Raw genomic sequence first — 41,998 nt, 5'->3', positions numbered from 1 at the left:
CCGTAACTATAACGGTCCTAAGGTAGCGAAATTCCTTGTCGGGTAAGTTCCGACCTGCACGAAAGGCGCAACGACTTGGGCGCTGTCTCGACCATGGACCCGGTGAAATTGCACTGGTCGTGAAGATGCGACTTACCCGCGGAAGGACGGAAAGACCCCGTGAACCTTCACTGCAGCTTGGCATTGGCCGCTGGTCCCGCGTGTAGAGGATAGGCAGGAGGCTAAGATCCGGAGGCGCCAGCCCCCGGGGAGCCGCCCTTGGAATACTGCCCTCGCGCGACCGGCGTCCTAACCCGAGGCCGTCAACCGGCTCGGGGACCGTGCCAGGCGGGCAGTTTGACTGGGGCGGTCGCCTCCTAAAGGGTAACGGAGGCGCGCGAAGGTCCGCTCGGGACGGTCGGCAACCGTCCTTTTGAATGCAAGAGTACAAGCGGGCTTGACTGCGAGGCCCACAAGCCGAGCAGGTGCGAAAGCAGGCTCTAGTGATCCGGCGGCCCCGAGTGGGTGGGCCGTCGCTCAACGGATAAAAGGTACTCCGGGGATAACAGGCTGATCTTGCCCAAGAGTCCACATCGACGGCAAGGTTTGGCACCTCGATGTCGGCTCATCGCATCCTGGGGCTGGAGCAGGTCCCAAGGGTACGGCTGTTCGCCGTTTAAAGCGGTACGCGAGCTGGGTTCAGAACGTCGTGAGACAGTTCGGTCCCTATCCTCCGTGGGCGCAGGAGAATCGATGGAGGCTGCCCCCAGTACGAGAGGACCGGGGTGGACGCACCTCCGGTGAACCGGTTGTCGACCAACGGCACGGCCGGGTAGCCGCGTGCGGCGCGGATAACCGCTGAAGGCATCTAAGCGGGAAGCCGTTCCAGGGATTAGTTCTCCTTCCGGTAAGGGCCCAGGTAGACTACCTGGTCGATAGACGGCAGGTGCAAGGACGGCGACGTCCTCAGCCGAGCCGCACTAATCGCCCGAGCTCTTCCGGAACCGCACCTCGCGGCCCGCGGGACTGAGCGCTCAGAAGCGCGGTCCGGGCACGAGGATGCCCCCGAGTCAGTCCCTTTCCTATACGCCATGCGGCCCCCAGGGCACGTAGACGAGACACCGGACACCGAAGATACGGTGGGCGCCGCCCACCGGTCAGCGGCCAGAGCATGGGGGGCACGCCCGGTCCCGTTCCGAACCCGGAAGCTAAGCCCCATCGCGCCGAGAGTACTGCGGGGTCAGCCCGTGGGAGGCCAGGGCGCCGCTGACCGGTGGACGGCACCGAGCCGTACGCTTGAATTGAGAAGGGGGAGGCCTCGCGGCCTCCCCCTTTTTTGCGTTATATACACGTTGTACTTTGGGACCTAGCTCCCCCGTATTCGCTCTTACTGTTTGGCTGTATTATGAGTTCTTCTAGTGTATTTGAGCGATAATTACTCGCATTGGCGTTAGGGAGGGCTTGATGTTTACCGTATTTGTCTTGGGCAATATTGCTTCGGGTAAGTCGACTGCCTGCCGCTATTTCGAATCTCGTGGCGCTATGCTTATCGATCTGGATGAGCTTGCAAAATCGCTGTATGTGCCGGGCTCTGATATCGTCAATACACTCGCGGATGAATTCGGTTGGGACATTTTGGATGAGGAAGGCGGCATTCGCCGCGGCATCCTCGCTTCTCGAGCTTTCGCTTCTCCTGATTCGGTCGCACGGCTCAATGGCATTGTGCATCCCGTTCTGATTGAACAGCTTTCGCTTAGGATTCTCGATCCGGTTTGTTGTACGGTTTCATCTCCCCGTTATCCCTTTGCGGTGGTCGAGGTTTCTGCTCCGACTGGTTTTGAGGATGCATTTGGCTTGGCTGATGAAATTCTGGTCATTAGCGCCCCTTTGTCAGTTCGTCGCGAGCGCGCTATTCAACGTGGCATGGAGCCATCCGATTTCGATGCTCGTTCTGCTTGCCAGCCCGTAGAGTCTGCGCTGTGCAATCTCGCTACAACGGTGATTGATAATGCCGCAGGCGATAATTCGCTCTTTGAGCAGCTTGACTCATGGCTTGCATGCCACGGGTTTATAGATACTGCGGATAAGGAGGAGACCGATGCCTAAGGCACGTTTCTTTACGTGGTATCGCGTGGCGCCACTTGCCGTTGTGTTCGTCTTCGGCCTTATTTCGCTCGTCTACTCGTGTGCTCCTGCCGCTTTCTTTAAGCCGCTGTATCCGATTGACTACGAGGCGTATGTAAAGCAATCCAGTATTTCGCATAATCTGGATCCGTATCTGGTGTGCGCTGTCATTAAGTCGGAATCGAATTGGGATCCCGAGGCCGAGTCGAATCAGGGTGCTCAGGGATTGATGCAGCTGATGCCCGAGACTGCCCAGGACATGATCGCCAAGGGCCTTGTTGACGGTGGCGAGTATTCGGCCGACAACCTTAACGATCCGGCTACGAATATCGAGTTTGGCTGTGCGTATCTTTCGTATCTTCTAGCGTATTTTAACGGGTCGACTGACAGTGCCATTGCCGCCTATAACGCCGGCATGGGCAATGTCGACGGATGGGCGCAGCAGGGTACGTCGCTTCATAATGCAATCACCTTTCCCGAGACGCAGGCGTATCTGATTCGTGTCAATAATGCCTGGGCTCGCTACAAGACCCTCTATCCCGATCGGTTCGTATAGGACTATGCCTGCCGCCTGCGTATACTGCAGATATATGAGTTAGGAGTATCCATGGCGGAATTTGAAGTAGAACGCGTTGGTGGTGAACTTAAGCGCTTTGGCGTTGAAGGCTCTGACGTGCCGTTTAAGGTCGTGTCTCCCTATGAGCCTGCCGGTTCCCAGCCTAAGGCCATTGAGTCGCTTGTGCAGGGCGTGAGGGACGGAGACCGCTATCAGGTTTTGCTGGGCGTGACTGGTTCGGGCAAGACCTTCACGATGGCAAAGACTATTGAGGCCCTGGGAAAGCCGACGCTGGTCATGGCTCCGAATAAAACGCTCGCCGCTCAGCTTGCGAGCGAGCTCAAAGAGTTCTTTCCCAACAACGCTGTGGTCTACTTCGTCTCGTACTACGACTACTATCAGCCCGAGGCGTATGTGCCGCAAAGCGATACATATATCGAGAAAGACTCCTCGATTAACGAAGAGGTCGAGATGCTGCGCCATCAGGCGACCGCGTCACTGCTCTCTCGACGCGATGTGATCGTTGTCGCATCGGTCTCGTGTATCTATGGCATTGGCTCTCCTGAGGACTATGCGGGTCTGGCTCCAAACGTCGACAAGAAGGTGCCGCTCGAGCGCGATGACTTTATCCATGCACTTATCGACATTCAATATGATCGCAATGACTATGACCTGGCACGCGGCACGTTCCGCGTGCGCGGCGATGTTGTCGACGTGTATCCGCCTTATGCCGAGCATCCGTTGCGGTTTGAGTTCTTTGGCGACGAGGTCGAGCTGATTGCCGAGATCGATGAGGTCACCGGTGAGATGCTTCGTGAGTACGAGGCCATCCCCGTATGGCCGGCATCGCACTACGTGACCGAGAAGCCGAAGGTCAAGGCGGCTCTGAAATCGATCAGCGAAGAGTGCGAGAAGCGCGTGGCGGAGCTCAAGGCGACCGACAAGTTGCTCGAGGCGCAGCGTCTGCAGCAGCGCACCGATTATGATCTTGAGATGCTCGAGACGATGGGCTTTTGCAACGGCATCGAGAACTACTCGCGTCATCTGGACGGTCGCAAACCGGGTGAGCCGCCGTTTACCCTAATCGATTACTTTCCCAAGGATATGCTCTGCATCATCGATGAGAGCCATGTGACGGTGCCGCAGATTCGCGGCATGCACGAAGGTGACCGCTCGCGTAAGGTGACGCTGGTGGAACACGGTTTTCGCCTGCCCTCGGCGCTCGATAACCGCCCGCTTCGTTTCGATGAGTTTGAGGCGAGGATTCCCCAGTTCATCTACGTTTCGGCAACACCGGGCGACTATGAGCTGCGGGTGAGCCAGAACGACGTGGAGCAGATTATTCGTCCGACCGGTCTGCTCGATCCCAAGATCGATGTGCGTCCGGTTCGTGGGCAGATTGACGATCTTGAGGACGAGATTCGCGAGCGCGTTGCCCGCAAGGAGCGCGTGCTGGTGACCACGTTGACCAAGCGCATGGCCGAGGACCTGACCGACCATCTGCTCGACGCGGGCATTAAGGTCAATTACATGCACTCTGATACGGCGACAATGGACCGTGTCGAGATCCTGCGAACGCTGCGCGAGGGCAAGATCGATGTCCTCGTTGGCATCAACCTGCTTCGCGAGGGCTTGGATCTCCCCGAGGTCTCACTGGTGGCAATTCTCGATGCCGATAAGGAAGGCTTCTTGCGCAACCGCCGTTCGCTGATTCAGACGATTGGCCGCGCGGCCCGTAACGCCGATGGCGAAGTCATCATGTATGCGGACGTTGTGACCGATTCGATGAAAGAGGCCATCGAAGAGACGCGGCGCCGTCGCGAGATTCAGATGGCATATAACGAAGAGCATGGCATCGTGCCCAAGACGGTGCGCAAGGCCATCAACGACATCTCAAGTTTTATTGCCGAGGCCGAAAAAACCGTGGGTTCCAAGGGACGCTCGAAGGGCGACTCTCTTGGCCATGGTGCATTCTATACGCCCGATGAGTCGGGCGAGGGCGGCGTGCCGGAAACGGTGGCGCCCGAGCAGACACTTGCGGAGCAGTTGGAAGAACTGCCGCATGACGAGCTTGTGCGGATTGTCGAAACCATGGAAGAGGATATGCGTAACGCTTCTGCCGCCATGGACTTTGAGGAGGCGGCGCGCCTGCGCGATGCCGTCGTTCAGATTCGGGCGATGCTCGAGGGTGCGTCTGAGGACGAGACGATCGAGCGCTTACGTTCGCAGGCCCGCAAGGGTTCCACGTTCGCATCGGGCAGAAAACGCCAGGGTGCACGGTTTAAGAAATAGCGAATAGGCCCCGAGCTCCCTGTGGAGCTCGGGGCCTATGTCTTTTGCGCGCTGGAATTCGTGCGTTAGAGGTCTGCGATCAGGGCTTCGGCACAACGGATGCCGTCGGTGGCCGCGCTCATGATGCCGCCGGCATATCCAGCTCCCTCACCACAAGGGTAGAGGCCCGGGGTCGACACGGCATGGCACGCTCGGTCTCGGGTGACAGTGACCGGTGAGCTCGAACGCGTCTCCACGCCAGTGAGGACCGCATCGGGGCGGTCATAGCCACGCAGTTTCTTACCGAGCGGGGGGATTCCCAAACGAAGCGACTCGACGATATGCTGCGGGAGGGCATCGTCGATCGCCGTCCAGGTCACACCAAGTGGATAGGTTGGTTTTACCTTTCCGGGTGCCGTGCTGGCGCGTCTAGCAAGGAAATCTCCGACGAGCTGTGCCGGTGCGTTCCAGTTGGAGCCGCCCAGGCGATAGGCGGCCGCCTCGCAGGCACGCTGGAGCTCGATGCCGGCGAGCGGGTCATCGTTGGGAAGGTCCTCAGGCGTGACGTTAACGAGCAGGGCGGCATTTGCATTGCGTCCGTCGCGGGCATTGAGACTGGCCCCGTTGACGCACAGATGGCACGGTTCTGAAGAGGCGGCGACAACCTGCCCGCCGGGGCACATGCAAAACGAGAACACGCTGCGGCCGTTGGGAAGATGGGCAACAAGTTTGTAAGGGGCCGCCCCGAGCGCTGGATGTCCCGCCGAGGCTCCATATTGGGCTCGGTCGATGTCGCGCTGCGGATGCTCGATGCGAACGCCCATGGCAAAGGTCTTTTGTACGAGGGCCACGTTGTGGTCCTTAAGGAGCTCAAAAATATCGCGAGCAGAATGCCCGCAGGCGAGGATGAGGTGCTTTGTCTCAATTGGCTCGTAAGCGGCGTCTTGGGACGATTGGACATCGATACCGGTGATGGCGCCAGACGCGTCGATGCGAATGTCGACGAGCTTCGTTCGATAACGGACGACACCTCCGAGCTGCTCGATGCGCTGGGATATAGCGGTGACAACCGTGGGAAGGATGTCGGAGCCAATGTGCGGCTTGGCATCCCACAGAATATCGCGGGGCGCACCCGCCTCGACGAAGGTTTCGAGGATAAGGCGATGGGCGGGATTTTTTGTTCCCGTATTGAGCTTGCCGTCCGAGAAGGTCCCCGCGCCGCCCAGACCAAACTGAATATTGCTCTCGGGGTCGAGGATGCGCTCCTTTAGAAAGAGGTCGATCGCCTGCGAGCGGCGAAATGCCGGGTCGCCGCGCTCGATAAGCAAGGGCTTAAGACCTGCTTCGGCGAGCGTGAGCGCAGCGAAAAGGCCGGCGCATCCGGCGCCGACAACGACAGGGCGTTCTTGAGGTGCGTCGGAGACGGGGGAGGGGAATGAAGGCTCATCGTCTTCTATCGCGCGTACGCGCGAGCGGTCACGCTCGGCAACGCTGTCGACCGCTTCTTGCTCGAGGTGGGGACTAGTCAGCTCAACACGAAAGCTCAGGATAAAATGGACGTCTCGTTTTTTGCGAGCGTCGATTGACTTGCGGTGGAGCTCGATGGACTTGATCTCGGAGTCCTTGCAACGTAGGACGCGCTTGGCGACTCGCTTGCCAACAATGAGACAGGCATTTTCATCGCCGGCTTCATCGAGCGACGCGTTGACTTGGGTGATTTCGATCATCGAGGTCTCCTTAGAGGCAAGAAAGAGGCCGTCCGGTATTCCAGACGGCCCGAATGCGTTTTTGATTATAGACTGAGCGGCTACAGGCTGCTTGCAGCGCGAATGCCCGAGAGCCAGGCCCACGCAAGGTTAAAGCCTCCGCAATCGGCGTCGATGTCGAGCGCTTCGCCGCAGACGTAAAGCGGGGCGTCGACAACGCTGCACGCGCGTAGACTGGGTGTTGAGATGCTCTCGACAGATACGCCACCACGCGTGACCTGCGCCGAGCGCTCCTCGGCTGTTCCCTCGACGAGCAACTTAAAGTGCTTGAGGACCGAGACCAGGTGGATGACATCGTTGGAGCCTGGATGGCACTGCTCGAACGCCGTGCAGACGACGCGGGAGAGTTGCGGGGCGAGCATGCCGTCGAGCCAACGGGGATCGCGGGGCGAAAAGCCGCCGAGCAGCTCGACGCGTCGGTTGAGCATATCGAGCAGCTTGTCTTTGGAGAGGTCGGGGAAAACGTCGAGCAGGATCGTATCGCCGCGCTGGATACGACGGGAGAGGTTGAAGACAGCGACGCCCGAGATGCCGAAGGCTCGAAACAGGACTTCACCGTCTTCGTGCCAGAGCTCATTATGATTGCGGGCGAGCGTCAAGCGGGCGCGGACGCGCAGGCCATCCAACGTCTTGAGTGCCGTCCGATCGCCGACGACCGTTGCCGATACGGGGCAGAGGATGGGGCGCAGCGAAGTGAGGGGGAGGCGAAACGTATCGGCGATACCGGTGGGGTTGCCGCCCGTGGCGATAATTACGGCATGTGCCTGCAGGGCCTCGTTCTTGCGAGGGACATCGGCGAGCGCTTTCCGAAGCGAGCGGAGCTCCGATTTCCGGTCGTCGTGCTTTTTTGCCTTGAGTGCCCGCGCTGGACGGTCTATTTGGAGTGTCCAGCCTTCGGAAGCTTTGTGCGCCGAGGCAACGTTGGCTCCGCAGATTAAGGTGATACCTAGGCGGTCGCAAACGTTGAGAAGCGCGTCGCGCACCGATTCGGCGCGAAGGGAGCGCGGGTACAGTCGGCCTTCCTCGGAGGTTGTCATGATGCCCAGCGAGGAGAAGAAACCCATAAGCTCTTGTTCGGGTTGGGGGCCCATGACAGATTCGACGAATGCGGGGTGGTTATACCGCTGAGGATCAATCGATTCGTTGGAGAGGTTGCAGCGGCCGTTACCGGTCGCAAGGAGCTTAAGGCCGCAGGCGACATCGCGCTCAACGATGCAGACGCTTTTGCCAGCACGTGCGGCCGTAATGGCGGCGGCGAGGCCTGAAGCCCCGCCGCCGATTACCAGGACGTCATAGAAGGCGCTCGTGTTCACTTAGGCCTCGTCGGTCTCGTGCGGGGTAATAGCCTCGACGGCAGAGACTGCCTTGGGCAACATGCCATCGGGCAGCGCGGTCTCGACCTCGCCCTTATCGCAGGCCTCGGCGAGTGCCGGATTAATGGGAAGCGTGCCCAAGATGTCAAGGTTATAGCGCTCTGCGACCTCGGGGAGCTTGCTCTTGCCAAAGACCTCGATCTTCTTGCCGCAGTCGGGGCACTCAATATAGCTCATGTTCTCGACGATGCCCAGAATGGGGACGTTCATCTTCTCGGCCATGTTGACCGCCTTGGCGACGATCATCGAGACCAGATCCTGCGGGCTCGTGACGATGACGATGCCGTCGACGGGCAGTGACTGGAAGACGGTGAGTGCGACGTCGCCTGTTCCCGGAGGCATGTCGACCAGCAGGTAGTCGATGGGGCCCCACGAGGTCTCGCTCCAGAACTGCCTAATGGCGCCCGCGATGACCGGACCGCGCCAAAGGACGGGGTCGGTCTCGTTTTGGAGCAGCAGGTTGGAGCTCATGACCTTGACGCCGTGCTCGGAGATTTCGGGCAGCATAAGGTTGCCAAGGGCATGGACGTGGCGTCCGCTCATACCGAACATCTTGGGGATAGAGGGACCGGTGATGTCGGCATCGAGGACGCCGACCTTGTGGCCGTGACGGGCAAGCTCGGTGGCGATGGCACCGGTGACAAACGACTTGCCGACACCGCCCTTGCCGGAAAGCACGGCGATGACGCGTTTGACCTCGGACAGCGTGTTCTCCTCAAATTGCGACGGCGACGTTTGTCCGCCGGCGGCCTGTGCGTGCTCGCAACCCATGCATGACTCCTTTGTATATGTTGGGGCCGGAGCCCCGTGATGTGACACGAGCGTCATTGTACCCTCGTTTGCGAGCGGGAGTCATTTGCGATGCATTTGGGCCGAGCGTGCTTGCAATACGATGGGTCCAAGCGAATGGGCGGGCTTACTGAACTTTGCTGGCGAACTCGAGGTATTGCATGCGCTGCAGCTTGTCGATCGTCGAGGCGTATGGGCTGTCTTCAGATTCCAAGTCGTAGCGCAGCCCGTCGGCACCAAGGTAGCCGGCGACATTGATGGTGGGCACATCTGACCTTGTTGCAAGCAGAGCCTTTTGATAGTCGGTGAGCGGGGCGCCGATCTTATTAAGGGTAATGGCTGCAATCTCGTTTGCCCCGACGGTGTCGTAGACGTTGAGCTCGGTATTGCCGGCGATTTCATAGTTAGCCCAGACGAAATATGTCGACTGATAGATACGGAAAGCGTGGCTTGCCGTATCTTCCTGAGGGTACAGCTCGTCGTTGAGAGTCGTTGCGGCGCTCGGCTGATGGTCGCCAAAAAAGACAAGGACAACCGGTCTGCCGATATTGCGGAGCTCGTTGATAAAGTACTCGAGGTCCCGGTCGGATGCGTTGATGCAGGTGAGATAGGTGTTGAGCGCGCTATTGGCGCCCTCGCTGGCTCCCTCGACCCAATAGTTTGTCAGCTCTTCGGCGGGAACGGTGCCGACATCGTATCCGCCATGGTTTTGCATCGTGACATCGAAGATGAACTGCGGAGCGTCGTCGGTCCTCAGCAGGTCGAGTATCTTGTCATAGGTGGCGTAGTCGCATACGCCGGCATGGTAACAGGGCGCACCTTCGAAATCGCCGATTGAAAGAAAGTCTCCAAAGCCCAGCTGCTGATAGATTTTATCTCGATGGTAGTTGACGGGGTTTTGCGGGTGCATAGCGGTAGCGGTATACCCAAGCTCCTTAAGGTCCTTTGCCAGGCTGTTGACGCCATTCATCTGATATAGCTGATAGGGGATTTTGCCTAATCCGACAAAGGCCGTTGTCGCTCCGGTCAAAAATTCGAATTCGGAGTTCGCCGTTCCGCCACCGGCGACCGAAGCGAGCATGGTGCCGCGAACAAGTGTGTCGGGAAGCGAGTTGTAGAATGCGGGGCCGGTGTACCCGGCCGCCTGGAGCTGCTCAAAGCACGAAAGGTCGCTAAAACTCTCGTTCATGACGGCAACAATCGTCGGCTTGATTTCATTGAACTGGGCAACGGCCGCCGCGCGCTGCTCGCTCGCGCCATACGTGCTGTCGTAGGTGGCGGCGAGCTCCTGCTCGATGCTCTGCGCCTCATCGGGCGTATAGTCTTCGGGCTTCTCAATGGGCAACTCGTTGACCATTTCGGTGAACGAAGTGATAAAACCCTGAGACGCATACGTGGTGATGGGCTGCCAACGGTCAAATCCAAAATTCAGCGCCTGCTCCAAGTCGATGCTGGAAAAGCCCGAGAGCCCCACAACGGTCACTAGCAGAAAAGCGCAGAGGTTGGCGGCGATTGCGGGGAAGACATGGGTGGGTGTACGGAGCTTTCTCGGTCGGATAAGCGAAAGAAGCCCCAGGGAAATCTCCAGCAGGGCTAGAGAGGTTACGATTCCGGCGGTAAAGGTAAACTCGTATCCCTCGCTCACTTCCATTGCGGTGCCAAGGGCCAAGATATCGCTTGGCAGGATGGCCTCGCCTTTAAACGTTATGACGAAGTGCTCGGCAATGCCAAGGATGCAACAGACGACGGGCGCGAGGGCCATGACGCCTCCATGACGTTGTCCCAGCAAATAAAGGGAGAGCAGAACCGTCGCGAGCAACCCGACGGAAAACCCAAATGAGTTGGCGGGAATGCGATAGAACGTTTCGTTGCAGGCAATTTCGAGTGAAACGAACGAGAGCGCTGAAACAGCGGCGATGACAAGGATGTCACGGCAAATACAGGCAACCGTTCCCGTCGCAAGATCGGTTTGGTCGATTAGTCCCGAAACCAAGGGCTCGACAAGAAGTATGACGGCGGCAGCACCGAGCGCCGAATAAGAAAGGACCCATAGGGAACTGTCCTCATTTACGAGCAATTGATTCGTAATCCATGCAGCTACCATGCCGAGCGGGATGAGGAGCGTCGCGCACCAAAAGACGCGGGCAATGGGCGGCTTTTCATTGTGTTTGATTGAAAAATACACGCGCACGACGACGGTGGCCACGATAAGGGCGGCGATGAATATGGGCAGATTGGCCATGTCACTCGAAGTGATTTCAAGGGGGATATCTTCGGTCATGGACGTTCCTCTGTTACAGCAAATTAAGTTCAGTATTAGATTACTGTAACCTTTCCACGGCATTTCGAGAAACAAAGCGCCCGATACGCAAAGCTAAAGGTCTGCGAATCTTGTATTACGAACATCTGTGCGCGTCGAGTGCGCTAAACTCATCGACAGTATGATTCGATGCAATAGGAGGCAAGGAGCTTCCATGTCTGATTCTTCTATCGTTATTCGCGGCGCTCGTGAGCACAACCTCCGTGATATCGATGTTTCCATTCCGCGTGACCAACTCGTGGTCATTACCGGTCTTTCTGGCTCGGGCAAGAGCTCGCTGGCATTTGACACTATCTATGCCGAGGGCCAGCGTCGATACGTCGAGAGCCTTTCGAGCTATGCGCGCCAGTTCTTGGGTCAGATGGACAAACCTGACTTGGATTCAATCGACGGCCTTTCGCCGGCAGTGTCGATCGACCAAAAGACGACGTCTAAAAACCCTCGCTCGACGGTTGGCACCGTAACCGAGATTTATGACTATCTGCGCCTGCTGTTCGCCCGTGTGGGCACCCCGCACTGTCCCGAATGCGGTCGTGTCATTGAGCGCCAGACGACCGACCAGGTTGCCGACAAGGTCTTGGCGGCGGGGGAGGGCCGCCGCGCGTTTGTGCTGGCACCGGTGGTGCGCGGGCGAAAAGGCGAGTACACCAAACTGTTTGAGGATCTTCGCGCCGAGGGCTTTAGCCGCGTGCGCGTTGACGGCGAAGTGCGCTCGCTTGACGATCCGATCGATCTGGACAAGAAGTTCAAGCACGATATCGAGGTCGTAGTCGACCGCATCGTGATTCGGGAAAACTCTCTGGGCCGCATCGCCGAGTCTGTTGAACAGGCGACTGCCTTGGCGCACGGCAATGTAAACGTGTACATGCTGCCCGATCGCGATGCTCCCGAGGGGACCGAGGGCGAACTGCTGGAGTATTCGTTGGCCTTGGCGTGCCCGGAGCATGGACACTCCATTGACGATCTTCAGCCGCGTGATTTTTCGTTCAACGCTCCCTATGGCGCATGTCCTGAGTGCGACGGCCTGGGCTTTAAGAAAACCGTTGATGCCGAGGCGCTGATTGAGGACCCCTCGAAGTCCATTGCCGACGGAGTCTTTGGTAGCCTGTTTGGCAATTCGAACTACTATCCGCAGATTTTTGCTGCGGTCTGCAAACACTTTAAGGTGAGCGCCGATACGCCGTGGGAGGACTTGCCCCCTCGCGTGCGTCGTGCATTCTTGGATGGCCTGGGCGATACGAAGATCTCGGTCGACTACCAAAAGCTCGACGGACGTCGTAGCCAGTGGGATACAAAGTTTTCGGGCGTTCGCAACATCCTGTACGAACGCTATGCCGAGACGACGAACGAGAACACCAAGGCGCGCCTGGAGAAGTACATTCGCGAGGAACCGTGCTCGAGCTGCCACGGCGCTCGTTTGCGCCCTGAGATGCTCGCCGTCACCGTGGGCGGCAAGTCCATTTACGAGGTTTGTTGCCTGTCGTGCCGTGAGTCGCTCGAGTTTTTTGAGGGCTTGGAACTTACCGAGCGTCAACGGTTTATCGGCGGCCGTATCGTCAAGGAAATCCTGGAGCGCTTGCGTTTTCTGGTCGATGTTGGACTCGACTATCTGACGCTCGATCGTGCCTCGGCGACGCTTTCCGGTGGCGAGGCACAGCGTATTCGACTGGCAACGCAGATCGGCGCGGGTCTCATGGGCGTGCTCTATATTCTGGATGAGCCCTCGATCGGTCTTCATCAGCGTGACAACGAGCGCCTGATCAAGACGCTCGAGCGCCTGCGCGATATCGGCAATACCGTTATCGTCGTCGAACACGACGAGGATACAATCCGTGCCGCCGACTACGTGATCGACATGGGGCCCGGCGCCGGCGTCAACGGCGGACACGTAGTCGCGGCGGGAACGCCTGCCGATATCATGGCGTGTACTGAGTCGATTACGGGCGCTTATCTGACCGGCAAACGAATGATCCGGGTGCCTGATGAACGGCGCAAACCCGGTCGCGGCTGCCTTAAAATTACGGGCGCTCGAGCCAACAACCTCAAAAACGTTACTGCCAAGATCGAGTTTGGTACGCTTACGGTTGTTACCGGCGTGTCGGGATCGGGCAAGAGCTCCCTAGTTACCGACACCATTGCGCCTGCCCTTACGAATGCTATTCACCGTTCGACGCGCCCTGTGGGTCCGTATAAGAAAATCGAGGGCATCGAGTGTATCGATAAGGTTATCGATATCGACCAGTCGCCGATTGGCCGCACGCCGCGTTCCAACCCTGCTACCTATATCGGCCTGTGGGATGATCTTCGCGCACTGTTTGCGAGTACGCCGGAGTCGAAGGCGCGCGGCTACTCGCCAGGTCGTTTCTCCTTTAATGTGAGTGGCGGGCGCTGTGAGGCGTGCAAGGGCGACGGACAGATCAAGATCGAGATGCACTTCCTTCCCGATATCTACGTTCCCTGCGAAGTTTGCGGCGGTAAACGCTACAACCGCGAGACACTCGAGGTCACCTATCGTGGCAAGACCATCTCGGACGTGCTCGACATGAGCGTTACCGAGGCGCTGGCCTTCTTTGGGAATATCCCGCAGATTAAGCGCAAGCTCCAGACGCTGTACGATGTAGGCTTGGGCTACGTGAGCTTGGGCCAGCCCGCCACGACGCTCTCGGGCGGCGAGGCGCAGCGTGTAAAGCTCGCCAAGGAGCTTCATCGACGCCAGACGGGCAAGACGTTCTATATTTTGGACGAGCCGACGACCGGCCTTCATTTTGAGGACGTCCGCCAGCTGCTCGATGTGCTGCAGCGCTTGGTCGATGCGGGCAACACGGTGCTGGTGATTGAACACAACCTTGATGTCATCAAGGTTGCCGACCGCCTGATCGATATGGGTCCCGAGGGCGGTAACGGCGGCGGAACCGTCGTGGTTTCGGGTACACCGGAGCAGGTTGCGGACTGTCCGCAGAGTTATACGGGCAAGTTTTTGGCGCCGTTGCTCAGGCGTGACCGGGAGCGCCAGGCTCAACTTGATGCTCAATAAATAGGCGATTCAGTTTATGGGCGCCATCGACTCCTTGTGATTCGATGGCGCTTGCTGTGCCGAAGTGACGTTTGCAGCCGAATTGGACATATACTTAATCCTTGCGTCCGAATGCGAGGGAAAGGATATGTCATGGCAAAGGCTGTAAAGACGCCAAAAACCAATGCGATGCGCGAGCTGGAAAGCGCTGGCATTTCCTATGTTCTACATACGTACGAAGACGATGGTGATGAGTCGGTGGGCCTGGGGGTCGCGATTTCGGAGCAGCTTGGCGAGGAGCCCGGTCAAGGATTCAAGACTTTGGTCTGCGTGACACCGTCCAACGACTATGTCGTGTGCTGTATCCCTGTTGCCGACGAGCTCGATCTAAAGTCCGCCGCGCGTGCCGCGGGGGAGAAGTCCTTGGCCATGATGCATGTGAAGGATTTGCTTGCGGCGACTGGCTACGTTCGCGGCGGCTGCAGCCCGGTCGGTATGAAAAAACGCTACCGGACGCTCATTGATGAGACATGCGTCCTTTGGGATACCATTTTTATTTCGGGAGGCAAGCGTGGTTATCAGCTCGAGCTTGCACCCGATGATTTAATTGCATTTTGCGGGGCGACGGTTGCCGCGATTACGAGAGAGGACTGAGCGATGCTGCAGGAAGAATTGAAGTGCGGAGCTCATTTTGCAAAAGAATCTGCGCCTCAGACGCCCTCATCCGAAGCTTCTTCGTCGCGAGATGACACTGACGACATGGGCTCGTCGGACTACTCCACGGTTGGTCGTTCCGCCGGGCTTATGACCGTGCTGACCATCGTGTCGCGCGTCACCGGGTTTATCCGCACGTGGGCCATGGCGGCCGCCATCGGCATGTCGCTGCTCTCGTCCTCCTATCAGGTTGCCAACAACCTGCCCAACATGCTTTACGAACTCGTGATGGGCGGCATGCTCGTTACGGCGTTTTTGCCGGTGTATATGGGTGTGAGGCGCGAGCAGGGCCGCGAGGCATCGAACGAGTATGTCGGCAACTTGCTCGGTATTCTGCTTCTGCTGCTGGGCGGTATCTCGCTGCTGGGCACCGTGTTTGCTCCCGGCTTTATTTGGACGCAGTCGTTCCTTTCGGGCGATGGCGGCAGCATGGACACCGCTGCGTTCATGTTCCGCTTCTTTGCTATCCAAATTCTGTTTTATGGCTTGGGCTCGGTGTTCTCGGGCGTTCTCAACGCACATCGCGACTACTTCTGGTCGACGTTTGCCCCGGTTCTCAACAATGTCATCGTTATCGCCAGCTTTATGGGCTTTGCGCCCGTGTCTGCACAATTTGGCGAGCAGGTCGGTATTATCTTGATCGCAGCTGGTACGACCCTCGGCGTCTTTGTCCAGATGGCCTGCCAGATTCCCGCGCTTGGCAAGCATGGCGTGCGTCCTCATATCCATATCGACTTTAAGGACCCCGCGCTGCGACAGACGATTGCGCTTGGTATCCCGACGCTGCTCGCCACGGTGTGCATGTTTGTCTCGACTTCCATTACCAATGCCGCCGCGCTGGTGGTGCAGCCCGAGACCGGCCCTTCCGTCATCGCATATGCGCGCCTGTGGTACACGCTGCCCTATGCGCTGATCGCCGCCTCGCTTTCGACGGCACTCTATACCGAACTCTCTCACGATGCACAGGAGAAGGATTACGACAGCGTCCGCACGGGCATTTCGCGCGGTGTCGCCCAGATGCTCTTCTTCCTGATTCCGTTTGCGATGTACCTGATCGTCTTCGCCCGTCCGCTCAACATGATCTACTGCGCCGGCAAGTTCGATGAATCCGGTGTGGCGCTGGTGTCGGAGTTCCTTATCTATCTGGCACTTTCCCTGCCGCTCTACGGCGTGGTCGTGCTGATGCAGAAGAGCTTCTCGGCCCTGCTCGATATGAAACCTTATAGCCGCTATTGCCTGTACTCCGCTATCGGTCAGGCCGGTTCGGTGCTGCTGTTTGGCGTGGTGCTGGGCTACGGTATGCCGGCAATTGCGCTTTCGTACGTCGTTGACTACGTGGTCTTGGTCGGATGCTCACTGTGGTGGCTGCGCCGTCGTCTGCATGGCCTTCAGGTCAAGTCTATCCTGCACGGCGGTTTCTTCGGCCTGTTGTTCGGTGGCTTGGGCGCTGCCGCGGGCGCCGGCGTCATGTGGGCACTTGAGCACTTTGTCGGAATGCTTGGCAGCTCGATCCTCATTACCCTGGGCTACGTTTGTGTTGCAGGCGTCGTCTCGCTCGCCGTGACTTTTGGCCTTGCCTTCGTCTTTAAGATGCCCGAGGTCTCCGCGCTGCTTCGTCGCAAGTAGGTGCGCGTGGCAGGTCACGACAACATTCCAACACTTGCCGAACAGGTTTCGCGCGTTCCCACGCAACCCGGCTGCTACCTTTGGAAAGATGCCAAGGGCGATGTCATCTATGTGGGCAAGGCAAAAAACTTGCGTGCCCGTATGCGTCAATATGTGACGCTGCAGGACGAGCGTCAAAAGATTCCGCTCATGATGCAGCTGGTGGCGAGCTTCGACTATATCGTGGTGGAGACCGAGCACGAGGCATTGGTGCTCGAGCGCAATCTGATTGGCCAGTACCATCCGTACTTTAACGTCGATCTCAAAGACGATAAAAGCTATCCCTTTATCGCCATTACCAAGAGCGACTTGTTTCCGGCTATTAAATACACGCGAGAGCGTCATAAACCGGGAACGCGCTATTTTGGCCCCTATACCGATAGCCGCGCGGCGCGTGAGACCATCGATACGCTACGCAAGGTTATTCCTATTTGCTCGGCATCCTGTGCGGAATGGCGCCGCTGCCGCCGCATCGTCGAATCTCATAAGGGCGAAGAAGACATCGTCAATATGATTTGCGCGCAAAACGGGCGCCCCTGCTTTGACTACCATGTCGGGCGCGGGCCGGGCGCATGCGTCGGCGCGATTTCGCCTGCCGACTATGCCAAGAACGTCAAGCGTGTCGAACGTTTCTTGTCGGGCCATCGCAGGGATGTCGTCGACGAGCTCACGTCCGAGATGACGGAGGCAGCCGAGACGCTCGATTTTGAACGTGCGGCGCGCGTCAAGCGTCGCCTGGAAGTCATTAGGGGCCTGGACGATCGCCAACAGGTCGTTTTTCCATCGAGCGTCGATATCGACGTCATCGGCTTCTATCGCGAAGAGACTATCTCTGCCGCCTGTGTCTTTGTCGTTCGCGAGGGCCGAACGGTTCGAACTTGTGAGTTCATCCTCGATAAAGGCCTGGATGTCGACGAGGAAGAGCTTCAATCGGGCTTTCTTAAGCGCTATTACGACGAGACGGCTGATATTCCAGCCGAGATCAATCTCTCTGTCGAGCTTGAGGATGCCGAAGCGTTGGGGGAGTGGCTTGCGGGCAAGCGCGAACGCTCTTGCCATCTCCATAGGCCGCAGCGCGGCGAAAAGCACCGCCTGCTCGATATGGCTTCCAAAAATGCACGCCATGCCCTCATGCGCTACATGATGCGCACGGGATATGCTGACGATCGCACCAATCAGGCGCTCCTGGAGCTCGAAAGCGCGCTGGCGCTGCCTGCGCCGCCGTTGCGCATCGAGTGCTTCGATATCTCGACGTTGCACGGCACCTTTACCGTCGCTTCGATGGTGGTATTTACCAACGGTCGTGCCGACAAGGGCCAGTATCGTCGCTTTAAAATTCAGGCCGAATTGGACGAGGCAAACGACTTCGTTTCGATGTCCGAGGTTTTGGGTCGACGCTATGCCCCCGAGCGCATGGCCGACGAGCGCTTTGGCTCGCGCCCCGATTTGCTCGTTGTCGATGGCGGCAAGCCGCAATTGACCGCCGCAATCAAGCAACTTGAGGCTCTTGGGCTCGATATACCAGTTTGTGGCTTGGCAAAGGCCGATGAGGAGGTTTTCGTGCCTTGGGACGAGACTCCTGTCGTGTTGCCGACGGGATCCGCCTCGCTCTATCTGATCAAACAGGTGCGCGATGAATCGCACCGTTTTGCGATTACGTTCCATCGCGAGCTGCGCGATAAGGCCATGACGGTCTCGGTGCTCGACGATGTTCCGGGCGTAGGACCCACCAGAAAACGTGCCATTATGCGCCATTTTGGTTCGATGAAGCGCTTGCGCGCGGCGAGCGAGCAGGAGATTGCCGAAGTTCGAGGCATTCCGGCCGATGTTGCCAAAGCGGTCCACGAGGCACTTGTTGCATGGAATGCCGAGCGCGCCCAGGCGTCGGCCAACCGCTCCGAAACCTAAACATGCCTCTAAACAACTGATATACATGATTGGCCGATTTTCAATCATTTATTTCGCGGTGATTACCTGTCGGTTTCGGGTTTTATTAACGCTAAAACGTTTGACTGACCATGGTGAATAACCCTGCTATCCTGCGGGTTGACGAAGACTGATATCTCACCTCGTCGATACATACTGTCTGGAGTTTCGTTTGTCAACGAATTCGGTGAACGGTAGTAAATACCGTTCAAGCGGATGTACGTATCGGTCGCCGAGCGCGGCACCCAAGTTGGGTTTGTCGGTAGGTAAGGTATATATCGTCCGCAAGTTGCGCGGGGGCAAGTCTAGGTGCCCCCGGGTAAGATTCTCTATTGATAGGAGAAGACATGGCCATCATCAACAAGGGTATGTCCAGGCGTTCGTTCCTCGGCCTCACCGGCAGCGTCGCTGCTGTCGCAGGGCTTGGTCTCACCGGCTGCGGTGGCAGCTCTAGCGACGAGGGTTCCGCTTCCGGTTCCACCGATTCCGCCAACCGTGGCGGCGGCGTGATCACCGCTGGTTCCGCTTACGCTCCGTCCAGCTTCGATCCCGCCAGCACCGGCTCCGCTGTGGGCCTGGGTGCTAACTGGCACGTCGTCGAGGGCCTCTACGGCATCGATTACCACGACTACAGCACCTTCAACGAGCTCGCCACCGACGATCCCAAGTCTGTGGACGACACCACTTTCGAGGTCACCATCCGCAAGGGCGCCAAGTTCTCCGATGGCACCGAGGTCACCGCTGACGATGTCGTTGCCTCCTACACCGCTTGCGCCGCTTCCGCTACCTATGCTCCGTTCTTCCAGCCCTTCGAGTCCATCGAGGCCAAGGACGCCAGCACCGTGACGGTCAAGACCAAGGTCCCCAACTTCTCCCTGCTCAAGGATCGTCTGGCCATCGTCCGCGTTACCCCGGCCACCCAGACCGAGGAGGATCGCGCCAAGCAGCCGATCGGCTCCGGCCCCTGGATGTACGACTCTATCTCCGATACCGAGATCACCTTGGTTCCCAACCCCGAGTACAACGGTGAGTATGCTGCCGAGGATAAGAAGATCCAGTACAGCATCCTGACCGACCCCACCGCTCGCGTTACCGCTCAGCAGGAGGGCTCCACGCTCGTTATGGAGCTCGTTACCGCTGACGCCGTCGACCAGCTCGAGAGCGCCGGCTGCAAGATCGATAACGTTCAGGGTTTCGGCACCCGCTTCATCATGTTCAACGTCGCCAAGGAGCCTTGGAACAACGTCAAGGTCCGTCAGGCTGTCATGTATGCGCTCGACACCGAGAAGATGGTCAGCAACACCTTCGCCGGCCTTGCCACCGCTGCCAGCTGCTACCTGCCCAAGAGCTTCACCAACTATCATGAGGCTTCCACGGTGTACAAGACCGACGCCAAGAAGGCTAAGAAGCTCATCGAGGAGTCTGGCATCACCCCGGGTGCCATCACCCTGCGCACCACCGACAACGAGCAGATTAAGGGCATGGCCGCCCAGGTCAAGAACGACCTCGACGCTCTCGGCTTCGATGTGACCATCCAGACCGATACCTCGCCGGCCACCTACGCTGCCATCGACGGCGGCGAGGCCTACGATATCCTCCTTGCCCCTGGCGATCCTTCCTGCTTCGGCGCCGACCCCGACCTGCTGCTCAACTGGTGGTACGGCGACAACGTCTGGATGCAGACCCGTTGCCCGTGGAAGGAGTCCGCTGAGTGGCAGAAGCTCCACAGTCTCATGGACGAGGCTCTTGCCGCCGAGGGCGACGAGCAGCAGAAGAAGTGGAACGAGTGCTTCGACATCATTGCCGACAACGCCGTTCTGTACCCCGTTGTCCACGTCAAGACCGTCTCCGCTTCCTGGGACGATCCGTCCACTGCGCCCAACGGCGAGGCCCTCGATGGCTTCAAGGGCATCGGCACGACGAGCATGTCCTTCAGGGGCGTTGCGACCGTCAAGGCGTAAGACTCGCTTGAGTCTGTATGCAGGATGTCGGTCATTGGGGCCGTATCCTCATAGTTGAAACAAAGACCCGGGCGGCAACGATGTCGCTCGGGTCTTGTAATGAGTACCCGTACTCATATACCAGTTGGTCCTACCGACAAAAGAAAGGGGAGAGAACGTGAACAACTTGCTACGTTTGATTGGAAGGCGTCTTGTGGCGCTGCCGATCATGGCATTGGGCGTCACCGTCCTGGTGTTCTTCCTTATGTCGTTCTCCAAGACCGACCCCGCCTACACGGCGTTGGGTGACGGTGCCTCGCCCGAGGCGGTTGCCGAGTACCATGAGAAGTATGGTCTGGACGACCCCTGGCCCGTGCGCTACGTGCGCTATATGGGCGATTTGATCCATGGCGACATGGGCACCTATGGTGCTGCTCGCAACTCCGTTGCCAAGCGCATCTCCACGGCCCTGCCCGTCACGATGCAGCTGACCTTTATCGGTCTTGCCATCGGTGCGGTCGTTTCGTTTTTGCTCGGCGTCATCGCGGCACTGTATCGCGACAAATGGCCGGACCAAGTGATCCGCGTCTTTTCCATCGCCGGCTTGGCAACCCCGTCGTTCTGGCTTGCCGTTCTGTTGATCCTGCTGTTCTCTTCCTACCTTAAGGTGCTCCCGGCATCGGGTGCTCTGCCTCACTTCACCACGAATCCGGTTGGCTATCTGGGACGTATGATCATGCCCGCTATCGCCTTGGCATTTCCGCTGACGGGCCAGATGACTCGTATCGTGCGTACCGCCATGGTCGAGGAGCTCGACAAGGATTATGTCCGTATGGCTCGCGGCGCCGGCGTTCCCGAGAAGGTCGTCGTCGGCATCAACGTTCTTCGCAATGCGCTGATCACCCCGGTCACCACCCTTGGTCTTAAGATCGGTTACCTCATGGGCGGCGCCGTCGTCATCGAGGTTATCTTCAACCTCCCCGGCATGGGCACTGCGATTCTGCAGGGCGTTCAGGGCAACGAGGCGAACCTGGTTCAGGGCGTCGTTATCGTCGTTGCTCTTGCCTTCATCATCATCAACATCGTGGTTGACATGCTCTACCTGCTCATCAACCCGCGCATCAGGACGGTGTAGATTATGGTAAAGATTCGAGAGAAGCAAACCGAGCAGCTCGAGAAGGCTGCCTCCAAGGGGCTCAAGCTCGGTGGCTGGAAGAAGATGACGCTGTCTTCTAAGATTGCCGCCGTCGTGCTGGCGCTGGTCGCCCTGACTGCGATTCTGGCGCCCCTTCTTGCCCCCTATAGCCCGGTCGAGATCTTTACGGCTCGCCAGGCTCCCGGCAACGGATTTATCTTCGGTACCGACGATAAAGGTCGCGACATTCTGTCGCGTATGCTCTACGGTGGTCGTTACTCGCTGATTATCGGCTTTGGCGCCACTGCCATGGCTCTGGTCTGCGGCTCGGTCGTGGGCGCCCTTGCAGCGGTTTCGCGCAAGGCCGTCTCCGAGACGATCATGCGTATCTTGGACATCATCATGTCCATCCCGGGCATCGCCCTCGCGGCCGTCTTCGTCTCCATCCTGGGCAACTCCGTGCCGTCGATCATCTTCGCCATCGGCTTTATGTACACTCCGCAGATTGCCCGTATCGTGCGCGCCAACATCGTGTCCGAGTACGGCGAGGACTATGTCCGCGCGGTCATCGTTTCCGGCGCCAAGGCTCCGTGGATTTTGATCAAGCATGTTCTGCGTAACTGCATCGCCCCGATCATGGTCTTCACCGTTACCCTGGTCGCCGACGCCATCATCTTCGAGGCCTCGCTGACCTTCATCGGCGCTGGTATCCAGGAGCCCACCGCTACCTGGGGCAACATCCTCGCCGACGCCCGCGGCGGCGTGCTCGCCGGTCGTTGGTGGCAGGCGCTGTTCCCGGGCCTGGCCATCATGATCACCTGCCTGGCGCTCAACATCCTCTCCGAGGGCATTACCGACGCCATGGCCGCTGCTCCCTCCGCCGCCCTGGATCCTACCGATTCCTCCAAGCGTCGCGAGGCCGATCTGCTGGTCTCCGACCCCGTTCGCGCCTACAAGGAGCAGGCCCAGTCCCTCTCCGCTCGCCTTGGCGCCCTGCGCGATGTCGAGCTCAAGCGTGACGATCGCCACGTGCCCGACGAGTCCGTTGAGCCGATTCTCTCGGTCCGTGACTTCTGCATTCAGTTTGAGCATCACGGTGATATCAACGTTGTCGACCATGTCAACTTTGACGTCCGTCCTGGTCAGACCATGGGCCTGGTGGGCGAGTCCGGTTGCGGTAAGTCCATCACCACGCTGGCCATCATGGGCCTGACCGACGATGACGAGCATCTTTCCGGCGAGGTTCTCTGGGAGGGCCGTGACCTGCTCAAGATGAGCAAGAAGGAATGGTTCGGCCTGCGCGGTACCGATATCGCTATGGTCTATCAGGACGCCCTGTCCTCGCTCAACCCCTCCATGCTCATCTCTGCCCAGATGAAGCAGCTCACCAAGCGCGGCGGAACCCGCAGCGCCGAGGAGCTCCTGGAGCTCGTCGGCCTCGATCCCAAGCGCACGCTCGAGAGCTATCCGCACGAGCTTTCCGGCGGCCAGCGTCAGCGTGTCCTGATCGCTATGGCCCTTACCCGCGACCCCAAGCTGGTCATCTGCGACGAGCCCACGACCGCTCTGGACGTTACCGTCCAGAAGCAGGTCATCAAGCTGCTCAACGATCTTCAGGCCAAGCTCGGCTTTGCCATGATCTTTGTTTCGCATGACCTGGCTCTGGTCGCCGAGGTTGCCCATAACATCACGGTTATGTACGCTGGCCAGGTTATCGAGCAGGCACCCACCAAGGAGCTGCTCACCAACCCGATCCACGAGTACACCCGCGGTCTTCTGGGCTCCGTTCTGTCCATCGAGAGCGGCTCGGGCCGTCTGCACCAGGTCCCCGGCGCCGTTCCCAGCCCGCGCGATTTCCCCAAGGGCGATCGCTTCGCACCCCGCTCGAGCCATCCGCGTATTGGCCTGGATACCCGTCCGGTCTTCAAGCGCGTGCCCGGCACCGAGCACTTCTATTCCGAGCTCCCCGACGAGGTGCTCAAGGCAAATGGTTTGACCCCTCACGCGGAGGTGATGTAGATGAGCGATACCGCAGTCAACGGCGTCGAGCCGATCATCTTCCTTGATGACGTCCACGTCACCTTTAGGACCCGTACCGGCTCGATTCTGCACCCCAACCTGGTTCACGCCGTCCAGGGTGTAACGATTAAGCTCATGCCCGGTCAGACGATCGGCATCGTCGGCGAGTCCGGTTGCGGTAAGTCCACCACCGCTAACGTCATGTGCGGCCTGCAGGCCCCCACGAGCGGCAAGGTCTACTTTAAGGGCAAGGACGTTACCAAACGTACCGCCGAGGACCGTCGCCACATGGGTCGCGTCATCTCGGTCGTGTTCCAGAACCCGGCCACGGCGCTCAATCCCCGCATGGTCGTTCGCGAGCAACTGCTCGACCCCATGCGCGTCCACAACCTGGGTACCGAGGCCGAGCAGGAGAAGCGCGTCAAGGAGCTCTTGGAGCTCACCGGTCTGCCCAGCTCCGCTGCCGAGGTTCTTCCCGGCCAGCTTTCGGGCGGCCAGCGTCAGCGCGTCGCAATTGCCCGTGCCCTGTCGCTGAACCCCGATGCCATCATCGCCGACGAGCCCACCTCGGCTCTGGACGTTTCGGTCCGCGCGCAGATTCTGAACCTGCTCACCGACCTTAAGAAGGAGCTCGGCCTGGCCATGGTGTTCATCAGCCATGACATCCAGACGGTCCGCTATATCTCTGACGACATCATCGTTATGAATGGCGGCAAGATCGTCGAGCAGGGCGAGGCCAAGCAGGTCTTCCAGCACCCCCAGGACCCCTACACCAAGATGCTGCTCGGCGCTGCGCCGTCGCTGCTGCATCCCAAGCTCGGCGAGTAACCTCGCTTTCCCTCCCGTGCGCCCGGTTCCCTTGCCGGGCGCACCTCCGTTGCGATTTCGAAAGGTTGGGTTCACGAGCCATGCCAAGTGCTCAGGAGCTACAACATCAATTTGGTGAATATCGAGGCGCCATGCCCCGTCCATCAGATTTCGATCTCTTTTGGAAGGATCGCATGGCCGAGGCCGACGCCGTCGGGCTTGACTATGCGATCGAGACGGCATCGGTCACCGATGCCGCGACCTGCCAGCTTTTCGACCTCTGGTATACCGGCATGTGTGGCGCTCGCCTGCATGCCAAGTACCTTAAACCCGTCTCGGACGAGCCCGTGCCATTGGTGCTTCAGTTTCATGGGTATCCGGGTGCAAGCCGCAGCTGGTTTGAGCAGGCGTCGTTTGCGGGCATGGGCATGGCACTCATCGCCCTCGACTGCCCCGGCCAAGGAGGTCCCTCCGAGGACATTGGTGGATTTGAGGGCACAACGGTTGCCGGGCATATCGTCGCCGGCATCGACGGCGACCCGGCCAACCTCTACTATGTCCGCTTACACCAAGATATTCGAATCCTGTGCCGTATTGTTCGTGAGCTCGAGGGCATCGATCTTGCCCGTGTGTTTGTGAACGGCGCGTCGCAGGGCGGCGGTTTGGGTATTGCGACCTGTGCGCTTAATAGCGAGCTTATCAATCGTGCCGCCATCCTCTATCCCTTCCTGTCGGATTTCCGCCTGGTCTGGGATTTGGATGCCGACGACATTGCCTACGAAGGCCTGCGCTATTGGTCTCGCTGGTTTGATGAGGACTCGACTCGTATTGACGAAGCCTATGCCAAGCTGGCGTACTTCGATTCCAAGAACTTTGCCCCTATGGTCAAATGCCCCGTGCTGTTTGGCACTGGCACAGCCGATATCGTCTGTCCGCCAGCGACGCAGTTTGCGGTCTATAACAACCTGACCTGCGAAAAGCGTCATGAGTTCTTTGAAGGCTTTGGCCACGAGGAGATTCAGGATTTTGACGATTTGATCATTCCGTTTTTCTGCAAGGGAGGGGAGGCTCATGTCTAAGTGCGAGAGCAATGTTGACGAGCTGATTGTCCCCGGGCTCGTGGGAATTCCTGGAACGGTTTCGTCAAGGCTCGCAGAATATCGGGACTGGCGCGGTGATGTCCAAGCAGATGTTTCTGATTTAGAGACATGCGCTTCGAATCTTGAGATTCAAGGCCTGGCCATTACGGCGATTGACTTTGTTAACCCCTGCGCCCGTTACTCGGAGGTCTCCTTTGAGCTCGGTGACGATGCGATTCACGCTCGTTTGATCGAGCCTGTCGGTCGTGCCCGAGTATCTGAGCGCGTGCCGCTGTGCCTGATGTTCCACGACATCGATCGGCCTGTGCGCGGCTGGCATCACATGACGAGATTTGCCGCCATGGGGTATGCCGTCCTCGCGCTGGATGACGATGTAGCTGGTGCGGACGACCTGCAGCGGGGGATTTCTTCGTCCGCTTTTGTCGAGCGCGTCCGTTGGGGTTGCGCGTTGGCGAAGGTGGCGCGCAATCTTGATGGCATGGACCCCGACCGCATCTTTGCATGGGGCGAGGGCCTTGGCGGCGGAGTCGCGCTGGCGGTTTCTGCTCTGGACGAGCGGGGCCTCGCCTGCACGGCGGTTGCCAATCCAATTCCCGGTGGCCTTGAGGCGCTGTCGTCTCGGGTGCGCGGATCGGTGTTCATGGGCACATCGCTCATGGATGCCGCGAGCGACCCCAAGGGCCAGTTTGCCGTATTCAACGGTCTTGAGTGTGACCGGAGGCATATCGTCTATGCCAAATACGCTCACGAGCGCATCAATGCGTTCGAAAACGAAGTCGTCGACTTCTTTAACCAAACGTTCTACCCGTGTTCTTTGGCCTAGGCGGCCTGGACACTGCCAACAAGAGTGGGCGGCATAGGGCTGCCCGCCAGACAACTAAGGAGATTCTTGTGGCAACTCAGAAATTCACCGGCGTTATCCCTCCCGTCGTTGTTCCCGATACCGAAGATCACCAGCTCGACGTTGCCTCCTTTGAGCGCAGCATCAACCGCATGATCGATGCCGGCGTCGATGGCTTGTTCTTCCTGGGCTCCTCGGGCGAGGTCGTCTTCTCCACCGACGAGCGTCGCCGTCAGATCATCGCCGAGGCCGTCCGTATCGTCGACCACCGCGTTCCCGTTCTGGTCGGCATCATCGACACCGAGACCGAGCGCATGATCGAGCACGGTAAGGTCGCTCAGGAGCTGGGCGCCGATGCTCTCGTCGCCACCTGCCCGTTCTATGCCCTGCAGGGCATGACCGAGGTCGAGGAGCACTTCCGCATCCTGCATGAGGAACTCGACCTGCCCATCTTCGCCTACGACATCCCCGTGTGTGTCCACACCAAGCTCCCCTGGAAGCTCCTTGCCAAGCTCGGTGCCGAGGGCGTTCTGGCCGGCGTCAAGGATTCCTCGGGTGATGACATCTCGTTCCGCTACCTCGTTCAGGAGAACGAGAAGAACGGCCATCCGATGAGCATCCTCACCGGTCACGAGGTTGTTGTCGACGGCGCTTACCTCGGTGGCGCCGACGGTTCCGTCCCGGGTCTCGCCAACGTTGAGCCCGAGGGCTACGTGCGTCAGTGGAAGGCCGCTCAGGCTGGTGACTGGGCTACCGTCAAGGCCGAGCAGGATCGCCTCAATGAGATTTCGCATATCTGGGATGTCACCTCGGGCGTCCAGGGCTATGCCGGTGGCGTCGGCGCCTTCAAGACCGCTATGAACCTCATGGGTATCTTCGACAGCCCGACCATGCCGCGCCCGGTGAAGGCCATGACCGGCGAGAACGTCGAGGCTATTAAGAAGGTCCTCCAGGACAACGGTCTCCTGTAAAGCTTCCCCGGGCACCCGATCTTGGGGCTCAAGCGGTCGAGCGTGACCCATTAGGTCAACGCCCGACCGCTTTCACCCCAACCTCGGACACCCGGGAAACCTTTACCAAGCTGCGGCGATAACGCAGCCTTCATTTCCTGTAGTTGTTTTTATCTCCTAAGGAGAGCGACATGGAGAACAAGTACGTCTGCTCTGTCGATATCGGCGGAACTAAGATCGCGACTGCCATCATGGAGTACCCGGCTGACGGTAGTGTGCCCCGTCCCGTCTTTGAGGCCGAGGTTCCCACCGAGGCCCAAGAGGGCGGCGAGGCCGTCTTCCAGCGTATCGAGGCGTCCATCAAGGCCGCTCTCGAGGCGAATCCCGATGTCGAGGTCCTTGGCGTCGGTATCGGCGCTGCCGGCGTCGTCGATCCCAAGACGGGCGCCATCGCGTATGCCAATGAGATCATGCCCGGCTGGTCCGGCGTTCAGTTGGGGCCGCGTCTGCGCGAGGACCTCGGTCTTCCCGTTGCCGTTGTGGGCGACGTGCAGGCTCATGCTCTGGGCGAGGCCCACTGGGGCGTCGGCAAGGGCAAGTTCTCCGTCTTGTGTCTTGGCATCGGCACGGGCATCGGCGGCGCATATGTCGAGAGCGGCCGCGTGATGCAGGGCTTCCATGGTGCTGCCGGTCATATGGGCCACATTGAGTGTTCGGCTGCCGCCGGCATTCCCTGCGCCTGCGGGCGTTCCGGCCATCTGGAGTCGGTTGCTTCGGGCACTTCCATTGGTCGAATGTACGATGAGCGTTTTGGCCGCGTCGACCCCAGCCGTCCTTCGGTCGGTCGCGATGTGAACGATCTGTGCCGTGCGGGCGACGCAAAGGCGACCGAGGTCATCCATGACGCCGGCTTTGCGCTGGGGGCCAGCTTGGGCTCGCTCGCTAACATCCTGGACCCTGAGGTCATCGTGCTTTCGGGCGGCGTGATTCACCAAGGTCCCGATTGGCGTTCGCAGACGTGGAAGGATTCGGTGCACGAGGGCTATGCCAGCCAGGCGCTGGATCCGCTTCAGGACACGCCGATCCTCATCGGTTCTCTGGAGGGCGATGCTCCGCTCATCGGTGCCGCCGAGCATCTTCTTGCTTCGTTGAAGTAAACGTATCTTCTGTAGGAGCCTCCCGAGACAACACGCCTCGGGAGGCTGTTCTGAGAAAGGTTACAGCCTTATGACCGTCGATCCTTTGATTCAATCCCTGAAGGGCAAGCTCGTCGTGAGCGTTCAGGCGTATATGGGCGAGCCGCTTCGTACGCCCGAGACCATGGCTCAAATGTCTCGCGCTTGCGAGCTCGGTGGCGCCGCCGCCATTCGCTGCCAGGGCCTTGCTGACATTGCCGCCATTAAGGGTCGCTGTGAGGTTCCTGTTATCGGCCTGTGGAAGGATGGGCACGAGGGCGTTTACATCACGCCGACGCTGCGTCACGCTCGCGCCTGCGTTGCTGCCGGTGCCGATATCGTGGCGATCGACGCCACCGATCGTCCGCGCCCCGATGGCAAGACGGTCGAGGATACCTTCCGCCCGCTGCACGAGGAGGGTGTGCTCCTGATGGCGGATTGTGCCACCATCGAGGATATTCGCCGTGCTGTTGATATGGGCTTTGACCTGGTATCCACCACGCTTTCTCACGGCGTCGCCGCCATCGACTGCACCATGGCCGATGGCCCCGACCTGCCGCTCCTGCGTCAGGCGACTGAGGAATTCCCCGGCCTTCCTATCATTTGCGAGGGTCGCGTGCATACGCCCGAGGAGGCTCGCGCCGCGATCGATGCTGGCGCCTGGGCCGTTGTCGTCGGCACCGCCATCACGCACCCCACGAGTATTACGAGTTGGTTCAAGGCTGCACTTGAGGCGTAAGACAGGCCTCGTATCCGCTCGGGGCGGTATACTCAATATAGGCAATTGACCGCGCGGGATCCGGGTTGCTGGGTCCCGCGCTTGTTTTCGGGAGGCAGCACATGCAAAAGGGAGATGCCATGGATGCGGCGGAGCGCTCGGAGCGCATCCCCGATATCGTCATCATCACCGGAATGTCCGGATCGGGCCGCACACAGGCCATGCACGTGTTCGAGGACATGGGCTATTTTTGCATCGATAACCTGCCTCCGCGTCTCATCGCCCAGCTTGCCGAGCTCGTCGGCATCAATACGGGCGTGGGCAGGCATCTCGCCGTTACCTGCGATTTGCGTAGCCAGGGACTGTTTGACGAGTTGCTCGATGCGGTCGCCGCGCTCGAAGAGCGCGAGATGAGCTGCGACATCGTGTTCCTGGAGGCTTCTGACGAGGTGCTGATTCGTCGCTACAGCGAAAATCGCCGCCGTCATCCCATTGCCAAGCCGGGGGAGACTACGGCCGATGCCATTCAGCGCGAGCGCCTTCAGCTTCAGGGCGTGCGCGACCGAGCCGATATGATTATCGACACGAGCCGTCTGCGCACCTCTGCGCTGCGTAACAAGCTACGTATGGCATTTTCCGAGCTGTCCGACCAGCAGCTCATGGACGTCCACGTGTTCTCGTTTGGCTTTAAGCACGGCATGCCCGTCGAGGCGGACATTATGATCGACGTTCGCTTCCTGCCTAATCCGTTCTACGATCCCGAGATGCGCACGATGACCGGTCTCGATAAGAAGGTCTCCGACTTTGTTCTGGACCATCCCAAGACCCAGGAGTTCTGGAAAGCTTGGACGCAGCTGCTCGATACGGTCATGCCCGGCTATATCGCGGAGGGCAAGCCACAGCTTTCTATTGCCATCGGCTGCACGGGCGGTCAACACCGCAGCGTTGCCATCGCCGAGGCCACGGCACGTTATTTGGAAGGCGCCCAATATCACGTGAGCATTTCCCATCGCGACCTTTCGCGCGCCAACACGAAAGCATAGGCTTGCATGTCGTTTACCGCCGAGGTGCGTGACGAGCTCGCGCGCTGCGAACCCGAATGTGAATACTGCGATTTGTCGACGCTTGCCGCCCTGACGCGTGTGAGCGGTACACTTTCGCTGGCCGGCTCCGGGCGGTATCGTTTGACGGTCGCGACCGAGACGGGCGCCGTCGCGCGCACGATGATCACACTGACGCATCGCATCCTTAAGCTCAAAACGGAATTCACCGTTCGTAAATCTGTATTGCATAAGGTTCGAAACTACCTCATCACCTTGCCTGATCAGCCAGACCTGGATAAGGCTCTGGTGCTGCTGGGCATCCTCGACCGCAGGGGAGGACTTGTCGCCGGCGTGCCCCGGCATATCGTTGCCCGTCCCTGCTGCAGGCTTGCCTATATCCGCGGCGCGCTCATCGCGGGCGGCTTCGTGGCCGATCCACGCGGCGATTTTCATTTGGAGATCGCGGTGCAGGGAGAGCAATATGCCAAGGGGCTTTGCGATCTGTTGGAGCAGATTGGGGTCCATGCTCGTGTTAATGCACGGCGGGGGTCATATGCCGTGTACATTAAGAGCGCCGAGGAGATCGAGCAGCTCCTAAAGCTGGTCGGTGCCAAGCGCAGCGTTGCCGAGATCGAGGAAGCGCGCGCGGTCAAATTGGTTAAGAACGACGTAAACCGTCGCGTGAACGCCGAGCTCGCCAACCAGACCAGAAGTGCGGGTGCCGCCCAGCATCAGCTTGCGTTGATCGATGAGCTCGAACAGCGGGGTTTGCGCGACACGCTTCCGGACGCCTTGGCGGTCTTTTGCGACCTGCGCGAGCGCTATCCCGATCTGTCACTGCGCGATCTGGGGGAGATGGCTGACCCTCCCTTGTCGAAGTCTGCCCTGTACCATCGCGTTTTGAGGCTTGAAAAGCTCATTGAAGCAAACAGGTAGTTGAACGAAACTGCTTATATAGGGATTGAACTGCTGTTTTACTCTTTAAAACGTTTTAACGTAAATTTGATTTTCAATTTCGAGCATTCTCGTGAAATTCAAGTCAAAAAAAAGGTATATTAGGCGAGTGGTTAGTTTGTGGGCCTCAACGGCGGGCGCTGTAGCTCGCGGGGGCCTTACGAAAGGAGACACAATGGCAGTAAAGGTTGCTATTAACGGCTTCGGTCGCATCGGTCGTCTGGCTTTCCGTCAGATGTTCGGTCATGAGGGCTCCGAGATCGTCGCTATCAACGACCTCACCTCTCCCGATATGCTCGCTTACCTGCTGAAGTACGACTCCACGCAGGGCAACTACGCTCGCGATCACGAGGTCGTTGCTGGCGAGGATTCCATCACCGTTGACGGCAAGGAGATCAAGATCTACAAGGAGGCCGACGCCAACAACCTGCCTTGGGGCGACCTCGACGTCGACGTCGTTCTCGAGTGCACCGGCTTCTACACCAGCAAGGCTAAGGCTCAGGCCCACATCAACGCTGGCGCCAAGAAGGTCGTCATCTCCGCTCCGGCCGGCAGCGATCTGCCCACCATCGTGTACAACGTCAACCATGAGACGCTGACCGCTGAGGACAACATCATCTCCGCTGCTTCCTGCACCACCAACTGCCTCGCTCCGATGGCCAAGGGTCTGAACGACTTCGCTCCCATCGTGTCCGGCATCATGACCACCATTCACGCCTGGACCGGCGACCAGATGCCGCTCGACGGCCCGCAGCGCAAGGGCAACAAGCGTCGTAGCCGCGCCTGCGCCGTCAACATCGTCCCCAACACCACCGGTGCTGCCAAGGCTATCGGCCTGGTTCTCCCCGAGCTCAACGGTAAGCTCATCGGTGCTGCCCAGCGCGTCCCGACGCCGACCGGCTCCATCACCAACCTCTACGCTGTCGTTGACAAGAAGGTCACCGTCGACGAGGTCAACGCCGCTATGAAGGCCTACGCTGCCACCATCTCCGAGACCTTCGGTTACAACGAGGACGACATCGTCTCCACCGACATCATCGGCGAGACCCACGGCTCCATCTTCGACGCCACTCAGACCATGTGCTCTGACCTCGGCAACGGCCAGACCCTCGTTCAGGTCACCTCTTGGTACGACAACGAGAACTCTTACACCTCTCAGATGGTCCGCACCATCAAGTACTTCGAGAAGTTCGTTGCTTAATTTAGCTTTTAGCGAATAGCTCGTTGAGCGTCTAAAGAAGGGCGCGGCCTTATAGGGCTTACACCCTAGGGTCGCGCCATTTTTATAGGAAATCGTCTGCCGTAATGGGAGGCAGACACGTACGAAAGGTAGAAGCAAACATGGCCTTTACCAAGAAGACCGTCCGCGACATCGATGTCGACGGCAAGCGCGTTCTCGTCCGCGTTGACTTCAACGTGCCTATCAAGGATGGCGTCGTTGGCGACACCACCCGTATCAAGGCTGCCCTGCCCACCATCAACTATCTCGTTGAGCACAACGCTCGCGTCATCCTCATGAGCCACCTCGGCCGTCCCGATGGCACCGGCTTCCAGCCTGAGCTCTCCCTTGAGCCTGTCGCCAAGAAGCTCGCCGAGCTCTCTGGTCTCGACGTTGCCTTTGTCGCCGACACTTACGGCGAGAAGGCTGCCGAGGCCGTCGCTGCCGTCGAGCCGGGCAAGGTTCTCGTTCTCGAGAACGTCCGCTTCGATAAGCGCGAGAAGAAGAACGATCCCGAGATCGCCAAGAAGCTCGCTTCCTATGGTGACGTCTTCGTTCTCGATGCCTTCGGCACCGCTCACCGCGCCCAGGGTTCCGTCGTGGGCCCCGCCGCTTACCTGCCTGCCGTCGCCGGCTTCCTGCTCGAGAAGGAGGTCGACACGCTGACCGGCATCTTCGCCGAGCCCGAGCGCCCCTTCGTCGCTATCGTCGGCGGTTCCAAGGTTTCCTCCAAGATCGGCGTTCTCGATCACCTCATCGACTCCGCTGACACCCTGATCATCGGTGGCGGTATGGCCTACACGTTCTTCCTGGCTCAGGGCCTGTCCGTCGGTCAGTCCCTCAAGGAAGAGGACTGGGTCGAGCGCGCTGGCGAGATGCTCAAGAAGGCCGAGGAGAAGGGCGTCAAGATCCTGCTCCCCATCGACAACCGCGTTGCCGATCACTTTGGCGAGGACGCTGTCCCCGAGGTTGTCGCTTCCGACGCTATCCCCGACGATCGTGAGGGCATGGACATCGGCCCCAAGACCGAGGAGCTCTACGCCGAGGCCGTCAAGGGCGCCAAGACCGTGTTCTGGAATGGCCCCATGGGCGTCTTCGAGTTCGATAACTTCGCTCACGGCACCCAGGCTATCGCCGAGGCTGTCGCCGAGGCCGACTGCACCTCGATCATCGGCGGTGGCGACTCTGTCGCAGCTGTCAACAAGTTCAACCTGGCCGACAAGATGAGCTGGATCTCCACCGGTGGTGGCGCTTCCATGGAGCTCGTCGAGGGTAAGGCCCTGCCCGGAGTGGAGGCGCTTCTCGATGCCTAATCGCACCCTTCTTATCGCTGGTAACTGGAAGATGAACAACGACGTCGCCGAGGCTGCCAAGCTCGCCGACGAGCTGGCTCAGGCTCTGCCCGAGGTTCCGGCTGGCGTCGAGGTGCTCGTCTGCCCTCCGACCATCGACATCACCACGGTTCATGACCGCATTCAGGCTGCCCCCATCGCCCTCGGTGCACAGAACGTGTACTGGGAGGCCAAGGGTGCCTTCACCGGTGAGTCCTCTTGCGACATGCTCAAGTCCGCTGGCTGCACCTACTGCATCATCGGTCACTCCGAGCGTCGCGACTACTTCCACGAGACCGACGAGGACCAGAACAAGAAGGCTAAGGCTCTCGTTGCCGCCGGCCTTGTTCCCGTCTTCTGCTGCGGCGAGTCCCTCGAGGTTCGCGAGGCTGGTACCTATGTCGAGCACGTCGTGAACCAGGTCAAGGCTGGCCTTGCTGGTCTTGAGATCACCTGCCCCAAGCAGGTCGTCGTCGCCTACGAGCCCATCTGGGCCATCGGCACCGGCAAGACCGCTACCGCCGAGGACGCTCAGGAGGTCTGCGGCGCTATCCGTGAGACCCTCAAGGAGATGTTCGGCGAGGAGCTCGCTAACGGCATCCGCGTCCTGTACGGTGGTTCCGCTAAGCCCGGCAACATCGCCGAGCTCGTCGCCAAGCCCGACGTTGATGGCGCCCTTGTGGGCGGCGCTTCGCTCAAGGCTGCCGACTTCGCTTCTATGGTCGTCAAGGCAGGCGAGTAGGACATATGGCACAGCGTCATCTTCCTGCACTCCTGATCATCATGGATGGTTGCGGCCTGGCTCCGGCCGATGGCGAGAACGCCGTCGCCGCTGCCAAGACGCCCTTCCTTGACAGCCTGTATGAGAAGTACCCCCACACCACGCTCGGCGCTTCGGGCGAGGACGTGGGTCTTCCCGATGGCCAGATGGGCAACTCCGAGGTGGGTCACCTCAACATCGGTGCCGGCCGCATCGTGTTCCAGGAGCTTTCGCGCATCAACAACGCCATCAAGGACGGCTCCATCGCCAAGAACGAGGTCTTCGTCAAGGCTATGGACGACGTCAAGGCTGACGGCAAGACTCTTCACCTCATGGGCCTTATGAGCCCTGGCGGTGTTCATTCTCACATGAACCACGTCGAGGCTCTGGTCAAGATGGCTGCCGAGCACGGTGTCAAGACCGTTCGCGTCCACGCCTTCATGGATGGCCGCGACGTTGACCCGCAGTCCGGCGCTGGCTACATGAGTGAGTTCTGCGCCTTCCTGGCCAAGATCTCCGAGGAGACCGGTTGCGACGCTCGCGTTGCCACCGTCTCGGGCCGTTATTGGGCCATGGACCGCGATAATCGTTGGGAGCGCATCCAGCGCGCCTACGACGTCATGGTCAACGCGTCCGATGCCGATGTCGACCCCGTTGCCGGTATCAAGGCCTACTACGAGAAGGATTCGCGCGGCGACGAGTTCGTCGAGCCCTTCGCTGCCCACAACGAGGGCATCCACGAGGGCGACGCGGCTATCTTCTTCAACTTCCGTCCCGACCGCGCTCGTCAGATGACCCGCGTGTTCACGGACAAGGAGTTCGACGGCTTTGAGCGCGAGCAGATCAAGCTTTCGCACTTTGTGACGATGACCGAGTACGATCCGACGTTTGACGTCGAGGTCGCCTTCCCCAAGACGTTCCCCGAGAACGTTCTGGCCGACGTTATCGCCGCCAATGGCCTGAAGCAGCTGCACACCGCCGAGACCGAGAAGTACGCCCACGTGACGTTCTTTCTCAACGGCGGCATCGAGGAGCCCAAGGAGGGCGAGGAGCGCGTGCTCGTCGCTTCCCCCAAGGTCGCTACCTACGATCTGCAGCCTGAGATGAGCGCTCCCGAGGTTACCGAGAAGCTCGTCGCTGCCATCAACGAGGATCGCGCTGATTTCTACATCGTGAACTTCGCAAACTGCGACATGGTTGGTCACACCGGTGTCTTCGACGCCGCCGTTAAGGCCGTCGAGGCTGTTGACGATGCCCTGTCCAAGGTTGTCCCGGCGATTCTCGCCAAGGGTGGCTTTGCGCTGATTACCGCCGACCACGGCAACGCCGACCACATGTTTGACGTTGCTTCCGACGGTTCCAAGCATCCGTTCACGGCTCACACCACCAACCGTGTGCCGTTCATCATCGTTGATGAGAAGGCCAAGCTCACCGGTATCGAGGACGGTCGTCTCTCCGATATCGCTCCGACTATGCTCACCATGGCTGGTATTGAGCCTTCCGCCGAGATGACGGGTCGCGTGCTCGCCATCGAGGCCTAATAGAAAACAAATACCGTTTTCTAGTAAGGGGGTTGTCCACGACCGGACAACCCCCTTTTTAATATTTCTGCCATTTCTACCCCGTACCTAAATGGCGGGTGGGTGAGTGCTGGGGATTGTGGTACAGTACTGGAGTTTAAACTGTTCTATTAAGGAGCTTATCTATGGGTCCGTTCCAGATTCTTCTGTTTGTCGTTTGGGCTGTTTCTGCCGTGGCGCTGACGATTCTCGTCCTGATGCATTCCGGTAAGGGTACCGGCGTTTCGGATATGATTGCTAGCTCGCTGTATAACTCCAGCTCAGCCACAGGCGTTATGGAGCAGAACCTTGACCGCCTGACTGTCATCATGGCTGTCGTGTTTGCCGTGTGCGTCGTGCTGTGCATGTTCTTCTTCCCGCAGGGCATCGTGGGCTACTAAGCACGAGCCGCATAAAATACTTGAAAAGGGTTCCGCAAGTGCGGGACCCTTTTTGTTTACATATTTGTAACAGAGTCAAAATATCCCCACATACTTCGCCTAACTAAAGAAATTCTCGACCGTTAACCGGAATTAGCCCCAAATCGTGCATAAAATGCGCTAATGTATTGCAAAACGTTGGACCGTTGTGCATAACCAGCCATTGCAGCGGGCGGCGTTTTGATGGTTCGGATCGGATTGTCTCGATATGTGTCCGACTGAACATTTCTTTGTCCTATCTCATAAGGAGGATGGCATGGCTGATTCTATGTTCCACCAGCCCGTTATGGGTCGTCGCGCCTTTGTTGGCGGCACCCTCGCTGCGAGCTCCATGGCTTTTCTTGCCGCATGCGGCAAGAAGGGCGGCGACGCTTCCGGTTCTGAGTCCGGTTCGACGCTGAACTTCTACATCAACAACCCGGTCTGCATCGACCCCTACAATGTCCAGGAGGACCAGGGCACTCAGGTCGAGTACCAGCTCTTTGACGCTCTGACCTCTTATGACGCCGAGAAGGGCGAGATCGTTCCGCTGGCTTGCGAGTCCTTTGAGGCCAACGACGACGCCACCGAGTTTACCTTCAAGATCAAGAAGGCCAAGTTCCACAACGGTGACGACGTTACCTCCAAGTCCTTCAAGCTCGGTTGGGAGCGTCTGGTCAACACCAAGTCGGCCATCGCTACCGAGTACGGCCCTTCCGAGGTCTCCTATCACCTTTCCATGGTCGAGGGCTATGACGACCTGCTTGCCGGTAACGCTACCGAGCTCAGCGGTGTTACTTGCCCCGACGATGAGACCCTCGTCGTCAAGCTGTCTTCCGCTTACGCCGACTTCCCCTTCGTCGCCTCTCACCCGGCTCTGGCCCCGGTTCCCGAGTGCGCCGAGTCCGATGTTAAGAGCTTCTACCTTGCACCGGTCGGTAACGGCCCGTTCATGATGGACGGCAAGTGGGAGGATGGTCAGGAGATCAACCTCAAGAAGTTCGACGATTACTATGGCGACAAGGCCAAGATCGATGGCATCCACTTCCAGGTCATCAAGGACATGGAGACCGCTTACAAGGAGTTCCAGGCCGGTAACCTCGATGTCTGCGACGTTCCCGTTGCTCAGATCGACGCTGCCAAGAAGGATCGCGGCGTGTCCAAGGACGGCTACACCATGGGTGACGGCGAGCGCATGCTGCTCGGCGCCGAGCCTTCCACCTACTACCTGACCTGCAACAACACGGCCGAGCCGTTCAACAACGCCGACCTGCGCAGGGGTATCTCCCTGGCCATCAACCGTGAGGCCATCTGCAAGACCATCTTCAAGGGTACCCGTACCCCTGCCGACGGCATTGTTCCTCCGGGCATCGATGGCTACAAGGAGGGCGCATGGGAGTTCTGCGCCTACGACGTCGACAAGGCTAACGAGTACCTCGACAAGGTTGCTCCCGCTGGTGCTAACGGCGATCGTGGCATTAACGTGACCCTTTCCTACAACCAGGACGGTGGCCACAAGGAGATCATGGAGTCCATCATCGGCGACCTCGCCAAGGTTGGCGTTACCGCTGTCTCCGATACCCCCGAGTGGTCTGCCCTGCTCGAGCAGTATCAGAACTTTAACTATCAGTTCGGTCGTCTGGGTTGGATTGCTGACTACCCGATCATGGACAACTTCCTGTATCCGCTGTTCCACTCCGACTCCCTCGGTGGCGACAACCGCTCTGGTTACAACAACCCCGAGTTCGACGCCAAGGTCGACGAGGCCCGTACCACGGTTGACGACGAAGAGCGCGTCGCTAAGATGCAGGAGGCCGATGCAATGGTCGCTGCCGACTGCCCGGTCATCCCGGTGATGTTCTACACGCACACCATCGCCGGCTCCGATCGCATCAAGCACCTCTATGTCGATCCGCAGAAGCACGCCGATCTGGGTACCGCTGAGCTCGCCTAAGAGTTTGCAGCTTCCGTGAGGGTCAAGTATTTACGTAGACCTCATGGGAAACATACAGTTCTCCCTAACCTGGGGTAAACTGGCTGATGGTAATTTTGGGATGCCGGTCTGGCGATCGGCATCCCATTTAGGTTAATCCCTAGATAGGGGAGTGGTATGGGTAAGTACATCGTTAAACGTGTGCTTCAGTTCATCCCGGTGTTTTTGGGCGTTACGCTGATTTTGTTCGCCCTCCAGAATATCGTGCCGGGAGATCCGATCAAGCTGATCGGTGGAGACAAGGCTCTGTCCCCCGAGGTGGAGCTTCAGCTTCGCGTCCGCTATCACCTGGTCCAGTCGGACGAGGACGGCAACGCGATCCTTGACGAGAACGGCGACCCCGTTCAAACGTCGCTCGTGGACCGTTACTTGTATTACATGAACGGCCTGCTTCATGGCGATCTGGGCAATTCGTATCAGCGCAAGCTGCCGGTTACGGAAATCTTTGCCCAGAAGTATCCGTATACGGTCAAACTTGCCGCGTGCGCCATCGTGCTCGAGGCAATCATGGGTATCGGTGCGGGTATCATTTCGGCGGTAAAGCGTTATTCCTTCTGGGATATTTTGGTAACGCTCACCACGTCGATCCTCGTTGCCGTCCCGGCCTTCTGGCTCGGTATGTTGCTGCAACTGTTCTTTGGCGTCATTCTCAAGGACGCCACGGGCGGTGCATTCTCCATGCCGATCTCGGGTGCCGGCGGTGCCAGCTCTCAGTATCAGGATTGGATGCACTATGTGCTTCCGACCATTACGCTGGCTTCGGTTTCGACCGCTTATGCTGCACGCATTATGCGCTCGCAGCTGCTTGACGTCATGAACCAGGATTACATCCGTACGGCAAAAGCCAAGGGTCTCTCCAATCGCGCGATCATCATCAAGCATGCGCTTAAGAATGCACTCATCCCCGTCGTTACCTATATTGGTGTCGACTTTGGCGGCATGCTTTCGGGCGCCATCCTGACCGAGACGGTCTTTAACTGGCCCGGTATCGGCTATGAGGTCTATCGCGCCATTAGCATGCGTGACTGGCCCATCGTTATGGGCGGCGTTACGCTCATCGTCGTCGTCGTCATGGTGATCAACCTGCTCGTCGACATTAGCTATGCATTCCTCGACCCGCGCATCCGCCTTGGCGGTCCGTCGGATAAGGCCTAAGGGAGGTACGTCTCATGCAGGAAACTGATTCTCAGTCTCAGGAGCAGGCTACCGCCACCAAGGCCGCATCTGCTCCCGCCAAGTCCCGCACGCTGTGGGGCGACGCTTTTAAGCGTCTTCGTAAGAACAAGCTCGCCGTTATCGGTGTCTGCTGGATCATCATCGTCGTTGTGGTTGCCCTGACCGCAGATCTGTGGGCTAAGCCCTGGCTCGGTTCGCCGACGGCTTCCGACTCGACCACCATGGCCCAGACGTCGCTGATGGCTCCGTGTGCAGAGCACCCGTTTGGCACCGACGCCCTTGGTCGTGACATTCTCGTTCGCGTTATCTACGGTGCACGTGTTTCGCTTTCCGTCGGTATTATGGCCACTGCGATCTCCACGGTGATTGGTCTGGTCATGGGTGCTCTGGCCGGTTTCTACGGCGGCATCTGGGATACGATCATCATGCGCTGTGCGGATATTTTCCTGGCGTTCCCGTACGTGCTTTTCGTTGTCGCCATGATCGCCGTTATCGGCCGTGGTCTTCAGAACGTCTTTTTCGCCATCGGCATTCTCGGTTGGCCTTCGATTGCGCGCGTCTTCCGCTCTGCAATCTTGACGGTCAAGGAAAACGACTATGTTGACGCTGCGCGCGCGATGGGTGCATCTGATGCTCGTATCGTCGTGCGTCACATCTTCCCGAACTCCGTCGCTTCCATCGTGGTTTACGCGACCATGAACATTGGTGGCGCCATTCTGACCGAGTCCGCTCTGTCCTTCCTCGGTATGGGCGTTATTCCGCCTACGCCTTCGTGGGGCTCCATGATTCAGGACGGTCAGCAGTATCTTCTGACTGCTCCCTGGATGATGATCATGCCCGGTCTGGCAATTCTTTCGACGGTGCTCGCCTTCACCCTGCTGGGTGACGGTCTGCGCGACGCCCTCGACGTCAAGATGAAGGACGCATAAGGATGAAGAAGAACAAGAACTATGTGGACCTGAAGGACCAGCCGGTTCCCGAGGGCCAGCATCTGCTCGAGGTCGATGACCTTAAGATGTATTTCCACACCGAGGATGGCGTTGTTCGCGCTGTCGACGGTGTCTCCTACACGCTCGATCGCGGCGAGACCCTGGGTGTCGTCGGTGAGTCCGGTTCCGGTAAGTCCGTGACCGCCATGACCATCATGGGCCTCATCTCGATGCCTCCGGGAAAGATTGAGGGCGGCGACGTTCGCTATCGCGGTCGTTCTATCCTCGAAATGACCGAGGAAGAGATGCAGCACATTCGCGGTAATGACATCGCGATGATTTTCCAGGATCCTATGACCTCCTTGAACCCGGTCTATAAGATCGGCAAGCAGGTGGGCGAGGGCCTTCGTCTGCACCGTGGTTACTCCAAGCAGGAGGCGCTCAAGCGCGCCACCGAGCTTTTGGACCTCGTTGGCATTCCCGAGCCCGAGAAGCGCGTCAATGAGTATCCGCACCAGTTCTCGGGCGGCATGCGTCAGCGCGTCATGATTGCCATGGCTCTTGCCTGCGATCCCGATATTCTGATTGCCGACGAGCCCACGACTGCTCTGGACGTTACCATTCAGGCTCAGATTATTGAGCTTATGCAGGAAATGCAGGAGAAGAACGGCAACGCCATTATCATGATTACCCATGACCTGGGTGTTGTCGCCGATATGGCCGATAAGATCATGGTTATGTACGCCGGTCGTCCCGTCGAGTTCGGTACTGCTGAGGAAATCTTCTACGAGAGCCGCCACCCCTACACCTGGGGCCTTATCCGCTCCATCCCGGAGCAGGCCATCGAGGAGAAGAAGCCGCTGACGCCGATTCACGGCAACCCACCTTCGCTCATGAACCTGCCCGAGGGCTGCGTGTTCTCGCCTCGTTGTCCCTATGCGACCGATAAGTGCCGCAAGCAGCGCCCCGAGCGCGTTGTCACCGAGTCTGGTCACTACTCTGCATGCCACTACTCCGGTGACCCCGAGTTCCTCAAGAACGCTCCTGAGACGTCCCGTACGCGCAGGGATTCCAAGAAGGGAGGCGAGGCGTAATGGCAGATACCAACGAGCGTACTCCGCTGCTGAAGGTCGAGCACCTCTCTAAGGAGTTTCCCGCTGAGTCCGGCATGTTCGCCAAGCGCTTCTCCAAGCGTGTCGTCTCTGCTGTGAATGACATTTCGTTCGAGATTTATCCTGGCGAGACCTTTGGTCTGGTCGGTGAGTCTGGTTGCGGTAAGTCCACGACGGGCCGCACCATCATGCGCCTGACCAAGCCGACCGCCGGTAAGGTGTTCTTCCAGGGTAAAGATGTTGCCGAGATGAGCAAGCATGAGATCAAGGACATGCGTCGCGAGATGCAGTTCATCTTCCAGGACCCCTATGCTTCGCTCAA

General features: G+C 58.9%; 32 protein-coding genes and 2 rRNA genes (1 of these 34 only partly in view). 30 read left to right on the top strand and 4 right to left on the bottom strand.

Features of this window, described 5'->3' with window-relative positions:
- From KSY82_RS01985 to uvrB, 5 genes are all read left to right on the top strand, one after another.
- Nucleotides 1–984, top strand: a 23S ribosomal RNA gene (locus tag KSY82_RS01985); the annotation flags it as partial.
- Between the two features lie 151 nt (nucleotides 985–1,135).
- Nucleotides 1,136–1,251 (top strand): 5S ribosomal RNA (gene rrf, locus KSY82_RS01980).
- A gap of 192 nt (nucleotides 1,252–1,443) precedes the next feature.
- Nucleotides 1,444–2,085, top strand: a complete 642-nt coding sequence (coaE, locus tag KSY82_RS01975) for a dephospho-CoA kinase (RefSeq protein ID WP_217750004.1) — start codon at nucleotides 1,444–1,446, stop codon at nucleotides 2,083–2,085.
- Nucleotides 2,078–2,659, top strand: a complete 582-nt coding sequence (locus KSY82_RS01970) for a lytic transglycosylase domain-containing protein (RefSeq protein WP_055286971.1) — start codon at nucleotides 2,078–2,080, stop codon at nucleotides 2,657–2,659. The genes coaE and KSY82_RS01970 overlap by 8 nt, the downstream gene beginning before the upstream one ends.
- A gap of 51 nt (nucleotides 2,660–2,710) precedes the next feature.
- Nucleotides 2,711–4,951 (top strand): excinuclease ABC subunit UvrB, encoded by a 2,241-nt coding sequence (gene uvrB / locus KSY82_RS01965; RefSeq protein ID WP_055286969.1) that lies wholly within the window; start codon nucleotides 2,711–2,713, stop codon nucleotides 4,949–4,951.
- Nucleotides 4,952–5,016: 65 nt separating this feature from the next.
- Here uvrB and KSY82_RS01960 read toward each other — a convergent pair whose 3' ends face one another.
- The 4 genes from KSY82_RS01960 to KSY82_RS01945 all read right to left on the bottom strand — a co-directional run bounded on the left by KSY82_RS01960 (nucleotide 5,017) and on the right by KSY82_RS01945 (nucleotide 11,139).
- Complete coding sequence (locus KSY82_RS01960) at nucleotides 5,017–6,657, bottom strand: NAD(P)/FAD-dependent oxidoreductase (RefSeq protein ID WP_217750003.1); 1,641 nt, start codon at nucleotides 6,655–6,657, stop codon at nucleotides 5,017–5,019.
- 80 nt (nucleotides 6,658–6,737) lie between these two features.
- Nucleotides 6,738–8,009 (bottom strand): NAD(P)/FAD-dependent oxidoreductase, encoded by a 1,272-nt coding sequence (locus KSY82_RS01955; RefSeq protein WP_217750002.1) that lies wholly within the window; start codon nucleotides 8,007–8,009, stop codon nucleotides 6,738–6,740.
- Nucleotides 8,010–8,840: an Mrp/NBP35 family ATP-binding protein gene (locus KSY82_RS01950; protein ID WP_006236172.1), complete on the bottom strand. Its 831-nt coding sequence runs from the start codon at nucleotides 8,838–8,840 to the stop codon at nucleotides 8,010–8,012.
- Nucleotides 8,841–8,985: 145 nt separating this feature from the next.
- Nucleotides 8,986–11,139, bottom strand: coding sequence for an LTA synthase family protein (locus KSY82_RS01945; RefSeq protein WP_217750001.1), 2,154 nt, complete (start codon nucleotides 11,137–11,139; stop codon nucleotides 8,986–8,988).
- 193 nt (nucleotides 11,140–11,332) lie between these two features.
- Between KSY82_RS01945 and uvrA the strand changes: the two genes are divergently transcribed.
- The 25 genes from uvrA to KSY82_RS01820 all read left to right on the top strand — a co-directional run.
- The gene (gene uvrA / locus KSY82_RS01940; protein WP_217750000.1) at nucleotides 11,333–14,212 is read left to right on the top strand and encodes an excinuclease ABC subunit UvrA; all 2,880 of its coding nucleotides are present in this window, start codon (nucleotides 11,333–11,335) and stop codon (nucleotides 14,210–14,212) included.
- A 132-nt stretch (nucleotides 14,213–14,344) separates the two neighbouring features.
- Complete coding sequence (ybaK, locus tag KSY82_RS01935; protein WP_006236166.1) at nucleotides 14,345–14,845, top strand: Cys-tRNA(Pro) deacylase; 501 nt, start codon at nucleotides 14,345–14,347, stop codon at nucleotides 14,843–14,845.
- A gap of 105 nt (nucleotides 14,846–14,950) precedes the next feature.
- Complete coding sequence (gene murJ / locus KSY82_RS01930) at nucleotides 14,951–16,531, top strand: murein biosynthesis integral membrane protein MurJ (protein ID WP_217749999.1); 1,581 nt, start codon at nucleotides 14,951–14,953, stop codon at nucleotides 16,529–16,531.
- 6 nt (nucleotides 16,532–16,537) lie between these two features.
- Nucleotides 16,538–18,478 (top strand): excinuclease ABC subunit UvrC, encoded by a 1,941-nt coding sequence (gene uvrC / locus KSY82_RS01925; RefSeq protein ID WP_368042019.1) that lies wholly within the window; start codon nucleotides 16,538–16,540, stop codon nucleotides 18,476–18,478.
- Between the two features lie 365 nt (nucleotides 18,479–18,843).
- The gene (locus KSY82_RS01920) at nucleotides 18,844–20,457 is read left to right on the top strand and encodes an ABC transporter substrate-binding protein (protein ID WP_117647497.1); all 1,614 of its coding nucleotides are present in this window, start codon (nucleotides 18,844–18,846) and stop codon (nucleotides 20,455–20,457) included.
- 157 nt (nucleotides 20,458–20,614) lie between these two features.
- Nucleotides 20,615–21,571, top strand: a complete 957-nt coding sequence (locus tag KSY82_RS01915) for an ABC transporter permease (RefSeq protein WP_035138896.1) — start codon at nucleotides 20,615–20,617, stop codon at nucleotides 21,569–21,571.
- 3 nt (nucleotides 21,572–21,574) lie between these two features.
- Nucleotides 21,575–23,590: a dipeptide/oligopeptide/nickel ABC transporter permease/ATP-binding protein gene (locus KSY82_RS01910; RefSeq protein ID WP_117735806.1), complete on the top strand. Its 2,016-nt coding sequence runs from the start codon at nucleotides 21,575–21,577 to the stop codon at nucleotides 23,588–23,590.
- Nucleotides 23,591–24,418, top strand: coding sequence for an ABC transporter ATP-binding protein (locus KSY82_RS01905; RefSeq protein WP_138112022.1), 828 nt, complete (start codon nucleotides 23,591–23,593; stop codon nucleotides 24,416–24,418). It abuts the gene before it with no gap.
- A gap of 80 nt (nucleotides 24,419–24,498) precedes the next feature.
- The gene (locus KSY82_RS01900) at nucleotides 24,499–25,476 is read left to right on the top strand and encodes an acetylxylan esterase (protein ID WP_195246822.1); all 978 of its coding nucleotides are present in this window, start codon (nucleotides 24,499–24,501) and stop codon (nucleotides 25,474–25,476) included.
- On the top strand, nucleotides 25,469–26,320 hold the full coding sequence (locus KSY82_RS01895; protein ID WP_217749997.1) for an acetylxylan esterase: 852 nt from the start codon (nucleotides 25,469–25,471) through the stop codon (nucleotides 26,318–26,320). Before KSY82_RS01900 ends, KSY82_RS01895 begins: the two co-directional genes overlap by 8 nt.
- Before the next feature lie 68 nt (nucleotides 26,321–26,388).
- Nucleotides 26,389–27,309 (top strand): dihydrodipicolinate synthase family protein, encoded by a 921-nt coding sequence (locus tag KSY82_RS01890; protein ID WP_035138887.1) that lies wholly within the window; start codon nucleotides 26,389–26,391, stop codon nucleotides 27,307–27,309.
- Nucleotides 27,310–27,479: 170 nt separating this feature from the next.
- Nucleotides 27,480–28,445, top strand: coding sequence for an ROK family protein (locus KSY82_RS01885; RefSeq protein ID WP_138112031.1), 966 nt, complete (start codon nucleotides 27,480–27,482; stop codon nucleotides 28,443–28,445).
- Between the two features lie 70 nt (nucleotides 28,446–28,515).
- Nucleotides 28,516–29,202: an N-acetylmannosamine-6-phosphate 2-epimerase gene (locus KSY82_RS01880; RefSeq protein WP_022094877.1), complete on the top strand. Its 687-nt coding sequence runs from the start codon at nucleotides 28,516–28,518 to the stop codon at nucleotides 29,200–29,202.
- Between the two features lie 101 nt (nucleotides 29,203–29,303).
- Nucleotides 29,304–30,224: an RNase adapter RapZ gene (rapZ, locus tag KSY82_RS01875; RefSeq protein WP_022094878.1), complete on the top strand. Its 921-nt coding sequence runs from the start codon at nucleotides 29,304–29,306 to the stop codon at nucleotides 30,222–30,224.
- A 6-nt stretch (nucleotides 30,225–30,230) separates the two neighbouring features.
- The gene (whiA, locus tag KSY82_RS01870; RefSeq protein ID WP_217749996.1) at nucleotides 30,231–31,160 is read left to right on the top strand and encodes a DNA-binding protein WhiA; all 930 of its coding nucleotides are present in this window, start codon (nucleotides 30,231–30,233) and stop codon (nucleotides 31,158–31,160) included.
- Between the two features lie 193 nt (nucleotides 31,161–31,353).
- Nucleotides 31,354–32,379, top strand: a complete 1,026-nt coding sequence (gene gap, locus KSY82_RS01865) for a type I glyceraldehyde-3-phosphate dehydrogenase (RefSeq protein ID WP_022094880.1) — start codon at nucleotides 31,354–31,356, stop codon at nucleotides 32,377–32,379.
- 140 nt (nucleotides 32,380–32,519) lie between these two features.
- Nucleotides 32,520–33,710 carry a phosphoglycerate kinase gene (locus tag KSY82_RS01860; RefSeq protein WP_022094881.1) on the top strand — a complete coding sequence of 397 codons (1,191 nt, stop codon included), beginning with the start codon at nucleotides 32,520–32,522 and terminating at the stop codon, nucleotides 33,708–33,710.
- Nucleotides 33,703–34,470 carry a triose-phosphate isomerase gene (tpiA, locus tag KSY82_RS01855; protein ID WP_022094882.1) on the top strand — a complete coding sequence of 256 codons (768 nt, stop codon included), beginning with the start codon at nucleotides 33,703–33,705 and terminating at the stop codon, nucleotides 34,468–34,470. Before KSY82_RS01860 ends, tpiA begins: the two co-directional genes overlap by 8 nt.
- A 5-nt stretch (nucleotides 34,471–34,475) precedes the next feature.
- Entirely contained in the window at nucleotides 34,476–36,029 is a 1,554-nt protein-coding gene (gene gpmI / locus KSY82_RS01850; RefSeq protein WP_217749995.1) for a 2,3-bisphosphoglycerate-independent phosphoglycerate mutase, read from the top strand.
- A gap of 164 nt (nucleotides 36,030–36,193) precedes the next feature.
- Nucleotides 36,194–36,448 carry a preprotein translocase subunit SecG gene (gene secG / locus KSY82_RS01845; RefSeq protein ID WP_006236144.1) on the top strand — a complete coding sequence of 85 codons (255 nt, stop codon included), beginning with the start codon at nucleotides 36,194–36,196 and terminating at the stop codon, nucleotides 36,446–36,448.
- 295 nt (nucleotides 36,449–36,743) lie between these two features.
- Nucleotides 36,744–38,420 carry a peptide ABC transporter substrate-binding protein gene (locus KSY82_RS01840; protein ID WP_229077154.1) on the top strand — a complete coding sequence of 559 codons (1,677 nt, stop codon included), beginning with the start codon at nucleotides 36,744–36,746 and terminating at the stop codon, nucleotides 38,418–38,420.
- Nucleotides 38,421–38,576: 156 nt separating this feature from the next.
- Entirely contained in the window at nucleotides 38,577–39,614 is a 1,038-nt protein-coding gene (locus KSY82_RS01835) for an ABC transporter permease (RefSeq protein ID WP_195520694.1), read from the top strand.
- 14 nt (nucleotides 39,615–39,628) lie between these two features.
- Nucleotides 39,629–40,564: an ABC transporter permease gene (locus KSY82_RS01830; RefSeq protein ID WP_152067641.1), complete on the top strand. Its 936-nt coding sequence runs from the start codon at nucleotides 39,629–39,631 to the stop codon at nucleotides 40,562–40,564.
- A gap of 2 nt (nucleotides 40,565–40,566) precedes the next feature.
- Nucleotides 40,567–41,658 (top strand): ABC transporter ATP-binding protein, encoded by a 1,092-nt coding sequence (locus KSY82_RS01825; RefSeq protein ID WP_217749994.1) that lies wholly within the window; start codon nucleotides 40,567–40,569, stop codon nucleotides 41,656–41,658.
- Nucleotides 41,658–41,998, top strand: partial view of an ABC transporter ATP-binding protein gene (locus KSY82_RS01820; RefSeq protein WP_022094888.1) — the 5' portion only. 688 nt of this gene lie beyond the right edge of the window; only the first 341 of its 1,029 coding nucleotides appear in the window; it begins with the start codon at nucleotides 41,658–41,660; its stop codon lies beyond the right edge, outside the window. Before KSY82_RS01825 ends, KSY82_RS01820 begins: the two co-directional genes overlap by 1 nt.

Source organism: Collinsella aerofaciens, from assembly GCF_019131995.1.
Taxonomy (GTDB): Bacteria; Actinomycetota; Coriobacteriia; order Coriobacteriales; family Coriobacteriaceae; genus Collinsella; species Collinsella aerofaciens_S.
The sequence above is the reverse complement of the archived record's forward strand: the minus strand, read 5'-3'. Positions and strand labels throughout refer to the sequence as shown.

What these genes read in the sequence shown, in the direction of transcription:
- coaE (WP_217750004.1), top strand. Translation starts at nt 1,444, where the DNA reads ATGTTTACCGTATTTGTCTTGGGCAATATTGCTTCGGGTAAGTCGACT.
- KSY82_RS01970 (WP_055286971.1), top strand. Translation starts at nt 2,078, where the DNA reads ATGCCTAAGGCACGTTTCTTTACGTGGTATCGCGTGGCGCCACTTGCC.
- uvrB (WP_055286969.1), top strand. Translation starts at nt 2,711, where the DNA reads ATGGCGGAATTTGAAGTAGAACGCGTTGGTGGTGAACTTAAGCGCTTT.
- KSY82_RS01960 (WP_217750003.1), bottom strand. Translation starts at nt 6,657, where the DNA reads ATGATCGAAATCACCCAAGTCAACGCGTCGCTCGATGAAGCCGGCGAT.
- KSY82_RS01950 (WP_006236172.1), bottom strand. Translation starts at nt 8,840, where the DNA reads ATGGGTTGCGAGCACGCACAGGCCGCCGGCGGACAAACGTCGCCGTCG.
- KSY82_RS01945 (WP_217750001.1), bottom strand. Translation starts at nt 11,139, where the DNA reads ATGACCGAAGATATCCCCCTTGAAATCACTTCGAGTGACATGGCCAAT.
- uvrA (WP_217750000.1), top strand. Translation starts at nt 11,333, where the DNA reads ATGTCTGATTCTTCTATCGTTATTCGCGGCGCTCGTGAGCACAACCTC.
- ybaK (WP_006236166.1), top strand. Translation starts at nt 14,345, where the DNA reads ATGGCAAAGGCTGTAAAGACGCCAAAAACCAATGCGATGCGCGAGCTG.
- murJ (WP_217749999.1), top strand. Translation starts at nt 14,951, where the DNA reads ATGGGCTCGTCGGACTACTCCACGGTTGGTCGTTCCGCCGGGCTTATG.
- KSY82_RS01920 (WP_117647497.1), top strand. Translation starts at nt 18,844, where the DNA reads ATGGCCATCATCAACAAGGGTATGTCCAGGCGTTCGTTCCTCGGCCTC.
- KSY82_RS01910 (WP_117735806.1), top strand. Translation starts at nt 21,575, where the DNA reads ATGGTAAAGATTCGAGAGAAGCAAACCGAGCAGCTCGAGAAGGCTGCC.
- KSY82_RS01905 (WP_138112022.1), top strand. Translation starts at nt 23,591, where the DNA reads ATGAGCGATACCGCAGTCAACGGCGTCGAGCCGATCATCTTCCTTGAT.
- KSY82_RS01900 (WP_195246822.1), top strand. Translation starts at nt 24,499, where the DNA reads ATGCCAAGTGCTCAGGAGCTACAACATCAATTTGGTGAATATCGAGGC.
- KSY82_RS01895 (WP_217749997.1), top strand. Translation starts at nt 25,469, where the DNA reads ATGTCTAAGTGCGAGAGCAATGTTGACGAGCTGATTGTCCCCGGGCTC.
- KSY82_RS01885 (WP_138112031.1), top strand. Translation starts at nt 27,480, where the DNA reads ATGGAGAACAAGTACGTCTGCTCTGTCGATATCGGCGGAACTAAGATC.
- KSY82_RS01880 (WP_022094877.1), top strand. Translation starts at nt 28,516, where the DNA reads ATGACCGTCGATCCTTTGATTCAATCCCTGAAGGGCAAGCTCGTCGTG.
- rapZ (WP_022094878.1), top strand. Translation starts at nt 29,304, where the DNA reads ATGCAAAAGGGAGATGCCATGGATGCGGCGGAGCGCTCGGAGCGCATC.
- whiA (WP_217749996.1), top strand. Translation starts at nt 30,231, where the DNA reads ATGTCGTTTACCGCCGAGGTGCGTGACGAGCTCGCGCGCTGCGAACCC.
- gap (WP_022094880.1), top strand. Translation starts at nt 31,354, where the DNA reads ATGGCAGTAAAGGTTGCTATTAACGGCTTCGGTCGCATCGGTCGTCTG.
- KSY82_RS01860 (WP_022094881.1), top strand. Translation starts at nt 32,520, where the DNA reads ATGGCCTTTACCAAGAAGACCGTCCGCGACATCGATGTCGACGGCAAG.
- tpiA (WP_022094882.1), top strand. Translation starts at nt 33,703, where the DNA reads ATGCCTAATCGCACCCTTCTTATCGCTGGTAACTGGAAGATGAACAAC.
- gpmI (WP_217749995.1), top strand. Translation starts at nt 34,476, where the DNA reads ATGGCACAGCGTCATCTTCCTGCACTCCTGATCATCATGGATGGTTGC.
- secG (WP_006236144.1), top strand. Translation starts at nt 36,194, where the DNA reads ATGGGTCCGTTCCAGATTCTTCTGTTTGTCGTTTGGGCTGTTTCTGCC.
- KSY82_RS01840 (WP_229077154.1), top strand. Translation starts at nt 36,744, where the DNA reads ATGGCTGATTCTATGTTCCACCAGCCCGTTATGGGTCGTCGCGCCTTT.
- KSY82_RS01835 (WP_195520694.1), top strand. Translation starts at nt 38,577, where the DNA reads ATGGGTAAGTACATCGTTAAACGTGTGCTTCAGTTCATCCCGGTGTTT.
- KSY82_RS01830 (WP_152067641.1), top strand. Translation starts at nt 39,629, where the DNA reads ATGCAGGAAACTGATTCTCAGTCTCAGGAGCAGGCTACCGCCACCAAG.
- KSY82_RS01825 (WP_217749994.1), top strand. Translation starts at nt 40,567, where the DNA reads ATGAAGAAGAACAAGAACTATGTGGACCTGAAGGACCAGCCGGTTCCC.